44 protein-coding genes and 7 pseudogenes are annotated in these 53,797 nt (G+C 38.5%); 29 read left to right on the forward strand and 22 right to left on the reverse strand.

Annotated elements, in window-relative coordinates:
* Positions 1-87: 87 nt before the first annotated feature.
* Positions 88-1,319 (reverse strand): IS3 family transposase gene (locus tag I593_RS19185; RefSeq protein ID WP_154653759.1). Its coding sequence is split into 2 segments (ribosomal slippage): positions 88-992 and positions 992-1,319, totalling 1,233 coding nucleotides; the frame shifts between segments, so codons are not numbered across the junction.
* A 789-nt stretch (positions 1,320-2,108) separates the two neighbouring features.
* On the opposite strand from I593_RS19185, the gene I593_RS19195 reads away from it, so the two are divergent.
* The 3 genes from I593_RS19195 to I593_RS19205 are packed head-to-tail and all read left to right on the forward strand — an operon-like array spanning position 2,109 to position 5,927.
* Positions 2,109-3,707, forward strand: a complete 1,599-nt coding sequence (locus I593_RS19195; RefSeq protein ID WP_016165503.1) for an alkaline phosphatase — start codon at positions 2,109-2,111, stop codon at positions 3,705-3,707.
* A 15-nt stretch (positions 3,708-3,722) separates the two neighbouring features.
* Entirely contained in the window at positions 3,723-5,234 is a 1,512-nt protein-coding gene (locus I593_RS19200) for an alkaline phosphatase (protein WP_016165504.1), read from the forward strand.
* Positions 5,235-5,927 (forward strand): hypothetical protein, encoded by a 693-nt coding sequence (locus I593_RS19205; protein ID WP_016165505.1) that lies wholly within the window; start codon positions 5,235-5,237, stop codon positions 5,925-5,927.
* A 132-nt stretch (positions 5,928-6,059) separates the two neighbouring features.
* Here the strand turns inward: I593_RS19205 and I593_RS19210 are convergent, their stop codons facing one another.
* A complete protein-coding gene (locus I593_RS19210) occupies positions 6,060-7,061 on the reverse strand; it encodes an AraC family transcriptional regulator (RefSeq protein ID WP_016165506.1) in 1,002 nt (333 codons plus the stop codon).
* Entirely contained in the window at positions 7,058-7,984 is a 927-nt protein-coding gene (locus tag I593_RS19215) for a diguanylate cyclase domain-containing protein (RefSeq protein WP_016165507.1), read from the reverse strand. The genes I593_RS19210 and I593_RS19215 overlap by 4 nt, the downstream gene beginning before the upstream one ends.
* A 323-nt stretch (positions 7,985-8,307) precedes the next feature.
* On the opposite strand from I593_RS19215, the gene I593_RS19220 reads away from it, so the two are divergent.
* The 5 genes from I593_RS19220 (at position 8,308) to I593_RS20955 (ending at position 14,843) form a co-directional block, all read left to right on the forward strand.
* Positions 8,308-10,797, forward strand: a complete 2,490-nt coding sequence (locus I593_RS19220; RefSeq protein ID WP_026441221.1) for a TonB-dependent receptor — start codon at positions 8,308-8,310, stop codon at positions 10,795-10,797.
* A 78-nt stretch (positions 10,798-10,875) separates the two neighbouring features.
* Positions 10,876-12,855 carry a phytase gene (locus I593_RS19225; RefSeq protein WP_016165509.1) on the forward strand — a complete coding sequence of 660 codons (1,980 nt, stop codon included), beginning with the start codon at positions 10,876-10,878 and terminating at the stop codon, positions 12,853-12,855.
* 96 nt (positions 12,856-12,951) lie between these two features.
* A complete protein-coding gene (gene tolQ / locus I593_RS19230) occupies positions 12,952-13,650 on the forward strand; it encodes a protein TolQ (protein WP_016165510.1) in 699 nt (232 codons plus the stop codon).
* Positions 13,651-13,662: 12 nt separating this feature from the next.
* Positions 13,663-14,109: a protein TolR gene (tolR, locus tag I593_RS19235; protein ID WP_016165511.1), complete on the forward strand. Its 447-nt coding sequence runs from the start codon at positions 13,663-13,665 to the stop codon at positions 14,107-14,109.
* Positions 14,106-14,843: an energy transducer TonB gene (locus I593_RS20955; RefSeq protein WP_016165512.1), complete on the forward strand. Its 738-nt coding sequence runs from the start codon at positions 14,106-14,108 to the stop codon at positions 14,841-14,843. The genes tolR and I593_RS20955 overlap by 4 nt, the downstream gene beginning before the upstream one ends.
* Here I593_RS20955 and I593_RS20540 read toward each other — a convergent pair.
* Positions 14,785-15,875, reverse strand: a pseudogene (locus tag I593_RS20540) (IS4-like element ISAba33 family transposase). The gene I593_RS20955 and the pseudogene I593_RS20540 sit on opposite strands and share 59 nt — an antisense overlap.
* A 41-nt stretch (positions 15,876-15,916) precedes the next feature.
* Here I593_RS20540 and I593_RS19250 point away from each other — a divergent pair.
* The 8 genes and pseudogenes from I593_RS19250 to I593_RS19285 all read left to right on the forward strand — a co-directional run bounded on the left by I593_RS19250 (position 15,917) and on the right by I593_RS19285 (position 24,078).
* Entirely contained in the window at positions 15,917-16,165 is a 249-nt protein-coding gene (locus tag I593_RS19250; RefSeq protein WP_004809420.1) for a hypothetical protein, read from the forward strand.
* Positions 16,155-17,300 carry a phospholipase A gene (locus tag I593_RS19255; protein ID WP_004907114.1) on the forward strand — a complete coding sequence of 382 codons (1,146 nt, stop codon included), beginning with the start codon at positions 16,155-16,157 and terminating at the stop codon, positions 17,298-17,300. Before I593_RS19250 ends, I593_RS19255 begins: the two co-directional genes overlap by 11 nt.
* Positions 17,301-17,683: 383 nt before the next feature.
* Entirely contained in the window at positions 17,684-18,616 is a 933-nt protein-coding gene (locus I593_RS19260) for an IS5-like element ISAha2 family transposase (RefSeq protein ID WP_001040037.1), read from the forward strand.
* A gap of 65 nt (positions 18,617-18,681) precedes the next feature.
* Positions 18,682-19,230: pseudogene (locus I593_RS19265) on the forward strand (IS4-like element ISAba33 family transposase); the annotation flags it as partial.
* 242 nt (positions 19,231-19,472) lie between these two features.
* Positions 19,473-20,441 carry a GlxA family transcriptional regulator gene (locus I593_RS19270; protein ID WP_026441255.1) on the forward strand — a complete coding sequence of 323 codons (969 nt, stop codon included), beginning with the start codon at positions 19,473-19,475 and terminating at the stop codon, positions 20,439-20,441.
* Between the two features lie 104 nt (positions 20,442-20,545).
* Positions 20,546-21,784, forward strand: coding sequence for a M24 family metallopeptidase (locus tag I593_RS19275; RefSeq protein WP_016165516.1), 1,239 nt, complete (start codon positions 20,546-20,548; stop codon positions 21,782-21,784).
* A 49-nt stretch (positions 21,785-21,833) separates the two neighbouring features.
* Positions 21,834-23,117: an MFS transporter gene (locus I593_RS19280; protein WP_016165517.1), complete on the forward strand. Its 1,284-nt coding sequence runs from the start codon at positions 21,834-21,836 to the stop codon at positions 23,115-23,117.
* 46 nt (positions 23,118-23,163) lie between these two features.
* Positions 23,164-24,078: a DMT family transporter gene (locus I593_RS19285; RefSeq protein WP_016165518.1), complete on the forward strand. Its 915-nt coding sequence runs from the start codon at positions 23,164-23,166 to the stop codon at positions 24,076-24,078.
* 403 nt (positions 24,079-24,481) lie between these two features.
* Here the strand turns inward: I593_RS19285 and I593_RS19290 are convergent.
* The 8 genes and pseudogenes from I593_RS19290 to I593_RS19320 all read right to left on the reverse strand — a co-directional run bounded on the left by I593_RS19290 (position 24,482) and on the right by I593_RS19320 (position 32,582).
* Positions 24,482-25,740, reverse strand: a pseudogene (locus I593_RS19290) (type II toxin-antitoxin system HipA family toxin).
* A complete protein-coding gene (locus I593_RS19295; protein WP_016165522.1) occupies positions 25,740-26,045 on the reverse strand; it encodes a helix-turn-helix domain-containing protein in 306 nt (101 codons plus the stop codon). The pseudogene I593_RS19290 and the gene I593_RS19295 overlap by 1 nt, the downstream one beginning before the upstream one ends.
* A gap of 469 nt (positions 26,046-26,514) precedes the next feature.
* A complete protein-coding gene (locus I593_RS19300) occupies positions 26,515-27,111 on the reverse strand; it encodes a putative adenosine monophosphate-protein transferase Fic (protein ID WP_016165523.1) in 597 nt (198 codons plus the stop codon).
* Between the two features lie 12 nt (positions 27,112-27,123).
* Complete coding sequence (locus I593_RS20255; RefSeq protein ID WP_000946583.1) at positions 27,124-27,291, reverse strand: YhfG family protein; 168 nt, start codon at positions 27,289-27,291, stop codon at positions 27,124-27,126.
* 386 nt (positions 27,292-27,677) lie between these two features.
* A protein-coding gene (locus tag I593_RS19305; protein ID WP_154653760.1) for an IS3 family transposase occupies positions 27,678-28,816 on the reverse strand; the annotation gives its coding sequence in 2 pieces (ribosomal slippage) (positions 27,678-28,558 and positions 28,558-28,816; 1,140 coding nt in all).
* Positions 28,817-28,950: 134 nt separating this feature from the next.
* A pseudogene (locus tag I593_RS20260) lies at positions 28,951-29,180 on the reverse strand (DDE-type integrase/transposase/recombinase); the annotation flags it as partial.
* 1,491 nt (positions 29,181-30,671) lie between these two features.
* Complete coding sequence (locus tag I593_RS19315; RefSeq protein ID WP_016165527.1) at positions 30,672-31,610, reverse strand: ATP-binding protein; 939 nt, start codon at positions 31,608-31,610, stop codon at positions 30,672-30,674.
* 39 nt (positions 31,611-31,649) lie between these two features.
* Entirely contained in the window at positions 31,650-32,582 is a 933-nt protein-coding gene (locus I593_RS19320) for an IS5-like element ISAba40 family transposase (RefSeq protein WP_016165528.1), read from the reverse strand.
* Between the two features lie 12 nt (positions 32,583-32,594).
* On the opposite strand from I593_RS19320, the gene I593_RS19325 reads away from it, so the two are divergent.
* The 6 genes and pseudogenes from I593_RS19325 (at position 32,595) to I593_RS21015 (ending at position 40,284) form a co-directional block, all read left to right on the forward strand.
* Positions 32,595-33,380, forward strand: coding sequence for a DEAD/DEAH box helicase (locus I593_RS19325; RefSeq protein ID WP_016165529.1), 786 nt, complete (start codon positions 32,595-32,597; stop codon positions 33,378-33,380).
* A 183-nt stretch (positions 33,381-33,563) separates the two neighbouring features.
* Positions 33,564-38,720, forward strand: coding sequence for a DUF4011 domain-containing protein (locus I593_RS19330; RefSeq protein WP_016165530.1), 5,157 nt, complete (start codon positions 33,564-33,566; stop codon positions 38,718-38,720).
* A 267-nt stretch (positions 38,721-38,987) separates the two neighbouring features.
* Positions 38,988-39,278 (forward strand): type II toxin-antitoxin system HigB family toxin, encoded by a 291-nt coding sequence (locus I593_RS19335; RefSeq protein ID WP_016165531.1) that lies wholly within the window; start codon positions 38,988-38,990, stop codon positions 39,276-39,278.
* Between the two features lies 1 nt (position 39,279).
* A complete protein-coding gene (locus I593_RS19340; RefSeq protein WP_016165532.1) occupies positions 39,280-39,681 on the forward strand; it encodes a helix-turn-helix domain-containing protein in 402 nt (133 codons plus the stop codon).
* Between the two features lie 227 nt (positions 39,682-39,908).
* Positions 39,909-40,203 (forward strand): annotated as a pseudogene (locus I593_RS19345) (type II toxin-antitoxin system HicB family antitoxin); the annotation flags it as partial.
* Entirely contained in the window at positions 40,180-40,284 is a 105-nt protein-coding gene (locus tag I593_RS21015; protein WP_079282112.1) for a type II toxin-antitoxin system HicB family antitoxin, read from the forward strand. The pseudogene I593_RS19345 and the gene I593_RS21015, both read left to right, overlap by 24 nt.
* 505 nt (positions 40,285-40,789) lie before the next feature.
* On the opposite strand, the gene I593_RS19350 is transcribed toward I593_RS21015, so the two are convergent.
* The 6 genes from I593_RS19350 to I593_RS19375 all read right to left on the reverse strand — a co-directional run bounded on the left by I593_RS19350 (position 40,790) and on the right by I593_RS19375 (position 45,778).
* Positions 40,790-41,008 carry a hypothetical protein gene (locus I593_RS19350; RefSeq protein WP_000550047.1) on the reverse strand — a complete coding sequence of 73 codons (219 nt, stop codon included), beginning with the start codon at positions 41,006-41,008 and terminating at the stop codon, positions 40,790-40,792.
* Between the two features lie 4 nt (positions 41,009-41,012).
* Positions 41,013-42,308: a Y-family DNA polymerase gene (locus I593_RS19355; RefSeq protein ID WP_001190352.1), complete on the reverse strand. Its 1,296-nt coding sequence runs from the start codon at positions 42,306-42,308 to the stop codon at positions 41,013-41,015.
* A gap of 14 nt (positions 42,309-42,322) precedes the next feature.
* Positions 42,323-42,949, reverse strand: coding sequence for a LexA family protein (locus I593_RS19360; protein WP_000038641.1), 627 nt, complete (start codon positions 42,947-42,949; stop codon positions 42,323-42,325).
* Positions 42,950-43,060: 111 nt separating this feature from the next.
* Positions 43,061-43,702, reverse strand: a complete 642-nt coding sequence (locus I593_RS19365; RefSeq protein WP_002046584.1) for an SOS response-associated peptidase — start codon at positions 43,700-43,702, stop codon at positions 43,061-43,063.
* Positions 43,703-43,948: 246 nt separating this feature from the next.
* On the reverse strand, positions 43,949-45,055 hold the full coding sequence (locus tag I593_RS19370; RefSeq protein WP_000482094.1) for an ImmA/IrrE family metallo-endopeptidase: 1,107 nt from the start codon (positions 45,053-45,055) through the stop codon (positions 43,949-43,951).
* 12 nt (positions 45,056-45,067) lie between these two features.
* Positions 45,068-45,778, reverse strand: a complete 711-nt coding sequence (locus tag I593_RS19375) for a hypothetical protein (protein WP_001052588.1) — start codon at positions 45,776-45,778, stop codon at positions 45,068-45,070.
* An 857-nt stretch (positions 45,779-46,635) separates the two neighbouring features.
* On the opposite strand from I593_RS19375, the gene I593_RS19380 reads away from it, so the two are divergent.
* The 3 genes from I593_RS19380 to I593_RS19390 all read left to right on the forward strand — a co-directional run bounded on the left by I593_RS19380 (position 46,636) and on the right by I593_RS19390 (position 49,196).
* Positions 46,636-47,349 carry a phosphoribosyltransferase gene (locus I593_RS19380; protein ID WP_001986287.1) on the forward strand — a complete coding sequence of 238 codons (714 nt, stop codon included), beginning with the start codon at positions 46,636-46,638 and terminating at the stop codon, positions 47,347-47,349.
* Between the two features lie 392 nt (positions 47,350-47,741).
* The gene (locus I593_RS19385) at positions 47,742-48,941 is read left to right on the forward strand and encodes a tyrosine-type recombinase/integrase (protein WP_016165534.1); all 1,200 of its coding nucleotides are present in this window, start codon (positions 47,742-47,744) and stop codon (positions 48,939-48,941) included.
* 33 nt (positions 48,942-48,974) lie between these two features.
* Positions 48,975-49,196: an antitoxin HicB gene (locus I593_RS19390; protein WP_081401334.1), complete on the forward strand. Its 222-nt coding sequence runs from the start codon at positions 48,975-48,977 to the stop codon at positions 49,194-49,196.
* 270 nt (positions 49,197-49,466) lie between these two features.
* Here the strand turns inward: I593_RS19390 and I593_RS19395 are convergent, their stop codons facing one another.
* A complete protein-coding gene (locus tag I593_RS19395; RefSeq protein ID WP_004758991.1) occupies positions 49,467-49,718 on the reverse strand; it encodes a hypothetical protein in 252 nt (83 codons plus the stop codon).
* Positions 49,719-49,912: 194 nt separating this feature from the next.
* On the opposite strand from I593_RS19395, the gene I593_RS19400 reads away from it, so the two are divergent.
* The gene (locus I593_RS19400) at positions 49,913-50,134 is read left to right on the forward strand and encodes a helix-turn-helix domain-containing protein (protein WP_004658364.1); all 222 of its coding nucleotides are present in this window, start codon (positions 49,913-49,915) and stop codon (positions 50,132-50,134) included.
* Between the two features lie 324 nt (positions 50,135-50,458).
* On the opposite strand, the gene I593_RS19405 is transcribed toward I593_RS19400, so the two are convergent.
* Both I593_RS19405 and I593_RS19410 read right to left on the reverse strand, forming a co-directional pair.
* Positions 50,459-51,673 carry a type II toxin-antitoxin system HipA family toxin gene (locus tag I593_RS19405; RefSeq protein ID WP_016165536.1) on the reverse strand — a complete coding sequence of 405 codons (1,215 nt, stop codon included), beginning with the start codon at positions 51,671-51,673 and terminating at the stop codon, positions 50,459-50,461.
* The gene (locus tag I593_RS19410) at positions 51,670-51,930 is read right to left on the reverse strand and encodes a helix-turn-helix domain-containing protein (protein WP_016165537.1); all 261 of its coding nucleotides are present in this window, start codon (positions 51,928-51,930) and stop codon (positions 51,670-51,672) included. Before I593_RS19410 ends, I593_RS19405 begins: the two co-directional genes overlap by 4 nt.
* Positions 51,931-52,292: 362 nt before the next feature.
* Between I593_RS19410 and I593_RS19415 the strand changes: the two genes are divergently transcribed.
* Together I593_RS19415 and I593_RS20280 are read left to right on the forward strand one after the other, a co-directional pair.
* Positions 52,293-52,595, forward strand: coding sequence for a hypothetical protein (locus I593_RS19415; protein ID WP_016165538.1), 303 nt, complete (start codon positions 52,293-52,295; stop codon positions 52,593-52,595).
* Between the two features lie 136 nt (positions 52,596-52,731).
* Positions 52,732-53,433 (forward strand): annotated as a pseudogene (locus I593_RS20280) (IS1 family transposase).
* 20 nt (positions 53,434-53,453) lie between these two features.
* Here I593_RS20280 and I593_RS20960 read toward each other — a convergent pair.
* A pseudogene (locus I593_RS20960) lies at positions 53,454-53,582 on the reverse strand (IS982 family transposase); the annotation flags it as partial.
* 73 nt (positions 53,583-53,655) lie between these two features.
* Between I593_RS20960 and I593_RS19430 the strand changes: the two are divergent.
* Positions 53,656-53,797: transposase (locus tag I593_RS19430; protein ID WP_016165541.1), on the forward strand; the 142-nt coding region annotated here is incomplete at its 3' end.

Below are 53,797 nucleotides of genomic sequence, written 5' to 3' on the forward strand. Positions count from 1 at the left end.
ACTGCTGATCTAAGCCAATGCTTCATTCCTTATTACAGATGAAATAAGTGGACAAATTTCTGTATTAGCCCCCATTAAAATGGACAGTTAACTCGCTAATTTTAGCGATCTGAATTCCTGTGGGGATTTCATTTTTAATCCACTATGTGGGTGATTGCAATTGTAATCATTCATCGATGCAGGTAAAGCATTCAATACAGTTTCAGCATCAGGAACATCATTCAAATAGACATAATCGCGTTTGAATGTCTTTACAAATGCCTCCGCCATTCCATTATTCTGTGGACTCCTGATAGGGGTAGTACAGATTTGGAATCCAAGTGTATGTGCAAATTGCCGTGTCGACTTTGCTATATAACAACTGCCATTATCTGTAAGCCATTCAATCGTATGAGGTAAATTACTCACGGCACCAAATCGTTTTTCCATACTCTGCACAAGTACATCGCAGACCATATCACTACTGATCCCCATCGTGGTGGCAGCATAACTAATGATTTCACGATCACAACAATCCAGACTGAAGATCACCAGTACCTTCTCTCCATTCCAGCATTTGATTTCAAATCCATCTGATGAGAAGCACTGCTTCGTAAAGCGACTGTTTGATACAGAGACTGCAACTTGGCCTTCATGTGTCCTATCATTTTTCAATTGCATGGCTCGTGTCAGAAGTAATTTGTTCTGCTTCATAATGCGGTAAATACGCTTAGGGTTAACCCGAGCAAGTTGCAACATATGCTGTTGGAGATAACGATTTAAATGTGCAGTCACACGCCGATACCCATTACTTGGTCGTTCATCACAAATCTCTCGTATGATGGGTAATAGAAGTAAATCATCCATCTTACAATATCGTGAACGATAAGCAGGTTGAGGCTGCTTAAGTCGCCGATAGAGATTGGATCTCGATACTCCTAAAACATGGGCTATTTGTTGTGTTGGATATCGTCGGGTGGTAATAATAAGGGTATATGCGATATGTACTTTTTTGCTTGAGCGATCTCTAGTGCATCTTTGAGAATTTCAGCTTCTACCGTTTTACGTCCCAGCATCTGCTCTAACTGTTTTACCTTTTTCAAAAGCGCATTATAGTCAGATGAACTCACCACTTGATCATTCGCTTCCACGGCAGTTACTCCACCATCTTGCATCAGTTTTTTCCATTTAAACAGTAAACCAGGGGCAATACCATACTGTCTGGCAACAGAAGAAACTGATGAGCCTGCTTGCATGGCTAAAGCAACAAATTGAGCTTTTTCTTGACCTGAGTAACGTCGACGACGTTGTGTTGTTGTAATAACTTCAATATGTTCCATAAGACACTCCTTAAACCTAGTTCTATGACTAGGTCTTAATTGAGAAGTGTCCGTTTTAATTCGGGGCTAATACAAGATGAAATAAGTGGACAAATTCCTGACAAGGACATTGCAGTGAGATTGGCTAAAGTTACTGCGCTGATTACTAGTCGAGATGTAGAGATTGATTATGCCTTATCCGGAACTCCAGAATAGGACCTCGTTGCGAACAGCAAAGTCAGAATCTAGCAGAACCGTGAACGCTGATAAGTAGACAAATTCCTGACAAGGAATACTATCACTTATGTCACTTAAATAAGATACATAAGTTATGCAAGTTACGCCACTTATATAAGTTAAGGCGCTCAAGTGATAAAAGCTACATGATGACTATAGCACTGAGCACTGCTGATCTAAATCAATGCTGCAATCCTCATCACCGTTGGAATAAGTGAACAGATAATTGACATAGAAACTCGAAGAGTGAAGGAAATAATCTAGTATTTAAAAGATGCTATTTATATTGATCCATATAGAAGTGTTAGGAAGCAACAGAAATGAAGCCCAAAAACACAAAAGATTTAAAGGAGTTCAGCCATCCTACAGTTGTAAGGGAAGATTCATAGAATTAAGATTTCATAACTTATTTAACTTGAGTAAGTTTAATAAGGAAATGAGTTAAATTACTTCTCATTAGTTATTCAGATCAAGGTATTTTTAGGAATATAGATAATAATATTTTCATAAAATTGTCATAGAAACTGAATATTTAAAGCGTATTTTTCGACCATCCTAAGATGAGTCGATGCAATGCTTTGGCATAAGAAAAAATTTAATAAAAAATTAATAAGTTTGGCATGCTGTAGTTTGGGCACAGTTATTTTGACGGGCTGTCAAAGTCCTGCTTTAGTTCAATCAACTTCTACTTCAGTACAACCATCAAAACAGCCTCAACGTGTGGTTTTTTTCTTGGGAGATGGAATGGGCATCACGACACTGACAGCTGCTCGAATTTATGCTGTTGGTGAAGACGGGCAACTGCCGATAGATCAATTGCCAGAGTCAGCATTTGTTCGTACTTTCTCAGAAGATGCACAGGTTACAGATAGCGCACCATCGATGGGTGCCTATATGACAGGTGTAAAAATGAAAAATGAAGTGATATCCATGCAGACTGGAACAATTGCAGTAGAACCAGATCAGGCCGGGAATCATCAATGCGGAACCAATCCTCAGAACCAGAATAAGCAAGATACCCAAACTTTACTCGAATTGGCCAAGGCACAAGGTTGGGGTACAGGTGTAGTCACGACAACTCGCATTACGCATGCTACACCAGCATCGACTTATGCCCATATTTGTCATCGTGATGCTGAAAATGACATAGCATCCCAATTAGTACCAAGTTCGCAAGGTGATACCTATCAGCGTTATAACGTCAAATTAAAAGATGGGGTTGATGTGATTCTAGGCGGGGGTAAGCGTCAATTTCTGCCGAAAGATCAAGGGGGAGAACGGATAGACCAACGGAATTTGATCGCAGAAATGCAACAAGCAGGCTATCGAGTGGTCTATGATCAAATCCAACTCTCCCAGATGAAGTTAGGAAAGAACGAAAAATTATTGGGTTTGTTTAATACTAGCCATTTAAATTATGACTTAGATCGAACCAAAAAAAACTTGCCTGAACCTAGCTTAAAGCAAATGACGTTGGCCGCTTTGGACATTCTAACCCAAAATAAAAATGGTTTTTTCCTGATGGTTGAAGGGGGGCGTATAGACCATGCTTTACATGACACCAATGCTAAGCGTGCATTACAGGATACGATTGCCCTAAATGAGGCTTTGGATGCAACCATAAAAAAACTTCGACAAAGTGATCCTGAGTTAAAAAATACCTTGATTGTGATAACTGCAGATCATGATCACACCCTAATTTTAAATGGCTATGCCAAGCGTACTGGAAAATATGTACAAGGTCAGGAAACCAGTGTACTGGGTTTGGTTAAAAACTATGATCGTGCGGGTTTTGCCAAAGATATTCATGGACAACCTTATCCGATTATTGGTTTTGGTACGGGCAAAAAGCGTCCGACTCAAAATCGGATGGATGACCTAGTAATCAATTTGAAAGACAGTGATATCTGTCATCCAGTACAGGGTCCACAACCAAAACAAGGTGAGAAATATAGTTTTACTTATCCTTTGAGTGAAACTGGTTGGTGTACGGGTGCTGCTGCAGATGACTTCCAGCAAGAAGCCGTGATTCAGACAGGTTTTAAAGATAAAGAAACACATGGTGGGGCTGATGTTTTCTTGGGTGCCATAGGGCAGGGAGCAGAGCGATTCTCGGGCAGCTTAGAGAATATTGAAGTGAATCATCTGATTCGCAAGATCACAGGCTTATAAGTAGAGGGATATCCAATGAACAGTACATTAAAAACTTTCCCTTACCTGTTGCTTTTAACTTCTGCAATCACCTCATGCTGTGTATATGCTGAAAATCATTCGGATTTTAGTCCAACAAAAAATATCATTTTCTTTTTAGGTGATGGTATGGGGCCGACTACCGTAACAGCAAGTCGGATTTATGCAGTAGGGGAAAATGGCAAACTGGCCATGGACACGATGAAGCATTCGGCCCGGATTAAGACCTATTCTGAAAATGGACAAACCACGGACAGCGCACCTTCTATGGGCGCTTATATGACAGGGCAAAAGAATAAAAATGAAGTGATTGCCATGTCGACGGGTACGGTAGCCGTTGAGCCTGATGATGGAACATTGCCAAATGGAAAAAGCCTTGCCAAAGCTGTAAACCGCTGTCCTGAGCAAGGGAGTAGTGTGGCAGCAGGAATCCCCGCTTTATCTATCTTAGAGCTGGCTAAGAGCAAAGGGAAAGCTGTCGGGGTGGTGACGACGACAGAATTGACTCATGCGACCCCTGCTGCAACCTATGCACATATCTGCCATCGTGATGCACAATATGATATTGCCCTACAAGCAGTTCCCAAAGGCAAGGGCTATAACCCAAAGTTGTTAGATGGAATTAATGTGTTGATGGGAGGTGGCTTAAATCACTGGACTGTTTATGACGATGTATCAAACCCCAAAGGTCGTTTGGATGGTCGGGATTTACGAGCAGAGTTAAAACAACAGGGCTATCAAACAGCATCAACCCAGAATGAACTTGCCCAGACAGTCAATCATCAGAAAATTTTTGCAGTGTTCTCTGCTCAGTCACATTTAAATTATGATTTGGATCGAGTAAATAAAAAGATTGATAGCCAACCAAGCTTGGCGATGATGACCAGTAAGGCAATTGATGCCCTTGAAGCGCAAAACCAAGGGCAAGGATATTTCTTAATGGTTGAGGGCGGACGTATTGATCATGCCTTACATGGCAATAATGCCAAACGTGCCTTACAAGAAGCCAAGGCTTTTAATGACGCTATCCAGACAGCTCTGCATCAGGTGGATCTCAGCAATACTTTAATTGTAGTGACCGCAGACCATGATCATGTCATGACCTTCAATGGTTATGCTGCACGTACAGGGCGCAGTACAGCAGACAATCCTGGGATTTTAGGTCTCAGCTATGATTACAACGTCGCAAAAGAGCAAAATGCCTACAGCAAAGTGCTGGCTGATGGTCAGATGCATAATCCTTATCGTGATGTGAATGGTGCTACAGGCACCACATTGGTGTTTGGCAATGGTACAGGCCAGCGTTTAGATATTCGAGAAAGCATCAGTAATGAGCAAGCTTTTGCGGATGACTATAAGCAAGAAGTGGGTGTACAGCTGGAGAAAAGCGAAACGCATGGGGGCGGTGATGTGATGTTCTTTGCAGAAGGTCAAAATTCAAAAATATTTAAAGGGACACATGAAAATACCTGGGTCTTTGAACAGTTTAAAAAGGCGTTTGGATTCTAAATGAAAATAATGCTGCAAAAGTTACTTAAGCACCAAACGCTGTTTATAGGATTATCTTTGTATGCCCTGAGTTCATTGGCGTGGTCAGTAGATGAATATCGAATTGATTATCGTATTGAGCGGCTTGATAGTAATGGTGTGACCACGATTCAACAGTACAGCGATAAGATGATTCGCGACGAACATAATGTTTGGATTGAGCGTTTAAATACTCAAGTACATGCACATGCTGAAGAAGGAGAGCATGCGCATCAAAGCTTTGATCATGCGATTCAATGGCTGCAAAAAGATAAGCCAAGTAAAATGAAAACCAAAGATGAGGCTTTTCAGCGTTTCTATATCTTGCCTGATGAAAAAATGCGAGTGCATTTGAAGGATGTAGAGCAAGAAATGCTGGGCATGCGAAGTTGCTGGCGTTGCGAATATATCTTAATTCAGCCTGACTTATTAAAGCACATTCCAGCTATTCAAAGTCATGCTGGAGTTCAGCATTATCAAATGCATCAAGCAGGTCAAACCTTGAATATCGTATGGAATGAAAAAGATCAGATTGTAGAACGCTATGAGTTACGACATCCTGCGCAAGGTTATTCAAAGGTATTTTCAGTACAGAAAATGAAATCACCAATTTCAACACCGTGGATACAGACTGAAAAATATAGTGAACGTGATTATTCTGATTTTAGTGATTAAAGCGGATCGGTCATTCTTCATTTTGATGTGGTTTGAGAGATAATCCTGTTGAATCATCGTTAAAGAAGATGCGTTTTTGACTGCGTTACGAAGCAAAGAAGAGATGTTCAGTTAAAGCTAAGAAATAGAGGACTACGATTGCGCTGCTTGTACCGTTAAGCCACTCCAACGTTTAAAGGCCCTACGAAAATTAGTGGTGTCATTAATCTGCAAGTATTGAGAAATCTGTTCAGTTTTAAAGCCGTGTACACGATATAAGTGTATGGCTGTGTGTAACCGGCTTTGATCCAGTTGTGCTTGGAAATGGGTTTGGTGTTTCTTTAGTTTACGTTTCAATGTCGCAGAACTCATTTGAAAATGTTCTGCCGTGTGTTCAAGTTGGATATTATTTTGAATATTCTGCATCAAATACTGATGCACACTCAGTAAAAAGCTCTGTTGGAGATGCTGAGCACTCATGTATTGCAAAGCCTGCTGATGACTGATGGTCGCAAGTGTTGCTGAGGCACCAGGCAATGGTTCATGAATAAAATGGCTGGCTAAGCTCATCATATTCATTGGACGGTTAAAGGTCAGGTCTCCGCCAAGGTGCGTCCAATATTGCTCAATATAGTCTGGCTCATTAAAGTTAAACTCAAAGGTCCAAGGTAACTTGCTTTGATACAACTGTCTGCTTAAGGCCTGTATTGCACTCATTGCACTTTCAATAAAAAATCGATTTTCAATTTTGTTTTCGTCTAGCCAATAGAGATGGATCTGGTCTGAGTTATACATGATACGAGGACAGAGCCAGGGCGAAACTGAAGCAAAAAAAGTTAAATATCGATTCAATGCATCATCTAAACTGGATGAATAAAGCATGGCTTTAATTGCATCATTGAATGGAGTGGTTAAACTGCGCTGACCAAATAAGAAGCTGATATCCTGATTACGAAAGTACTGTTCAGCATTTTTGAGGATGTGCTGGAATTGTTGCTGATTTATCAGCTTATGACCAGAAAAAATATCTTCAATAAAAAGCCCACTACCGCGAAGTAACACATGATGGTCAACTTCATGACTAGCTGCCAAATCAATCAATATTGATAGCTGATGATGGGCAGGAATAAAACAGTAGTCGCATTCAAAACTCATACACTTACCCGTTGTACTGCATAATGCTTTTTCAACTGCATGAGTTGTTGATTCAAAGCATTGAGTAATTGTTGTGGTTGATCATAGTGTTGAATTGAACAGGAGGTGGTTAATGCTTTTAGGGGAATATGGACAGACAAATCGCGATGATAATAGGCATTGGTCATGATCATACGTTCTAATTGATGGGCAATTTTTTCAGCTTGTTGTGCTGTGGTATTGGGCAATAATACGATAAAGCGATCCCCAGCAAAGCGGCAAAGTAAATCATGTGGACGCAAATTCAGGCTCAATAATTGAGAAATATACTGTAGGACAGAAGTACCCTCATCAAAGCCGTATAGCTGGTTAATTTGGTTGAAATTCTGCATATCGATCAAGAGCACGGTTACATCACTTTTAACGATGTCATCTTGTTCCATGATTGATTTAAGTTGAGCCTTAAAATAGTTGGCATCAGCTAAGGGAGTAAGCGCATCGAATAAACGATGGTCCCTATAGACACGCTCACGCTTTTGCATCTGTTTGGATATGGCAAGCTCTTCTTGATGCCAGAAATAGATCCCTGTGGTCAGTAAACATAGACCAATCGGAAAGGGGATGGATTCTAGCCAAGCATCCCAAATGATTTCTTTGGGTAAGCGGATAAACTCATCCAAAGTATCCATCCACATATGGAAGAAAATAAAGCACAGTCCATAAAACATATAATTGGTGACTCGACCCAAAGGACGACTTTTGACAATAAAAAAGATCCAGATTCCGATAAAAACAGTCGCTCCACCTTCGCCTAAAATATCAACCCAATTCCATTCATGAAGGGATTTGATCAGACCTAAGCGGATAAATAGCCATAATGAGAGCGCACAGAAAGTTGCTAACAATAAGAAAGGCTTGCGGTAATAAGCAAAATATTTCGGCATAGCGTGTAGAGAAGGTCTATTTGGGCACAAGCTAAACAGTTTTAGATGACAGTTTAATGGCAAGTGTTAGAGTCAAAACAGATCAGGCTATTTTGAGCTTTTAATGCTGAAAGTAAGGGAAAACCCTGTATTTACAGTAAATATGTACCTTTTAATTCGTTAAAGAATAGATTTAGACAGATCAAATCAGCTCATTTTGTGGCAAAAAATCCAGAAAAAGGTCCAAATGGCGAGGGAGGGAATCTTGGTTGTCACATCCTGTTCATATTCACTTTTTATTGTGCGCTCAAACCATGCCACTTTGGCCTGAGGGGAAGAATACAATGAGCAATCTGAATAGCTGTTTAGTCAGAAATAAACGTGCGGGCTTTCAGCTCAGCACACTGGTCTTGTCAATGTTAAGCCTGACACATGTTTATGCGCAGGAAGAAAATAATGTGGAATACGTGCAGGTCATTGGACAAGCCGCAAGTATGGATAAAGCACTAAAAGAACAAAAACGTGCGGACCAGATCAGCAGTGTGGTACATGCCGATGGGATTGGACAATTACCCGATGATAATGCAGCAGAAGCTTTACAACGTATTCCAGGGGTGTCTACCGAACGTGATCAAGGCGAGGGGCGTTTTGTTTCAGTGCGGGGCTTGGGGGCGGATCTCAATTCAGTCACCATTAATGGAACCCTCGTGCCTGCACCTGAAAGTGACCGTCGTGGTGTAGCACTGGATGTATTGCCATCGGAGTTGGTGCAATCGTTGGCTGTGGTCAAAACCCTGACTCCAGATATGGATGCTAATTCTTTAGGTGGGACCGTTCAGGTCGAAAGTTTATCGGCTTTTGATCATGATGGCTTGTTTTATACCGGTACAATTGAAGGCAGTTATGATGACAAACGGGAAAAATATAGCCCTAAAGCATCAGGTGCGATCAGTAACCGTTTTAGTGTAGGTGAAGGTCAGGATAACCTCGGGGTGGCATTGGCCCTGAGTTATCAAAATCGAAAGTTTGGTTCTGATAACGTTGAAACTGGTGGCGCATGGGATGGTAATGCGCTCGAAGAAACGGCAATGCGTCAATATGATATCGAGCGAGAGCGCATTGGTGCGGGGCTAAATTTTGATTACCGTCCTAACGATACGGGTGAATATTATTTAAGAACTTTATACAGCCGTTTTAAAGATACCGAATCGCGTCAGGAAGTCGCAGCTGAGTTTTCTGATCCACTGCTGGCTGGACAAAGCGGTGATGCAGAAGTGACTCGCTCATTGAAGAGCAGAGAGGAGACTCAAGAAATTCAGTCTTTTGTTTTAGGCGGTAAACAAGGGTTCGGTACCTGGACCGTTGAAGGGCAGTTAGGCTATAGCGAAGCATCAGAGGAAAATCCAGGCGGAATTTCTGGGGCAAAATACAAGGCAGAATTAAGTAATGTTGGTTTTAGCAGTACACAAAAACCAGTGATTACGGCAGATCAGGACCTTTACGATGCTGCGAACTATGAGTTGGATTCGATTTCTTGGGAACAATCCAAAACCACGGATAAAGAGTACAACGCAAAGCTAGATTTTCTCAAAGACTATATGTTAGGTAATTATGCCGCATCGTTTAAGTTTGGCGGCAAGATTAGTCAACGAGAAAAGACCAACAATACCGATGAGTGGGAGTACGAAGACTTGAGTACCTCAAGTTCGGACTTTAACTCCAATAGTGACTATGAACTCGGCCAGTTTGGTCCTAGCCTCAATGTAGATGCGATCAAAGCCAAAATTAGCGGTCTCAACGCCAATGACTATGTCGTGGCAGATGGTTCAATTATTAATGATTTTAAGTCGAATGAAGACATTCAAGCGGCCTATTTGATGAATACGGTCGATTTCGACCAACTTCGCGTGATTGCCGGATTACGTTATGAGAACACCCAATTTAAAGCGCGTGGTTTTGAGTTTAATGATGATGTGATCACATCCACCCAATATGAAAATGACTATGATCATTGGTTGCCGAGTTTAAATTTCCGTTATCAACTCGCAGACAATGCCTATCTTCGTGCTGCATGGACCAATAGTGTGGTACGACCGAACTTTGCACAAAGTGCACCAGGTGTATATATCGATGGTGATGAGGCTGAGTTTGGTAATCCAATGCTGAAGCCATTGGAGTCCTCGAACTTCGATTTAGGGGTAGAAAAGTATTTGGGTCAAGCTAGTATGGTCGGCTTCTATGCATTCTATAAAGATATCGATAACTTCATTTACAACACCAATATTGCTGGGACAGGTCAATGGGCTGACTTTGATGAAGCGATTACCTATAAAAATGGTAATCAGGCCAAACTGTATGGGATGGAATTTGCTTATTCGCAGAAGTTTGACCACTTAGCAGCACCATGGAATGGGATGTTACTGGGCTTTAATACGACTTTCAGTAAGTCTGAGGCTGATATCGATTCGATGAAAGATGGCGAGCTGCTAAGTCGTCGTATTCATCTGCCGAACCAGTCCGATGTAGTGGGTAATCTCATGCTGGGCTGGGAAAATGAACGCTTTGGCGTACGTCTTTCTGCAAACTATAAATCGAGCTATTTGTATGAATTGGGTGACATCGATGCGCCTGAAAAAGACATTTATACCGATGACCAAGTCTTTCTCGATTTCAGTAGTCACCTGAATTTATCAAAAAACCTGAAGTTGAAGTTTGATATACAGAATATAACCGATGAAGTCTATTACAACTATTCCGGTTCTAAAGCCTATAACGCGCAATATGAAGAATATGGTCCAGCTTACAAGCTTGCACTGACCTATACCCATTTCTAAACCGAATTAAATATTCGTCCTGAGGTTTTCTCTACATGAGAAGACCTGAGGCGGTTTAACCCAATTTTGAGTATTTTTATGAATGTTTCATGTTTTAAGTTGTCGGTTTTAACCAGTTGCATCTGGCTACTGACCGCATGTAGTCAACACGCTATTTCTCCATCAACTCCGAATAGCCCAGCGCTTCAATCCTCAACACCTCAGCTGGATCAACCGCAAGCAGCAAAGCTGCAGTTACGTGAAGTCGACATCAATGATGCTAAAGCTGAAGATATGCAATGGTTAAGTTTGAGCACCTGGCCTGAAGTTGCTGGAGTGTTAACAAGTAAAAATAAAGGGTTGCAGTTTCTAGACGATGAACAAAATGTCTTGCATCAAATCCAGGGTCAGTTTGGACGTTTTGATTATCGCATTGGTGCAGAGCGTTTATTGATTGCTACCTTGAATTTGCAACAACAGCAAATTCAGCTCTTGAGTATGAACTTGCAGAACAAAAGCTGGGATAAATCGGTTTTTATTCCAAAACGTACCTTTAAGTCCGAGGATATCTGCTTATACACCGACCCACAAGGTTTAAGTTTTGCATTCTTGGTGGGCGAAGAGGGGATTGGTGAGCAATGGTTGGTTGCCAATCATGAAAAAGCACTTGAGCAACCCAAACTGGTCCGACGTTTAAGTTTTCCGCCCGCGAGTAGTGTCTGTAAAGTGAATGATGCTACGGCTGAATTATTCATTAACGAAGCGAATGTGGGGGTTTGGGCATATCCTGCGCATTCTGAAGCGGACATGGTACGCCAAGCTGTTGACCTCGTAGAACCTTTTGGTTCGATTCAAGGTACACCTTCTGCAATTGCGATTGTAGATGATCAGGTAGCGGTATTAGATGAGGAAAAAGCATTACTTTACCGTTATCAAAAGCAGGATAAGCACTGGAACGGATTAGCCCCCTTAGTGCTGGATATAGTAAAAGAAGCCGAGAGTCTAAGTATTCGTGGCAATGCTAGCGATAAAGCACTGCTGATTTTAGATGATAAAACTGCCAAGACCACAGAGCTTGAATGGCCAACGCAGGCAACCCAGCGCACAGCAAATATTGTCACGATCCCTGCAGAAGTCCAGACTGAGGGTGTCCCAAGCACAGGGGATGCTGCTGATGATCCTGCCATTTGGCATAACGCAGCACAGCCGAGCCAATCCCGCATTTTAGCTACAGACAAACAAGGAGGCTTGCAGGTGAATGACTTACAGGGGAAAACGGTACAGTACCTGCCTGTAGGTCGGTTGAACAATGTCGATGTCCGTCATGGTTTTAAGTGGGGTAATCAGACTGTTGATTTGGCAGTGGCATCGAACCGAGACCATAACAGTCTGCATCTCTTTGCGATCCAACCTAACACAGGCAAGGTTTCAGTACTTGGCGAGCTTCCAACAACGCTAGAGGACATCTATGGCATCTGTATGTACCGCGATGCTCAAGGTGAAATCTATGCCATTCCGAACGATAAAAATGGCACGTTCATTCAATATCACATTACCGCAACACAGCAGAAATTGCAGGCTCAAGAAGTCCAACGTTTTTCCGTGAAAACGCAACCGGAAGGTTGTGTAGTCGATGATGCCACAGGACGCATTTTCTTAGGTGAGGAAGATGTTGCAGTATGGGTTAAAGATCTTAATCCAAAGACTCAGCTACCGATGCAGCAAGTACTTGCCGTGGGAGATGTCTTATATGACGACATTGAAGGCATGGGACTTTATCACGCAAAAGACAAAAGTTACCTAGTGGTATCTAGTCAAGGCAATGACAGTTTTGTGGTTGTGGATAGCAAAGCACCGTATACAGTTCGGGGCGCATTCCGAGTAGGGATTAACACCGAAAAAGGGATTGATGCCGTCTCAGAAACCGACGGACTCGATGTGAGTTCTAAAGATTTTGGCGGTAAGTGGAAACAAGGCATGCTGGTGGTACAAGACGGACGTAAACGTATGCCAGAAAGCAACCAGAACTTTAAGTACGTTCCTTGGGAAAAAATCGCACAAGCTCTGCACTTGGACTAAATGCTGATTCAGTATATGGGCTGGTGTAGCGAAGCACAGCCCATTTTAAAAATATCCGTGCTGCGGTAAGCAGCAATAAAAAAATGGTGGAGCGTTATGCAAGCAACAATAGATCAAATGTCAGTGTGGATGCTGATCAGCCATGCCAGTGCATTAGTCAAAATCGTGATGTTGATTCTAGTCTTAGCTTCTGTGGTGAGCTGGTATCTCATTGTACGCCACGGCATGTTACTGCGTGGGCAAGAACAACTCTGGCATCGGTTTTTAAAGAACTTTAGACAGCAAAAAGATTTAAACCTATTACAGCAGGAATACCAACAGTCCGAACAGCACAAAGGGGTGGTCAGTATCTTTCAACATGGGGTAGATGAATATCATCAACTGATAAAAGATGAACAGCTCACTACGGCTGATGTAATCGATGGTGTAGAACGTCGGTTACTCAGTAGTATCAGTGAAGAAGAAGAAAAGCTCCAACAAAATCTTACTTTCCTTGCAACAGTAGGCTCTGTTAGTCCTTACATTGGCTTGTTTGGAACGGTTTGGGGCATTATGAATGCTTTTATTGGACTATCTGGCGTTGAGCAGGCGACTTTAAATACCGTTGCACCAGGCATTGCAGAAGCTTTGATTGCGACCGCAATAGGCCTATTTGCAGCCATTCCGGCTGTAGTGGCTTACAACCGGTTTTCGGCACGAGCTGACAAGTTATCTAGTCGCTATTACGGCTTTGCCAATGAGTTACAAACCAGAATTTACCGTTTGCTTGGACATACTGAGCGCAGTTCGCGTTAAGGAGTATTAGTCATGATCAAGCGTCCTCAAAAGTTGAAACCCAATGCAGAGATGAATGTAGTCCCCTATATTGATGTCATGCTGGTGCTGTTGGTGATTTTTATGGTGACCGCACCGATGCTGACACAAGGGATTAAAATTGATTTACCTAAAGTCGATGCCGATGTCATGCCAGCGTCACAACAGCAGCGTATCGTGACTTTATCCATTCAGGCGAATGGCCAGTATTACTGGAATATTGGGTCAGAAGTGAATACAGAAAAAGTGACTGATCAAGCGATCGATTTAAGCAGTATGCAACAAAAATTAACTCCCATGATCAATAACGATCAAAGCCTACAGTTTTATGTTCGTGCAGATCAGAATGCTGACTATCAATTAGTTGCACAAGCCATCGCAGTCTTGCAAAAGAGTGGCGTGACCAACTTGGGCTTAATCACGGAGGAACCACAATCATGATGGCAATAGCATCAAAAATCAGGTTTCGTGATCAGGGGCTAGCATTAACAGTCACAGCAGGCTTACATATCGCAGTGATTGCTTGGTTAGGTACGGTTGAAATGCATGAAACATTCAAAGAGCCTCAACCGAAAACGATTCAATTACAATTTATTCAACTGCCACCACCAGTCCTAGAGCAGCCAAAAATAAAAAAGCCTGAAGCCGTGGTTGAGAAAAAATTTGCTGATCAGCCCCCTCAAAAAAAGCAGGTTGAGCAACCTAAAGAAATACAGCTGAAAACTGATAAAAAGTTTGTGGAATCCAAAAGTGAGAAAGTTGCACCTGTGGCCAATAAAAAACCACAGCAGGTGTTAACTGAAAAACCAAGTACAACAACAGAAAATAAAGTAGCAGAGACTGAACCGAAGTCAAACCTTGCAACGCAGTCTATGAATGACAAGCCGACAACATCAAAAGCACAATCCAGCCAAACAGCGACTTTTGATGTTAAAAACTATCAACCGGTTTCCAAAATTGCACCTGCGTATCCTGAATCAGCTTTAGATCGAAAGATTGAAGGGGACTGTACAGTTATATATAGCGTGAATGACAAAGGAAGAGTTGAAAATCCAAAAGCACAAGGTGATTGTCACCCGATGTTTGTACGTCCTTCAACTCTGTACACGACAAATTTCATAGGACCCTTGTCCTATCAGGCTTTTTCTTTCTTAAAATTGCTAGCACTTTCTTAAATTCTTCTTTTTTTCCAAAACCAATCAAACGTAGAATAGCCATTTGAACATAGTCCAAACCGTAGCGAAATAAACTTACTGAAAGTCGTCCATGCTTCTTTATTTTTATTGCTTTTTTTCGATCATGTTGCCATTCACCTGTTAAATAGCACCAACAGAAACCGATAGCTAGCACTGCTATCAATTTCTTGACTCGTCTAGGGTCTGTTAAACGAGTATTTTCAAGATTGAATCCACGTCCTTTGAGACAACTAAATAGGGTTTCGATTTCCCAGCGTAATGCATAATCACGAATAGCAGAAGCATTAAACATAGGAGAAACAACAAGTAAAAGTTCTCCATCTTCTAATCGTAGCGCACTAATATACAGTTTCACTCGACCAACCCAAATACGTCGTTTACGACATTCAGTTTGACCAACTTGAAGATGACGAAATAAATCACTAATTTTATGATTCTTGGCTAAGTGATTGGTCACAATAAAGTTTTTTTAACACGTATACAAAAGTTAATGTCATTTTCAATTAACCATGTAAACCATTTCTCACCGATAAATTCTCTGTCTGCGAACACATTCACAATACGGTCTTTACCAAAAATAGAGATAAAGCGTTGAATCAAAGCAATACGCTCTTTTGTATCTGAATTTCCCCGTTTATTGAGCAATGTCCAAACTATAGGTATGGCTATTCCACGATAGACGATGGCTAACATCAAGATATTAATATCTCGTTTTCCCCATTTCCAATTAGTTCTATCCAAAGTTAATTGGACTTTATCGAATAAAAATATATTGAAAATTAACTGAGAAATTTGACGATAATCGAAATACTGATCTGCAAAGAAGCGTTGTATACGTCGATAAAATGATTGTGGTAATCACTTGATGGGTAAGGCTTTAGATGCAGAAGAAAGATTACATGTCTGTTTTACAATTAATGCAAGCATAATCAGTGTAAAACATTTTACATGTGACTTGTTCCACTTTAGATATTTGTTTAAGATGAGATATAGCTCATTGAAATGTGCCATCATATTCGTCGTCAGAAAACAAGTATTATGCCATTATTTTAATGAGTTATATTTTTTTTCGTGTACAAAGAAATAGTTTAAAGAAGTGGACCAGTCAGCATCGTGCCGAAATACGCCAAAAAATTCTGCAGCATACTGAAGTGAATCAACTTAATGCAGCAAAGGGGATTGAGTTACTTGCTGCACAACGTTGGCTAGATCGTTTAGTTGCACATACTTACCGTTTTTCTAATGTGCTGTATGAAAGTATTCTCAAAAATGAAGAAAGGAAATTTAAAAATGGCTGTTAAATTGACACGCCGTACAAAGTATTCATTCAGGGTGTTGAACTTGGCGATGCTGTCTATATTGTGTACAGAAGCAGGCTATGCTTATCAACCTGCAAGTGCTTCTGCTTGTGTAGCACTTGAGTCAAATGCAGAGCGTTTAAATTGTTATGACGGTTTATTTTCAGTAAAGCTCAGCGACGTAACAGTGGCATCGGTATTAGTTGCAGAAGGCGCTGGATCTGCTGAGGCCATGCCGTTACAAACATTAAAACGGCCGAGCAGCCGAGATAACAAGCAGGGCAATCCGAACCATTTTTTTGCTTTAGAACATCATCAATCGGATTTAAAAGCATCATTAATCGACCAGCGTTGGGAATTAACACCAGAACAAAAACTAGGAACATGGAATTTACGGGCTTACCAGCCTATTTATTTGCTACCTGCACTGTGGACAAGTGAAAAAAATGAAGTTCCGCATACGCCAAACAAGACACTGGCAGAACAGCAAAATTTGAATTCGATGGAAGCTAAACTGCAGTTATCTTTAAAGACCAAAGCACTTGAGAATCTCTTTGAAGACAATGGGGATATGTGGGTTGGCTATACGCAGACTGCGCATTGGCAAGTCTATAATGAAGATGAATCGAGGCCTTTTCGTGAAACAAATTATGAGCCTGAAGCCAGTTTAATTTTTAGAACAGACTATAGCATTTTGGGCTTAAATGGGCGCTTATTGGGATTAACTTATAATCATCAATCTAATGGTCGTTCTGGTCCCTTATCTCGCAGCTGGGACCGTATTATGCTGAATATTGGTTTAGAAAAAGATAATTTTGCGCTTATGTTGCGACCTTGGTATCGCCTAGATGAAGATGCCGGAAAAGATGATAATCCTGACATTAAAAACTATGTAGGACGGGGAGATTTAACAGCATTTTACCGTCGTAATGATAATGAGTTTTCATTGCTTTTACGACATTCTTTAAGAGGGGGAGATGATTCTCGCGGCGCTATGCAATTTGATTGGGCATTTCCGATCGCAGGCAAGTTAAGAGGATATTTTCAATTGTTTGACGGTTATGGGGAGAGTTTGATTGATTACAATCATCGAGCAACTTACGTGGGGTTAGGCGTTTCTTTAATGAATAGGTATTAGATAGAGCTGCTCTAGAAACAAAGATTGGCGCACTAAATATTAAATCTATTTGAAATCATAATCATGGTTTTTTCGCAATAATATTCTGTGGGTTATAAAATTTTATTGTTGGCTAAATATGCTATGAATGGGTATTTTTTTATTTAAACACATGATTTTTCATGTAAAAATTAATTGTAAGTCGAGGGTGAAATGAAATTTTCTTCAACTAATTTTTTAATAATATTGACCATGATTATATTAATTATCAGTTTTGCAATTTTATTGTACCGTATTAATTTTATATAATTTTTCTTTGAATTATTCTCAAAGGGCTTTGTTGTACAAACGGCTTTGTTGCACAAACCTAGCCTATAAGGTTTATTCAGTCCTATAATTTCAAAATGAATAAACCTACTCCTAAAACTTATCGTACAACCAACTGGTCTTCCTATAATCGCGCTCTCATTAATCGGGGCAACATTTCCATTTGGTTTGATCCAAACACTCAGTGGTATGCACAACCACAAAACAAGCAAGGTCGAAATCAAACTTACTCCGATACGGCTATTCAATGCTGTTTAATGATCAAATCTTTATTTAGACTCTCTTTACGCATGGTCACGGGTTTTGTTCAAAGTCTGATTAAACTTTGTGGATTAAATTGGACCGCACCAGATTACAGTACGCTTTGTCGAAGACAAAAACATATTGATATTGCGATTAGCTATCAAAAAAGTAGTGATGGGCTACATCTACTCGTCGACTCAACTGGCTTAAAGTTTCTAGGTGAAGGTGAGTGGAAACGTAAGAAACATGGACCTGAATATCGTCGCCAATGGCGTAAGCTTCATATTGGCATCGATGCTGAAACCTTGCAAATACGTGCGGTACAGCTTACTACAAATAATGTGAGCGATTCGCAAGTACTCGGTGATTTACTTGCTCAAATTCCCTTAGATGAACGAATTGATTCGGTCTATACCGATGGTGCTTATGACACGAAGCACTGCAGACAAGTCATTCTAGATCGAGATGCACATGCGCTCATTCCGCCAAGAAAAAATGCAAAACCATGGAAAGATCAGAAATTGAGATCTTTAGAGCGGAATGAGTTACTGAAAACAGTTAAACGTTTAGGAAGAACGCTTTGGAAAAAATGGTCTGGTTATCATCGTCGAAGTTTAGTTGAAACCAAGATGCATTGCATCAAACTATTAGGTGATAAATTAACAGCAAGGAGTTTTTCTAGTCAGGTGAATGAGATTCATGCACGCATAGCCGTATTGAACAAATTTACAGAATTAGGTCGTCCTCATACCCAAGTTGTCACTTGAATTCTGTTCAAATGAGCAGAGTGTTATCTTTTAAATCTTTGTGCAACAAAGCCTATACGTGTTAAAAAAACTTCATTGTGACCAATCACTTAGCCAAGAATCATAAAATTAGTGATTTATTTCGTCATCTTCAAGTTGGTCAAACTGAATGTCGTAAACGACGTATTTGGGTTGGTCGAGTGAAACTGTATATTAGTGCGCTACGATTAGAAGATGGAGAGCTTTTACTTGTTGTTTCTCCTATGTTTAATGCTTCTGCTATTCGTGATTATGCATTACGCTGGGAAATCGAAACGTTATTTAGTTGTCTCAAAGGACGTAGATTCAATCTTGAAAATACTCGTTTAACAGACCCTAGACGAGTCAAGAAATTGATAGCAGTGCTAGCTATCGGTTTCTGTTGGTGCTATTTAACAGGTGAATGGCAACATGATCGGAAAAAAGCGATAAAAATAAAGAAGCATGGACGACTTTCAGTAAGTTTATTTCGCTACGGTTTGGACTATGTTCAAATGGCTATTCTACGTTTGATTGGTTTTGGAAAAAAAGAAGAATTTAAGAAAGTGCTAGCAATTTTAAGAAAGAAAAAGCCTGATAGGACAAGGGTCCTATGAAATTTGTCGTGTACAGAGGTCCTTCAATACAAGCTGCACTTAATTTTAAGTATCAGCCGAGATTAGTCGATGGCAAACCGACGAGTGTGCTGAATGTTAAAAATACATTCCAATATCGAATTTCATGAAATATAAGTAAATATGAAGAATAAAAAACATCTTCAAATTGCGTATTTAACAGAAAATTAAACTTGGTACACAATTTGCTATAAAAGGGAATTAGATTTAAAGCGATTTCTATAGTGAAAACTCCTTTTCAGGCAAAGCGGGTAGGTTTTTTGCTTCTCGATGGATTTTCAATGATTGCATTTTCAAATGCCATTGAAGTTTTTCGCATGGCAAATTACGTTGAAAAAAAACATTTATATCAATGGAATGTAACGGGTCTAGAGGGGCATCATACTTGTGCCAGTAATGGTTTACAGATACAACATACTTGTCAAATGCTACATCTTCTTTCAATGGATATTGTATTTGTGTGTGGTGGTTTTCAGCTCTTTAAATTGAACAATCTGACGCATAAAACATTCTTAAAGCGTTTGGATCAAGCCAATATTGCTCTAGGTGGAATTTGTACTGGGGCATATGTATTGGCGAGTGCTGGTTTACTTGATGGTTATCAGGCCAGTTTGCATTGGGAGAATTCTTTGGCAGCACAAGAGGAATTTCCTCAGGTCTGTTTTAATTCGTATATTTTTAGTCTGGATCGGATGAGGTATACCTGCTCGGGTGGACTTGCATCTATTGATATGTGTTCACAGCTTGTAGAGCAGCATTACGGTGCCAGATTGGCTAAAAGAATTTGTGAACAATTTATTGTGCATCATTTACGTGAAAATACTGATATTCAACATCAACCTATCCCAAATCAGGGAAATAGTATTCAGCCAGCAGTCAAAGAAGCTCTCCGTTTAATGGAAAATAACATTAATGAACCTTTAAATATCTTAGAAATTTGTCAGTTGATTCATAGCAGAACACGAACATTGGAAAGGTTGTTTCAAATGCATTTTAGTTGTTCACCCAAAGAGTATTATTCGAAGGTGCGCTTAACCCACGCGCAGAACTTATTGAAACAGTCTAGCATGAGCGTGTCGAATGTAGCATTGGCTTGTGGCTTTGCCAATGCATCAAGTTTTAATAAAGCTTATAAAAATCTTTTTGGATATTCGCCAAAAAATGAACGTGGCGTTTTGGAGCTAGCCTCTTGATTTGTCGTATTCTGACAACTTTTTAGCGTTTTTTGAAAATAAACACTCTAAAAAAATACCTAAGCTTAATTCATACCAACACTTACCCCCCAAAGGTATCCACTATGAATATCCAAGCGAAGGTTCACCAAGACTCGTTACCTGCACTTTTAACAATTGAAAATGGTGAAAAGGTACAATCAACATTCTCAAAAGAAGAATATGAAAACCGTCATAGAAAATTACGTCAAATGATGGTGGATCAACAAGTTGATTCAGTTTTATTCAGCTCTATGCATAACATCAACTATTACGTTGATTTCCTGTATTGCTCATTTGGTCGCTTTTTTGGTGTAGTAGTTACAGATCAAAAGGTGGTGAGTATTTCTGCCAATATTGATGGTGGTCAACCTTGGCGTCGTACAGTAGGTGACTACAATGTGGTCTATACCGATTGGCAGCGTGATAACTATTTCCGTGCTGTTGCACAAGAAATTCCCAACAAAGGTCGTGTAGGGGTTGAGTTTGATCATCTGCCGATTGAGCGATTAAACAAGCTGAAAGCAGTCTTGCCAAATGTTGAATTTGTCGATATTAGTGCTGCTTGTATGAAGCTGCGTATGGTGAAATCTCTAGAAGAAATTGCACACATTAAACATGGTGCAGCAGTATGTGATATTGGCGGTTTTGCCTTAACAGCGGCTGTTAAAGAAGGAGTGCACGAGCACGAAGTCGCGTTGGCATCGACACAAGCGATGGTGCGTGAAATTGCTAAACGTTTCCCGCATTCAGAATTAATGGATACTTGGACTTGGTTCCAATCAGGCATTAACACTGATGGGGCACACAACCCTGTGACTACTCGTCAAGTGCAAAAAGGCGATATCTTAAGTTTGAACTGCTTTTCAATGATCGCGGGTTATTACACTGCACTTGAACGGACTCAGTTCTTTGGTCATTGTGATGATGCTTCGTTAAAAATTTGGCAAGCCAATGTCAAAGTGCATGAGGCAGGTTTGAAACTGATTCAACCTGGTGCGCGGTGCTGTGATATTGCTAATGAATTAAATGAAATTTACCGTGAAGAAGGTTTGCTTCAATACCGTACTTTTGGCTATGGGCATTCATTCGGCGTACTTTCCCACTACTATGGTCGTGAAGCAGGTTTAGAGCTTCGAGAAGATATCGATACCGTGATTGAACCTGGAATGGTGATTTCAATGGAGCCAATGCTTATGTTGCCACAAGGTATGGCTGGTGCGGGCGGTTATCGTGAACACGACATTTTGGTGGTGACTGAATCAGGCACTGAAAATATCACTAAATTCCCTTATGGCCCTGAGCACAACATTATCAAGGCATAAGTCACAAGGCATCCCAAGTCGGGATGCCTTTTTTGGTGGAGAAAATAATATGAATGAAAAAGCTAAATCTGATCAAAACACTTTAAAACGTGTTGCCACTGCGAGTTTTATTGGTAACTTTGTCGAATGGTTTGATTATGCGGCTTATGGTTTTTTAGCCACTGTGATTGCTTTGGTTTTCTTTCCAAGCAGTGATCCTATAGTTGCATTAATGTCAACCTACGCCATCTTTGCATTGTCCTTTATTGTTCGGCCTTTTGGTGGAATTTTCTGGGGATATATTGGTGATAAATACGGGCGAAAACATGCACTGTCTTGGTCAATTATGATTATGACGTTGGCAACTATGTGTATTGCGCTCTTACCGAATTATGCTTCTATTGGAATATTTGCACCGCTTTTATTGCTTTTCTTTCGGATGATTCAAGGTTTTTCTGCTTCAGGTGAATATGCTGGTGCATCAAATTTTTTAGCTGAATACGCACCTAAAAATAAAAAGGGCTTATATACCAGCTTAGTGCCGGCCAGTACAGCGGCAGGTTTATTGTTAGGTTCATTAATGTCAGCTGCGATGTTTGCATGGATGTCAGAATCATTCTTATATGAATACGGCTGGAGAATACCATTCTTATTGGCTGCTCCACTGGGTTTAATAGGTCGTTTCATTCGTCTCAAACTTGAAGATACCCCCGAATTTGTGGCACATCAAAAAACAAGTCAGAAAGAAACTTTCCCGATTAAAGCATTATTTACAGAATACCGTCAGCCATTATTTAAAGCGTTTGCAGTAGCATCGTTAAATGCTACTGCCTTCTACTTAATTTTTAGCTACATGCCAAATTATTTGTCAACTGAGTTGGGGGTAAATAAAACCGAATCTTTTATTTCAGGGGCTATTTCTTTAGCATTTTACATCGGCATTGTATTTATGATGGGTAAATATTCTGACCGTATTGGCCGTAATAAAATGTTAGCTATGGCATGTATAGGCTTTATAATTTTAACTTTCCCATTGTTCTATTTCTTATCTGGTACATCATTTATTGGCATGATCATCATTCAATTGGTTTTCTGTAGCCTACTTGCGATGAATGATGGCAGTTTGCCTGCATACCTCACTGAACTTTTCCCTGTGCATGTGCGTTATACCGGTTTTGCATTTAGTTTTAATACAGCGAATGCATTGCTGGGAGGTACGATTCCACTATTTGCAACATGGTTGATTCACAGTACAGGTAGTACTTTAGCACCAGCCTTTATTTTAATTGTGATTGCCTTATTTAGCATGAGCGTATTGGTTCAGAGCAATAAAGCGAAACTTGTCACGGTCTAATCCTCTTGGATGAGACCTTTGTAAACTCGTTGTAGGGAGCAAAAATATGAATACACAATCACAATGGTTTGGTGCTTTATTGGTAATTATGGGGGCAATAGGTTGGGGGACTTTAGGCATTGCCAGTACCCAATTGGCAAATGCAGGCTTGAGTAATAGTTCAGTAACAGGATTACGGATTGTCGGTACATTTATTTGTTTATTGGCTTTTTTACCTTTTCTTTATAAGGTTCTACGAACACTGCAATTTAAGGATATTCCTAAATTGGTCATTCAATCATTACTAGGTATGCTTGGAATGACTTTCTGTTATTTTAATGCTGTACAACATGTTGGACCAGCTATAGCAGTAGCATTGCTTTATACCGCTCCTATTTGGAGTGTGGTACTTTCTTTTATTTTTTTGAAAGAGCAAATAAAGTTAAAGTCAATTATGCTTACTTTTGTGGCTGTGAGTGGTGTTGCATGTATGATGCTTGGTGATAATCAACTCAATATGACGGGGGTGCTATTTGGTTTAGCCTCGGGCATTTGTTATGCTGCTTATGGGGTGATTGGTAAAGATATTATTGATCACTATAGCCCGACTTTTTTACTGTTCAGTTCAATGATGGTCAGTGCGCTTGCGATTTTTCCCTTTATTCACTTCCAAGAAATTGAAAGTCTGGTCTCGAATTTAGACTTCAATATTGTGATTGCCTGTATCTTATTAGTTGTGTTTGGCACGTTATTACCTTTTGCTTTATATACCTATGGACTGAAGTATTTAAAAGCATCGCAAGCTTCTATTTATACTATTTTTGAACCATTGACAGCAGTCATTCTTGCCAGCCTGTTCGCCAATGTACAGCTTTCCAATGCGCAGATATTTGGGATAATGTTGATTATTAGCGTGTCATTGCTCAATGTGATTCTGGGTAAAACCAATCTTAATCATGAAAAAATATACTCAACCAATTGATTTTAAGATAAATATCTTCTAGATAGTTTTGGTTATGTTAAGCAAATATTTAAAAGCAGACATTTTCACTAACTATTGTAATTCAAATTACAATCTGGTTAGTAGACTGGTCAATTTCTGTAAATTTATCTAGGACAGTAATTCTCACATTCATCTCATTAACCTGACTTGAAAAAATCTTTTTTGACTATTTATCGTTTACTAATTTGACGCATTACTTCTTGGTTTTAGCCTAACTACTGTGATAATAGCCGGACCAGTTTTCTATTATCCTACCTAAATGTTTAACTGTTCAAAGCAGCACGTTTCTATTTAGCGAGTGAGTAAACGTATCATCATAAGGCTCCTTGTTTTTTTAGGGAGAATATTATGGCTGCTCTGAATAAGTATTTTTGTTTAAGTTTTAGTCAAAAAAATCAACATTTTGTTGAATCCGTGATTGAATCATCTCTAGGGTAGATGCTCGAATTTGATTGGGATAAAGGCGCTGTGCAATTTGACTAAATTGAAGTGCAATTTCTCGCATGACTAGGATGATCTCATCGATTTCTAGAGAGGTCAGATTGGCTTCTGAAGTCCCGAGTTTATGTATGTCATTTCGAGAAATATTAAGTGCTTCTCCCATAATGTCCATTTGATGATAACCACCTGGACCTTCACAGAAGGTCACATCATAGGCTGGTGCCAATTTCCATTGACCATTATTTGCCATGAGAAATGAAAAGTTCTTGGTATGGTCATCCCGATTATTGAAAAGTACATTAAACATAGCACGTTTAAAAGCATGCATCCTTTCTCGCACATCTTGCGTACACATCAAGGTTGCCCGAAGAAAATGCGATAGTCTAGGCTATCTGGAACTTTATAGTTTGCTCCAGTATATGCAGCCAAACTCTGCATTGGAATCCGCATGCCATTTTTACGGTCGAATCGTTTAGAAGCAAAAGCCGTTAAACCATTGGGCAAATTAAAAAAAAGGTGTCTGGAGTCTCGATTTCGTAAAGACGTAAACATTCAGCATAGACGGCTTCAATGGCATAAACTTCAGGATGCTCTTGCTGAGCTGGGAATTTTATTAGCCAGGCTTCGTGTTGATCAGTAGCTTGCGTTGAAAACTCTAGGCTAACAGTATCTCGGTAAACCAATGCTTTGGGTCTGGCACCTTGAGGGGAGCCACCCATGACCAATAAATGCTGTAGAAATTCACCACCTTCACCTTTGAGTACTTCTTGAACTTCCTGAGCTAGTTGCTGTAAAGGGATATTTTCTGAGGTTTGCATGTCAGCAACACAAGGTTCAAAGGAGAGGGAACCCATTGCATGACTACAAATATAGGTCAGCCGTTCCAAAGGTCCAATTCGTGCTGGATTCAAGCCAATTTTTTTGAAATATCGATCCATCAACAACATGCCCCAACCATCTGGCAAGGCATCATAGACTGGACCAGACAATCCCATTTGATGAGTTGGAAAACCCTGTCTGAATGGTAGGCCTTTTAAAGGGAGTAAGTAAGAAGAGAGCTCTACACCTCGCTGTATTTGCTTCTGGACTATATTCAAAAGCAATGATAGGTCTACCAGTTGTGGCAGTTGAACTAATCAGTGTTCCCCATAACCAAGATTCACCCCAACCGTTGTAATAAACATTAAGTCTATTGAGCATTAACCCTTCCTCTTAATACGGTGGCGCTTACTTTGACTTTCATAGCGTAGAATGTCATTTACACTGTTGAGTTGTGGTTGGAACAGCTCTTGAAGTTCATGTAATCTGCCCAAGACCATCGCAATTCGTACTAAGTTTTCAACAGATACATTTCGCCCCGCTTCAAGGTTCGAAACAGTATTTACACCGACACCTGCACGTGCTGCAACCTCAGCTTGAGACAGCTCCAGAAAGAGTCGTTGCTTACGTAAACGCTCACCTAAAAGAGTCACAACTTCTTCGGGTTTAGTGAAATATAAATCCATTAAATTGGGTCTTAAGAATGAATAATTTAATTAAATCACAAAATAATGGAATTAATCTATAGCTATAGTGTGGTTAAGGTGGGCTTCGTTGCACAGCACATCGGAAGGGTAGGTATGGTCCTTGGGTATCGGTTACAGAAAATCATCAGGGTGTACTTTGACTGATTGTTGATAGGGAGATTTCAGTATTTTCATTTTTCCTACTAGGTCACATGACTTAGAAAGGGTTCTTCGAAAATTAGTTCATACTTTAAAAATCCTATAAATATTGAGGATATTTTCTTAATGCTTTTAATATAGCATGCGGCGATATGTAACTCGTACGGGGCTTAATCTGTCTTTCAGTGTAAATTTTTTGGGTGTGAGAGGGGTAGAGAATTGTGTTTGTTGGTTTATTTGGGAAATTAATCAGTGGATTGAAGCAAAGATGGTGGTTCGTTAAGGATTGTGGGCTCCGACTACCTAAATTTTAGGTATTTTGAATAAAGCATATTTCAAAAATCTGAATTAATGGATCTAAATTGCCATAAAAACCTTCAATATTAGCTTGAATCCATTGTTGTTGAGAGTCAATGCGAGACCAATCAATACCATAACTACAATGAGCAATCAGATGCTCAAAGAAAATCCGCTGTGTACGTCCATTACCTTCACGGAATGGGTGTTTGACATTAAGCTCACAATACAAGTCGGCAAGTTGAGGAATTAGTTGTTGTGGTGCTAAGCCTTGAAAGTACTTTTTTTCTTGAAGTGGTTTAAGTAATTTATTGGTTGCAATTTCAATACGGGAAAAATTACAAAAACGGGTGTCACCTTTGGAAATATCGATTTGCCTTAATTTTCCTGCCCAGTCGTATAAGTCGCCAAACAGCTGCACATGAATTGACTTTAAATATTGTAAGTCGTAGGGTGGTTCAGCATATTCAATGAGGCTACTTGCTAATCGAGACAGTTCCAGTTCAGCTTGTTCTAAAAATTTTTCATCACTAATATTGGGTGTGTTCTTTAGGATATTTGTGCCAGGGTAACAATACAGGCTGTCACCCATTTCCCCATATTTATCCATACATGCACCTGACTAAGATTCGGGTTGCGAATACTTCTTATATTTTTGCAAGATTTCAGCTTTACTTTGTTGAGTTGTTTGAGCTGTCGTTGTAATGCCTTCAAGCTTTAGGCTGGCTTGATAGTTTTGCGAACGTGTCGCTTGAATATATTTTCTTTTCTGTTCAGTGGTTCTGAGCATTTCGAAACTCCATTGATGCTACACGTGAAGTAAGTATAGCAGAGAATCTTTTTGATCAATGCTGCATACACAGCATTTCAAAATGTAATGCAATAGTATTATTCCATGTAATCGCAGAAAACCAAGAAAAATTGGAAGAATTTCTAAAATTTAGATCACATTTAATAACACTAAATCTAAAAAAATTGATCGGATAAATCCTTTGAATGTCATGTAAACCTAAATTTGACAGTTTGGAGGGATCAGTAAGTGTATTTTTCACAAGGTTAAAGATCGACCATAAACGTGATAAACGACAGAGGATTATTGAAAAATGAATAGATTTAAAAGCACTGTTGCAAATAGAGATTTGGACTGCTCCCAGTATCCTAGACATTGAAGTAGCCTCATTTTGAAGCTGCCTCGAATGCTTCTGGACTCATCCCATCAAGATGCGAATGGCGCCTGATTCGATTGTAAAACATCTCGATGTAATCAAACACATCCGCACGCGCCATTTCTCGAGTTTTATAGATTCTCTTTTTAATTCTTTCCTTCTTTAAGCTGCTAAAAAAGGATTCTGCAACGGCATTATCCCAGCAGTTTCCTCTGCGGCTCATGCTAGGTATTAAGTTATGCTTCTGACAGAATTTCTGCCAGTCTCCGCTACTGTATTGTGAGCCTTGGTCTGAGTGTATGATCACAGGTTCATTGGGTCTGCGTCGCCATACTGCCATGAGTAGAGCATCAAGTACGATATCTTTGGCAAGCGTAGATTTCATTGACCAACCGATCACTTTCCTTGAATATAAATCAAGAACCACAGCCAGATATAACCAGCCTTGCCATGTGCGAATATAAGTAATATCAGTCACCCACGAAGTATCAGGTGTATTTACAACAAACTCTCGATTTAAATGGTTGGGTGGCACAATCTGAGGATGGCCTCGACCATAGCTTTTATGTTTCTTATATCCTCGTACAGCGGCAATGCCATTGTTTTTCATGATCTTTAGTACACGATTAGGTCCACAACCCTCACCTAATTCTTTAAGGTCTAAAGTAATGCGTCTGTAACCATAGATACCATAGCTGGCATCATAAGAAGAACGAATGAGCTGTAATAAACGCTTGTCTTCAATGGTTCTACTTGATTCAGGTTCATGTAGCCAGGCGTAATAACCAGCGCGAGCGATCTTTAATACCCGACACATCGTTTTAATCTTAAATTGATGGCTGTACTCAAGGATAAACTGATACTTTACTCGGGCAGGCTTGCAAAGTACCTTGCGGCCTTTTTTAAGATATCCCGCTCTTCTTCAGTTTGCTTAAGCTGACTTTTAAGACGAAGGATCTCTTTCTTTGCTTCGAGTAGTTCATGTTCATCAGGGTTGTTGCGTAAAGGCTGTACGGCCTTTAGCCATTTATAAATGCTGTGCTGTGATACACCTAAACGTTCTGCCACATCAGTGACAGAATATCCACGTTCAGTAATCAATTTAACAGCTTCATCTTTAAATTCTGGGGTGTATCGTTGTCCACTCATAATGTTCTCTCCTATGCAAAAAGAATAGACGAAATTTGTCTAGGAGAGTGGTGGCAGTCCAAAAGATGGTTTTGTGTGTCTAGAATTTTGGTGGCTATTCAATTTGAGATGAGGATTTTCCCTTTAAAAGGTACTTAAAGCCCGAAAACTCTATTCATTAGATACTCCTCATCCTGAGGCTGACCATAATAAAATGACGAAGCTTATCCTTTACGTAGTGCACGCATGACTTCAATGTTGTGGCATAAGCTGTCTTCATCGATTTGAATCCTAAGGTCACTCTGATGATCCGCTTGAGCTAGCCATGATCACATTCGATTACATTATTTTTGTATTTTATTTGCTTATGCTCAAGATCAGAAGGGAATCTCTAACTTGATGACGAACTTTACTCAAAAAAACAGAAATTTAATCTGAAAAAAATGTCATTCGCTGACATTAAAAGAAATTCCTAGGCCATTCGCTGGAACCAAGTGCCATTTAGAGTGATTTAAGTGCCATTTAGAGTGATTTAAGTGCCATTAAGCTCCACTTATTTGAAAAATTAAGCCATAATCATTCCATTCCAATGCAACTAACATGCAAAAATAGGGCATATGCATGCAAGTCTGTGCCATTCTCTGCCATTTTTTATTTTAAAATTAAAAGAATTTTAGAAGAATTTAATTGATCTAGTAGTTTTAAAAAATAATTAAAAAATAGTCATCAAGAGTTTATGATTTAAATCAAAATTTTATAAAATTAACTGATTAAAAATTCAATAATAATCCTTATTAATCTCTGTGATGTAATGCATTTGTTATGTTGTATTACATTGAATTTAAACTTAAAAAACAAAATATTTGTTTTAAATTATTTATATTAAAAATTGCAATTATTTAACCATAAAATTTAAGATTGGTTTGAAACATACACAGGGCGTGCTTGTAACTGTCGGTAGAATTTCTTGTAACTGTCGTCTAAAAAATCAACAAACAACATGTAACTGTCGAAAAATTTCTTGTAACTGTCGTCTAAAAAGTCAACAAATAACATGTAACTGTCGTTTTTCATTTCTGTAACACTACATAAAATAATTCTGAAACATACACTTTTCTGCTCTGATTTGATGTTGTAACAGTAATCTTAGCTCTTTTTTCTTTATTTTGGTCCAATTTGTCACATCAAATGCATAGATATTGCTCTTCAGATGCTGAGATCACCTAAATTTTATGCTTACGAAAAAGAAATTTTTGTGGAGAGTGATTTTCTCTAACTTCAATTAAAATCTGTAATGTTGTTAGATCAAGATACATTGTGAATTACAGATATTAATATAATAGATGTTTTTTATGTTTGTAATAGTAACTTAACATTAATTTTTAAAAAGTCTAATACAGCCAAAAGATAAGATTTTAGTTAATGGTTTATAGTGAATAATATAAACTTTAATATAAAAATAATTATTAAGGTCTCGGTGCTAAGTTTTGAAAATTAAACTATAAAGGATTGTAGGTAATTAAATTTAGTAAAAAATCCACCTTACTATTTGAATAATGATGATTATAACCATTTTTAAATATGATCAAAAAACAAACGCTAATTTTTAAGAAATAAATTGCGAAATTGATGAGATCAATGCAAACGTGAGACTTATGAAAACTTAAGTTTGTATTTACTAGCAGGAGAAGGGAGTGTTTTGCTTTTAAAGTCGTATGAGCTGATTTAAAAGGGGGTAGTAAGTTACTACCCAAGTAGTGTAGGAAATTAAGTCCACTTTTCAAGCTGACATATCCCATTCCTTACCAAACTCAATCGATGATTATTAATAAAGTTTCTTTGTGTAGGCCTTGGTGCACTTAGACTATTGAAGAAGTTATCCCAACCTTAAAGGCAAAAACTGTGTGAAGTACAAGGGCATCACAATATTGGTTTGCTCTAGCATCGAAGAACCTTGTGTTCCAGTTAATTTGAATGTTTTACTTGGTGAACACTTTTCAATGTAAGACGCTAGTGATTTAGCACGCGTGCGTTTACCACTTTTGACTTCAATTGGGATGATATCCCCTTCATCAGTTGCCAGAATAAATTCAATTTCAGCACGGGCATCATTCCATGAGTAACTAGGGTCAATATTGATGGCGGTGAGTTCTTGCTGAACAAAGTTTTCTGCTACATACCCTTTGTACTCATAGCTTTGTTGTTTGATTTCTTTATAACTACTGCCCAGCATATGATTGAGTAGTCCTACATCAAATAGAAACAGTTTGACCATATTGTCCTTTTTATAGGCTGCCAGAGGTGATTTCGGTTGCCCTTCAATGGGATAATTCGCTAGGGCCAAACGACAACACTTTAACCAATGGATAGCGGTTTCAAAATCGCTATAACGAGACTTACGCTCATGAACATTTTTAAATTTGAAGCGTTTAACGGACTCATCGGAAACCTGTGATAGTTGTGATGGAATGCTATTAAATACAGATTCAATTAGTTTCGCATCGACCTTACCCGCATATTTACCAAAGTCACGGCGGTAACCTTCGACTAAATCAGCATGAATTTTGGAAACGTTTTCAATGCGTTCTAAAATACTCGATTCTTTATATTGATACCAAGAAGCAACAGCTTCAGGCATACCACCAGTAAAAAAATAGTCCGTTAGCTTGTCCATCAATTTTGAATGTACAGCTGGTGTGTTTGTTTGGCTATCAAAGGCTTTAATCAGAGCCTGCTCGCCAGAAGCATGTATAAATTCTTGGAAGGTTAATGGCCGTAAATTGAATTGTTCTACCTTGCCAAGGCTTTGTTGCACAAAGGCTTGAAAGATAGAGCTCCCCTAGAAGATCCAAATTTAAGTTACAACTCGGGTTTGAGGTCGGCCTAATTCCGTAAACTTATTTAAGATTGCCACACGTGTATGTATTTCATTGACTTGGCTTTGACAGTTTCTCGCACTGAGTTTATCCCCTAATAATTTGATGCAATGCATCTTAGTTTCAACCAAACTTCGCCGGTGATAACCTGACCATTTTTTCCAAATGGTTCTTCCTAAATGCTTAACTGTTCGAAGCAGCTCATTTCGCTCTAACGAGCAAATCTTTGTATCTTTCCAAGGCTTTGCATTTTTCCTAGGTGGAATCACTGCATGTGCTTGCCGATCCGAAATTACTTGACGGCATTGTTTTGTGTCATAAGCCCCATCAGTATATACGGAGTCAATCTGCTCATCTTGTGGAATCTGATCAAGTAAATCACCAAGTACCTGCGAATCACTCACATTGTTAGTGCTGAGCTGAACTGCCCGTATTTGAAGGGTTTCAGCATCTATACCAATATGTAATTTACGCCATTGGCGGCGATATTCAGGCTGATGTTTCTTTCGTTTCCATTCACCTTCACCTAGAAACTTTAAACCAGTAGAATCGACGAGTAGGTGGAGACCATTACTGTTTTTTTGATAGTTAATTGCAATATCAAGATACTTTTGTCTTCTACAGAGAGTGGAATAATCTGGGGCTGTCCAATCTAATCTACAGAGATGAATGAGACTTTGAACAAAGCCAGTGACCATACGCAAAGACAATCGAAATAGGGATTTGATCATCAGACAGCATTGAATCGCTGTGTCAGAATAAGTTTGATTTCGTCCATGTTTGCCTTTGGGTTGAGCATACCATTGAGTTTTGGGATCAAACCAAATTGAGAGATTTCCTCGATTTATCAGAGCACGATTGTAGAATGACCAATTGCTTGTACGATAAATTTTAGGTGTAGGCTTATTCATTTGCGAATTATAATGCGGAATAAGGCTTTATCGGTAGGTTTGTGCAACAAAGCCGCACCGAACTATGAATTTCTTCTTAGTGAAATTAATCCCACTTATGTTCTTGGTTTAACGGCGACTCCAGAGCGTCAGGATGGGCATCAACCTATTATTTTTATGCAAGCTGGATCTATTGTATATAAAGCCCATTCCAAGAATGACATTACTCTTACTAAATTGCTTATAAAAGTAGATTACGAAGGTCAATTCCCTGAAATATTCTTTGAAGCGGAAAGTAAAACGCATATATCAAAATTCATGCAACATCTTATTGATGATGAAGATCGCAATAATACAATCGTACTTGACTTATCTAATTGTATTCAGAAAGGTCGTGTCCCATTAATACTTACAGAACGTACAAAGCATGCAGAATATTTGAATAATAAATTAGAAAACTTAGGATATAAAACAGCTATTCTACGAGGAGGAATGAGCCAAATACGGAATTTAGAACAAAAGCGAAAGCTAATAGATGCTCAAGTTATAATTGCAACTGGGAAATATATTGGTGAGGGTTTTGATTTACCTCGCTTAGATACTTTATTTTTAGCATTGCCTATCTCATGGAGGGGTAATTTGACCCAATATGTTGGACGAATTCACAGATCAGCAGAAGGAAAAAGTGAGATTCAAGTATATGACTATGTTGATATTAATCATCCAATATTTTTAAAAATGTTTCAAAGAAGGAGTACTGGTTATAAAAATTTGGGTTATAAAAACATACAGACTAGGGCAACTAAACTGCTTTTTTAGAAGTTAGCTTGAGTTATGCTTTGTTAAGAAATTTAAGTCTCTTTTCTTAGTATTTCTGCAAATAACGATTTAGTGTTGTTATTCATTTAATTTTAAAACAAGATATCAACTATTTAATATTGTGATTTTAGCTTTTTAAGTATGCCTTTAATTGGGTTTGATAAAATTGAGAAGGGGAAAATAATGCTAGAAGATGAAAATAACCAACAACATGATCCAAAATATTCATTACAAGTTGATTGTGCTTCAGCTTTGAGTTTTGTCTTACAACAAAATTCAGTGCCCCTTATTCGGCAAGTTCTAATCTCTTCCACTGAAACAACTTCTGGTTCTCGAATTGTTATTCGTTCAAATCCTGAGTATTTCAAAGAACACACCATCAATATTGCGAGCTTAGAAGGTAATCAAGTTTTGGCTCTTGATAAACCAAAATTAGCTTTTGATATTAAATTATTGCAAGAGATACCTGAGAATATTCAAGGGCGTATCGAAGTAGTTTGGTTAAGTAAAAATGAAGAGCTACTAGCAGAACAACAGATAGGAATCGATGTATTGACCATTGATACTTGGGGTGGGGAACGTCAGCCAATTGAGTTATTGGCAAGTTTTTCGCAACCTAATGCTTCAGCCCTTAGTCCAATTCTTGTTAAAGCAAGTGAAATTTTAAAAACAAAAGAACTAGGTTCATTAAATGGTTATCAAGACCGAGATCGAGATTCTGTTTTATCTCAGCTGAATGCGTTATGGGAATCTTTATTACAACAAGATATTCATTATATTGTTAACCCAGCAAGCTTTATTAAATCGGGCCAAAGAATACGTTTGGCAAAGCAGATATTTGACGAGAAGCTAGCATGTTGTTTAGACACGACAATACTTTTAAGTGCCTTGGCTGAACAAATAGGCTTAGATACTTTACTTATTATTGAAGAAGGACATTCGTATCTTGGTATTTGGTTAAATGAGACGCCAAATGTTGACTTGATTATTGATGATATTCAAGCCTTAAGAAAGCGTTATGATTTGGGTGAAGTTGTTTTTCTAGAAACAACGCTGCTCACACAACAAGCAAAGTTTGCATCCGCACTTGAAACAGCAAAACAGTACATTAAGGATGAATCCCTCCAGCATAAGTTCTATCTTGCGATTGATGTTCGCCAGTCTCGGTTGCGAGGCATTAAACCAATTTCCTCATACCAGGATAAGAAAAATCATTTGGATGAAACAGAAATTGAATGGGCACCTGCATCCATTCCTGTTTACGATCTTGAACGTCCAGTTGAAAGTAAAACCACTAGGGTTGACCGCTGGTTGCGTCGTTTACTCGATCTAAGTCTTCGTAACAAGCTCTTAAACTTTAAGGACAATCGTTACAGCATTCCCTTACATTGTTCTGAGCTGACTCTGGGTAAACTTGAAGATGCATTGGCGAACCAAGAGGGTTTCTTATTTAAGGGGGTTGATAGCATCTCGCTAAAAGACGTCCAGCGTGACAACGAAAGCCAGCATATCAATCAATATGTTGATGAGAGCCTGTCCAGAAAACTATTGTTTAGTCCACTCGATACACCCTTACTGGAAAAGCGTCTAATTGAAGTTTACCGTGCTTCACGTACTGCTTTGGAAGAGGGCGGAGCGAATACGCTATTTCTTGCAATTGGTTTCTTGGAATGGAAAGAATCAGAGCGATCAAAACGCACCTTTAAAGCGCCTCTACTGCTTATTCCTGTGCAGATCACTCGCGAGACCGCTAAAACAGGCTATCGCCTGTTTATGTATGATGATGAGCCTCGCTTTAATTCGACCTTATTACAATTATTAAGACAGGATTTTGAACTAGATATTTCGGGTTTAAATCCTTTGCCTACAGATGATTCTGGGATAGATGTTAATCAAGTCTTACATATTGTGCGTAAGGCTATTGTGAATATAGCAGGATGGGAGGTTAAAGCTGAGGCTGCCATTGGTCAGTTCTCATTTTCTAAATATTTAATGTGGCTTGATTTGTCTACACGAATGGATCAACTTAAAAATCAATCTGTTGTAAATCATCTTATTGAAACACCACGAGAACCATTCATTAAGCAAGATGATTTTCCGCAACCAGCTCAACTAGACCAACAATATCAACCGCAACAATTATTTACACCATTATCGTCTGACTCTTCACAGCTAGCAGCAGTGATGTCCGCCGCATTAGGACGTACTTTTGTACTTTCGGGCCCTCCTGGTACAGGTAAGTCACAGACCATTACCAATATGATTTCACAATGTCTAGCAGATGGAAAATCCGTGTTATTCGTTTCGGAAAAAATGGCTGCTTTAGAGGTTGTCTATCGTCGTTTGACACAGATTGGTTTGAGTGAGTTGTGCTTGCAGTTACATTCTTCCAAAGCTCAGAAAATGGAGGTTTTGGATCAACTACGGGAAAGAGCACAAAAAAACAATGATCCATACTTTCTAAGTGCTCAGCCAAAGACAACAGAATGGCAGAAGCTGTCGGACAGATTAATACAGTCACGTGATGAACTAAATCAGCACGTAAATAACCTCCATACCGTACATGCGATTGGTTGGAGTCTGTATGCAGCAATGAGTGATGAACTTTGTTATCGGGATACACCACATTTACGGTTTCCTGAGATTAATATCGCGACATTGACATTAGAAAAGCGTGAGTTGCTGAATAAGACTGTGACACAAGCGGTAAGCTTGCGTCAGCTAGTGAATGAAAATGCTAAAGACGTATTGGATGGTTTTGCGGAGGGTTTGTCTGAACCTATCTGGAGTCTGGCATGGCAGGAGCAATATCAGCTATTGCAGGACCAACTGGTAGGTCAGATACAGCAATTACAAAAGTCTATTTCTGCTTGGCAACAGGCTTTTGGATTCAGTGAGAAGCAAAATCTGAGTCTGGTTAAGCAGGATGTTTCGATTTTTAAGGCAATATCTAAACTGGTTCAGCAAACAGATTTAAAACTATTAAATACTATTAAAGATATCGATTTAAAAACCATTACCCAGACAAAATACTTAACGCAGGATCTTAAACAACAGCGTTCTTCATTAGTAGGGCAATACCAATCTCAAATTTATCAAGCAGATTTAAGTCAAATTGGCTTTAAATGGCGTGAAGCAGAATCAAAAATGTTCCCATTTTCATGGTTCGCTAAATTTCAGTTGAGAAACTTAGTCAAAACTTACCAAGACTCGACTCAACGCCCAACAGCGTTGGCAGTTGCACATGACTTACCTATCTTGCAACATATCCAAAGCCAACAACAACAGTTTACTGAATGTGAAAAACAGTTAGCGAATAAGCTTGGTTCTTATTGGCAGGGTGAAGATAGCGCGTGGCAAAGTTTTGAAACTATTCACAATCAGTGGCAAGAAATTAAGCAGATAGTTGCATCGTCAATTACCGATCAAGCAACTTTATTAAAAGCGTTAGAGTTCAGTAAAAATCATGATTTAGATGAACTGACGAAAAATATAGCTCAGGTGGAGAATACATTCAGTCAATTGCTGAATGATCATGTACTGAAGGGTGATACTGAGATTACCGCATATTCAGATATTGATTTTAATGAAATTATCGAAAGACAACAGCAATTGCAGCAATATGGGCTAGCTTGGAGGCATTGGTTAAGTTGGCAGGCGATTAAAAGCCAGCTTATTAAAAGTGGTTTAAAACCATTGGCGTTTGAACTTCTGCATGCCCCACTGGATTTGGATGCTGCCCTAAAACGCCTGAATATTAATTTAGCGAGACACTGGATTACACATGAGTTTAGCCAGCATCCAGAGTTAAATCAATTTAACAGCCAACAACATGAACAGAAAATAATGTCCTTTGCCCAGCAGGATAAAGAACACCAACTTGCTGCAAGTCAGGAAATTATTCACCGTTGGAATAATATTTTTACAGAACAAAACCAGTACAAAGCGCAATGGACTGTTCTTAATAAAGAGTTGGGTAAGAAACGTCGTCATATTCCTGTACGAGAGTTGATGCGTCAAATTCCTGATGTTTTAGTTGGTTTGAAACCATGTTTATTAATGAGTCCATTATCAGTTGCCCAATATCTGGACACAGAAGCAAAATTTGATGTAGTAATTTTCGATGAAGCATCACAGATTCCTGTATGGGATGCAATTGGTGCATTAGCGAGGGGTAAACAGTCAATTGTGGTGGGTGACAATAAACAAATGCCACCAACCAGTTTCTTCGGTAAAGGCGATTCTGAAGAAGAAATTGATGAGGAGGTTACTGAAGATCTGGAGAGTATTTTAGATGAATGCCTTGCTGCTCAGTTACCAGAATTAGCATTGAACTGGCATTACCGCAGTCGTTACGAAAGCCTGATTCAGTTTAGTAATCAGAAGTACTACAAAGGTGGTTTATTTACTTTCCCCGCACCTGTTGCTAAGGACACAGCTGTAAATTTGCATGTGGTTGATGGAGTCTATGACAAAGGGGATACACGTACCAATCCGAATGAAGCTAAGGCAATTGTTGAATTCATTATTCAGCATTTACAGTCACAGTTAGGGCAAGAGAATCCTTTGACTCTAGGAGTGGTCACTTTCAATATGACTCAGCAGAAGTTGATTGAAGATTTGCTGGATAATGAATTGGCAAATCATCCCGAGTTAGAGACATTGAGTAAATCAGGCATAGAGCATTTATTTGTTAAAAATTTAGAGAATGTGCAAGGGGATGAACGCGATATTATCGTTTTCTCAATTACTTACGCAAAAGACCGTGATGGCCGCTTATCTATGAATTTTGGTGCGCTTAACCGTCAAGGTGGTCAGCGCCGTCTAAATGTAGCAATTACTCGCGCTCGTCAAGGATTACATGTTTTCTCGGCCTTAAGTCCAGAAGAAATTAATTTGGCACGCACCAATAGTGAGGGTGTAAGGGATCTAAAAGATTTCTTAGTTTTTGCTCGTAGTGGTCAGCTGCATTTAAATTATGTTGATCAAAACAAACAGCAGACTAAAAAAGAATTTGTACAGTACTTACAGAATAAGCTTCAAGAAAAAGGTTGGAGCGTGGACCTCGGAATAGGTCAGGGAGATAGCTGTGTAGATCTAGCTATTAAAGATGACTTGCATGCAGATAGCTATATTGTAGGTATTCTAGTCGATGGTGAAAATTATGCAAAAGCAGCTACAGCAAGAGACCGTGATCAGCTCAAACCAACAGTATTAAATGGGTTAGGCTGGCAGGTATTATCTGTGTGGACAGTTGACTGGTGGCTGGATCCGGAGCAGAACTTAACTAAATTGGTAAAAGCATTAGAAGAGATCAAAATAAATCAACAGGTTGCTTAAATTGTCTGAAACCTTTGAGATGAAAAGCATGCTTTAAATCAAGTCATTGACGTGGGTTGCATAGTCCATGCGAGTCGTAAATTCCATGAACTGCTTGTGACGGGAAAAAGCCAGATGAATGAACAGGTATTTTTAAGGTTATCAGATTAAGCGTATTTTGATAATGAATAAAGCGCCGTTTGGCGCTTTATTCATTCTAGCTCTTAAATATTGCAAAATGCGATAATTGGTTTATACTTGATTTATAGCAAAATGCGATAAAATGTTATGCATGTGATCACCCACGCTCGAATTATAGAAGCAATGCACAAGTGGCCACAGGCTGAAACGGCATTAGATGGTTGGTATCGAACCATAAAGGCAAACGATCCGAAAGATTTTGCTGAGATGAAACAGCTCTTTCCAGCGGTCGATAAAGTTGGAAAGTTCCATGTGTTCGATATTGGCGGGAACAAGATCCGACTTATTGCAGTCGTGATGTATCAGGCGAAACGTGTGTATATCCGTCATGTCTTGTCCCATAAAGAATATGACAAAGGTCATTGGAAGGAAGGTTAGTATGAACGCGATGATTAAACAGGCCGTAGACCACTGGCACTACGTTGCACCATTGCTCAGCAAGCCAGAAAATGAAGAAGACTTTCATACACTTGTTGAAGCTTTAGATGAACTTTTAGATACCGTTGGTGATGATGAGTCTCATCCTTTAATGGGGCTTATTCATCAGCTTGGTGATCTGGTTTCTGATTATGAAAATGAGCATCTTCCTATGCCTAAAGGGGATGGTCGCGCTGCTTTGGCTTTTTTGATGGAGCAACATGGTTTAGGTCAGTCTGACTTAGCAGAGGTTGCAACCCAATCTGTGATTTCTGAGATTTTAAGTGGTAAACGCCAACTGAATATTCGTCATATTAAGGCATTGTCTGAGCGGTTTAATGTATCGGCAGATACGTTTTTCTAAAAGATAGGGCGCTGCGAGGCGCTCTATTAGTAATCAATTTGAATTTCTTGTTAGTCTTGATATTTCAATTTACAAAGTCTATGTGCCTATAATCGCTTTATTCCTTCGTTAAGAATCACAAAAACGGTAATAAATAAAAAAACACTATATAAAATTATCATTGAAATACTGCCGATTGGCACTTTACGCAATATTTATAAACAGGCTGGTTGGGAGTGGAGGTAAATATGTTATATCCAGTATATGTTCATAAAGATGAAGATACTGCATATGGCTTAACTTTTCCTGACTTTGAAGGGTGTTTTAGTGCAGCAGATGAAATGCAAGATATTCAACGCATGGCGCAAGAGGCTGTAGAGCTTCATTTTGATGGTGAGGATTTGAAATTACCAAAACCATCAAGCCCTGAACAATGGTTGGGTGATGAGCGATTTCAAGATGGGTTCTGGTTGTTGATTGATATTGATACAAGCAAAATCAGTTCGTATCAATGTCAGTATGTCAGAGTCTTTGGTCAAACATATTGATGCTGTTGCAAAAAGACAGCATTTAAGTCGATCTGCCTTTTTGGCAAAAAGTGCAGAATTAGCACTACACGATTAAGATCTTAAGAGAGCAACCACCCGTCTACATAGAGGGTTTTTTTGGCTTAATTTATGAAAAATACCGATCTTCTTAGCGTTGATAAGGGATATGACTCGAAAGCTTTGAGAGAGCAGATAGAAAGAAAATCCACAAAATGTTAAAAATCATGCTAGAAGATGAACTCTGGTTGAAATAGCCTAAGCAAACTGAAAAGGGGGAATTGTTTAAAAATCTCTCTGGTTATAAGTAAACTGTCTTTATGAAAAGCATCATACTAACTTTGATTCATAATAAAGGGAATTTAAAAGCTTTAGCATCACAATTTGGTCACTGGATTTTAGACAATAGTGTAAAGATTAGCACTTTGGTAAATCGATGAGCTAAAGTGTTGTAGTCCAAACTCGATCTGACAATTACCCATTTTTTAGTGTGCCCGTCAGGTTAAATTTGAACTGAATTTTTCTCAGCCCAAATTCATTTCCAATCAAGTTATGTTTCAAGTGGCGTGCGAACACTGCACAATTTAATTCACGGTGCCTAAGACAGGTATCAACTTCGGACCAGCCATTCTAGCTTTGCTAATGATTTCCACCAGCTCATCATAAGTCAGTTCAAACTTATCCTCACTATCAAATACATAGACCATATTCTTGCCTTCATGTTCAGGTGGAGTAGGTGGTACAAATCGTTTCGGGATAAGAATTTGTGCGAGTTGTTCGTCAGTTAATTTAAATAAGTGCATGTTTTTATCCTACTCTTGGTAAGTCAGACCATTTGGTTAAATACGAAGGTGATCTAAGGTTTTGATTCATGTGCCATGTGGCTTCTTTATTGTTGGCAATGCCTAGCGTGACGAGATTCTTCCCAAACCGTTCACTGATGGCTTCGATGGCATCTGAAAGCCTTTCTCGCTCTTGCTTATGTGAATAGTCCGTGAATAGATCGGGCACAAACTTGGATTGATCTGTAATTTCGAGCAGCACGATTCCCGCCTTTTTATACTTAAAGCCTTTCTTAAATATCTGATCGATGCCTTTCATCGCGGCCTTGGTGATGAGCAGTAGATCATCCGTATGCTCATGCATTTGAACGACGATGTAAGGCGAGTAGCGCTCTGTCTTATCAAAGCGACTGGTTTGGATATACACGCCGATCATCTTGCAGATTGAGCCATCTTCCCGCATTCGTTTCACGGCTCTGGCCACATAAAGCCGAACCGAAGCTTTAATGTCATCCATTTCATACACTGGGTTGCCATATGAACGGCTGCTGATGATTTGCTTCTTCGCTACAGTATCATCACTAAGGTCAATACAAGAAAGGCCCTGTAGCTCAAGCACCGTCTTTTCCATCACGATACTAAACTGCTTTTTGATTTCTTTAGGATTGGCATTGATCAGATCCAGCACAGATTGAACACCCATAGTATTGAGCTTCTTACAGTTCTGTCTGCCTACGCCCCAAACCTCAGACACATCAACCTGCGCGAGTAGCGTTTCTGTAGAGCATGGGTCCATATGGGCCAGATTACAGACCCCATTGAAGAACTTGTTTTTCTTGGCGAGATGATTGGCAATCTTGGCTTCGGTTTTAGAGCGACCAATTCCAATACAGCAGGGTAGGCCTAACCAACGCCAAGCCTTAGCCCTCATGTCTTGAGCATATACAGTCAGGTCAAATAGATGCTCGTAAGCTGTGAGCTTCAGAAAGCATTCATCAATGGAATAGACCTCTTGATCTCCTGGTGCAACATAGTCCCCAAGCAGCTCCATAAAGCGCTTGGACATTTCGCCATATAAGGAGAAATTACTGGATAGCACCTGAATGTTATGTTGTTTGATCAGCTCTTTAATTTGGAATACAGGAACACCCATCTTGATGCCTAAGTCTTTCGCTTCCTGGCTTCTGGCCACGGCACAGCCGTCATTGTTGCTGAGCACAATGGTTGGGCGATCATTCAAGGCAGGATTAAACACACGCTCACACGAGACGTAGCAATTATTCACGTCGACTAACGCGAATATTTCATTTTCACTTTGCATGGTTATTCTTCTTTTTATGAGCGGTGATAAATACGCTTTAAATTAAAAGTCACCACACCCCAGATTGATATGGTTTGACTATCATCAGGAATGATGTGATTGTAATTCGAATTTTCAGCCTTCAACCAAAGTTCTGGAAGCGGATAATCTTCATCTCCAAATATTTCTTTGATTTCAGACTTGGACATCTTATTGGTGATCATCAGCCGCTTAATGGTTGAGGCATTGTCATCAATCAGGGCAACCACGATATCGTAATGCTTGGCTTCAATACTGCGATCAATAATGATTGGATCATTAATCTCTAGGCCAGCATCGAGCATGGATTCACTGTCTACATAGGCAATAAAAGTAGAAATAGGGTTGTGAATCAGGAACTCATTCAGATCGAGTGCTTTGTCTTGCTCATCCTTGGTGCTGAAGGCCGGACCTGCAGGAATACGCTCTAAAGAGACGGGAATAGATACTTTGGATTTGGGTAGGACAGCAGTAAGCCCTAATTTTTCAACAAGCTCATTTTGAACAGCGATTTGTTCAAGCACGGTGTTGATGGTAGGACTTGGTTTACCCTCTGGACCCATGAGCTCTTGTAAAGATGACCATGCGTCGTCAGAGAAGTAAATAGGCAACTTCTTAGACATGAGATACTCCTACGCTACGAGGCGTGTTTGGAAGTAGAATTTGTTTAAATAGGATATTACTAACAGCGTTTAAAATTCAAATTTAAAAAGTTGTGGATAAACAAGGATGCGTCAGAATAAGACGTTTTGTTTCTGCTCATCGCGTGGAAATGTGACGAATTCATCGGGCATTTGAAAGAAATATTCATGCGCATGTTCATGATCGGCTGTTAGCCAGTCTTTTCTGTACTGTTCTGGAATAACGATGATGGATCGCTTCTCATCCTTCGGTGCATGGAATTGTTTCATAAAAGGGTGATGGTCCGAATTGATGGTCAACATTGAAAAGGAACGTACCTTATTGCCATTAATCACTGCATCATCATAGATCCCTGCAACAGTAAAAGGCTGATCATCTTTACGCTTGATGGTGTACCAGTGTGGCTTGCCATTGATGTATTTCGGCTCATAAAATTCTTGTACTGGGACTAGGCAGAACTTGCTGTACTTCCAAGCATGTCGAAAGCTAGGCTTATCTGCTACAGACTCAGTTCTGGCGTTATAAGTATGACTGCTGAACTTCAATTCTTTCGCCCAGCTCGGTAGTAATCCAAACTTTGCAATATCAAGCTCTAAGTGATCTGAGCCGTTCAGAATGATTGGAGCATGATAGGAAGGGAATACATGATCCTTAAGCTCAAGATCAAACTGGCTTGTATCGACACCTAAGAGTGTCAAATTTCTTTTATTTGGAAATAGGTAATTTGAGCACATAGCCTGATCACATAACTAAAGAATTTATCTGAAATTGTATACGATGCTTTATGGAACACATGGGATTTATGGTGTCAGTTCAAGTAGGCTATATGAAAAAAGTCATGATGGGGCAAGTTACATTTTCAGTTAAAGTATGACTTATGGGATGCAAAACTACGTTGGGCGTGAAGTCATAAAAAAATTAATCAGGATTTTGCATAAATAGTGCGCCGTAAGGCGCATTATTTTTAAGGAAGGTTTGTATTACTCGACAATATATAACTTATGTTTTTTCTTCGGGGGCTCAACTTTAGCTAAAGCATCAAATGTTAATTGATTAAAATCTTCTTCAGAGATTCCAATTTCATCAAGCATTTTATTTTTATCAAAAGATGGTTGTGAGGCTAAAACAGAGATAATTTTGGGCAACATCAAACTCTCATCTCGATGAGTTTCTTCAGGTTCATTAATGTTGTAGCCCAACGAATTGATCTTTATAGAGTTACTACGATTAACCCAATCACTAACTAATCCCAGCTTGTGAGCTTTATAGTTAATAGCCTTCAGGGATGTTCGCCAAATCTTTTTATACTCAATCATATTTTCTAGTGAAAAATAGCGTGGAGCAGTAGAAAGAAATGCATCTGTTGGCATTAAAAATTCAGATGAAAATTGATCCGCTTCAGTTTCGAGAACACGATTATCTTTCTCGACACGAATTTTTTTGTTATGCGTATGCATAACGATATGACCAAGTTCGTGTGCACAATCGAAGCGGGCTCTTTCGGCAGACTTAAATGTATTTAGAAATATGAAAGGGCTACCACTTTCATCATCAAAAAAAGATAGTGCATCAATTTCTCGAATTTCAGTCGGTAATCTAAAGACACGGATTCCCTTTAGCTCACACAACGAAACAATGTTATTAATCGGTTGATTACCTAAAGCCCATAAACCTCTCAACTCTGACGCTAGGTGATCGGCATACTTAGATTCACCCAAAAACTCAGTAATATCTAAATCAGGACGGTGAAAAGTAGGTAACTTTACTTTCTGATTTAAGTACTTGTTAATATTTATTGCTAAAAGAGTATATGCCTCATTAGCTTTTCTATGCTGTGCTTTAATACGAGCAACCGATCTATAGAAGATTTGGTCTGTTTCATGTGGTTGTGTGTCATTACCTGCAAAGAATGACTTGGGTAAATTTAATACACGGCATATATCATCTTGATCATTTTCATTGATTTCTTTATCCACGTCTAAAAGTTGCTTTACCTTAGAGATAGAGCAACTCAATTTTTCTGCGAAATCGGTATTGCTAAGTCCTCGTAATTCTTTAGCAATACGTAAACGATCTTTATTAAACACATTAACCTCAGATTAAACTACAAGCTGAATATCAAAATCATCTGGTTTAATTTCATTAGATGGTTCCAATACTGGCTTAGGATCAGTTTTTACAGGAACTGTATTATCTATTTCAAATGCAATTCTGCAAGTATGGTCACTTGGTAAAATTGAAATTTTTTTCGCTTTTAAGTCCTGTACGAAGCTAGTTGGGTATGCAAATTCAAAAGGAATATTTGGGATATCAATGTCTTTATAGGCTGGATGTGATGCTGAAGGAAAGTATAAAATCCATGTTCTCAATTTTGTCTCATCATCATAAGCAGACTGATTCTCCTTAATATTATTTAATGTCATTAATCCTTTTTCACAGTGTGCTGATACAACTTGATCAGCTAACCCCAATGCAATATTCCCGCTCATAAAGATAATTTGTATTTTCTTTACTGTATTCTCAATTCTTGGCTGGCTGTCATTGTGGAATATCCAAGCAGGATCAGATTGTCGAAGCAGTAAAGCAATCTGTTCTCCAATTTTTCCCCATCGTGCAATAAAGCGTGCACGGTTATAGTGAGTATTTGTTCTATAGTCAGCATCACCGATCATAATTGCGTTTCTGACTAACTCGAGATCAGGTAATCCTAACTGTTTAGCTTTTTTGATAGCATTTTCACCTTTGAAAAAATCACATGGCGTGGGTTCAGAAGGTTGGATTGATTCTTCATCAAGGAGATTTAAATTCATCTTAAAAGTTATCCTAAAGTAGCGAATGTCTTTTTTATAACATCTTTTGATGTTTTAAAAAAGACATTTTTATAAATGTGTGCTATCTTCACTTACAACTTGATAATAAGAATTTTGGAGAAGAGACGTTGAGTAACTTATTCATTAATCATAAAAATTGTCCTGAATGCGGTGGCCGTATCAAAGGCTATTATTACTACTGTGGGCAGTGTGGTAGTCAAAATGTTGTAAACTGGAAGCACACGGGGATATTTTTGTTGATTGCTGGAAAGATTTTTCTGGTTGCTATGCTTTTTTTGCTAAAAAATTTTGTTCAAATCCATTTTTTTCACAAGTTTCATTGTGCTAATTTTTTAAATAATTCATAGAGGTTGATAGTAAAATGAAAGTTAAAGATTTAATTAAATAATTAGAAGAGTTTGATCTGGAATTAGATGTTTTAATTGCTAATGAAGAGAACAAAATCATTGGCATAAAAACCCTAGCCCGATTCTTTGAAATAAGCTATGTTTCTTTTGTTCATCCAGAGACACAAAGAAATGATATGGAAAGAAATGTTGAATTTACCTTTTTAGGAATGTCGACTAAAGACTCTAGAGTTATTGTTTTTATTGACGTTGTTCCATAATTTTCAAGTAGTCAAAATGAGTATACAATATTCATGTGATGCAAGAAGATACAACTGGATAGGATGGGCCCATAAGTATTTGAAGCTGCCTCGTGTATGATCATGGGGACTGTCCAAACAAACGGCTTTTGAGAGTGCTGCCTGATACGAAAAATAATATCCAAGAGATGCTAGCGGTAAATTTAGTGTAAAATTTAATGCTAGCCATCATTAAAACTTATTTAAAAATATGAAGTTATATCGCACAGATTGGAATATGTTTCCTAAAACGGTTATTGACCGTGGTCTTGGAGATGCAACCTCTCATTACATGTATGAAGCTGCTAAAGCAGGGGATGTTGAAAGTGCGTATATTTTAGCTAAAGATTTAGTTTCGGATGAGGCGATTGCTGAACTAGAAAGAATTATCGATGGTCGGGAAACTATTATAGTACCTGTACATGCTGAGGAAGCAGTCGGTCGTAATATGATTCCTTTAGCTACTTCAGCAGTTATAGCAAAGAAACTTGGGCTTGAAGTTGATACGAATATAGTTCAAGCTATAAAAGTATCAAGAACTGGCGGTGATGGGTGGCATAGATTAGCCAACCCACCAGCATTTGATGGGACAATAAACAATGATAAATGTGTTATTATTGTTGATGATACCCAGACCCAAGGTGGTACTTTTGCAGCATTAAAAGGTCATATTGAAACAACTGGGACGAATAAAGTTATTGGAGCATATGCACTGACGGGTAAACAATACTCATCACAATTAGCTCTAAGTAAAGAAACTCTTCAGCAATTGAGGGATGTATATGGTAATCTTGAAGCATGGTGGAAATCGATTTACGGGTACGATTTCGAAAGGCTCACAGAGTGGGAAGCAAAGTATATCCTCAACTCTCGTAAAACAGCTGACGAAGTCCGAGATAGAATCATTGCGTCAAAACAAACGTGATGCTTATGCACTTATGATGAAAATGAATTAATTATTATTTAATTAAGTTAAAAGACTGCTATATAGCGGTCTTTTTTGTTTTTGAGCTCTACAAATTTTAATGAGTACATATAGTTACTTTTATAAAAATGATAATAAAGGGTAGAGGAGGTCATCTAAGAATTTAAAGCACAAGACTTATTTAACATTGATGACAGAAAAGTGAGTTGTTGGGAACTTAAAGAAGAGGTGGTACTTATAATGGTTACTAAAATACAAATACTTAAAATATTAAATATATAAAACAATATATTACAAATATATATGATGCGTAGTGTACGCATCATATAAAAAATGTTCTATTTTGATATAATTGGTACAATCAATCCTCTGATAGGTTTCATTTAAATTTCATGAGTCTTACTGAAATTAAAGTTCGCCAAGCTCATTGCAAGGAAAAAACTTGTTTTTTATCCGATGAAGATGGACTTAGCGTGAAGATTGAGCCGAGTGGAAGAAAATCTTGGTGCTATCGTTATACAGATCCACAAACAAAAAAACGTCGCCGCATTCAGTTAGGGCTTTATCCTGATTTATCACTGAAAAAAGCACGACAAGTCAGAGATGACTTTAAAGACAATAATTATTGTTTTGAACATGATACTGTCTCTAATGTCATCACCTTTCGTAAGGTCGGGGAAGAGTGGCTGCAGTTCAAACTGAAGAATGCATTTAATGATTTACCCCGCTGCGGTGTACTACAGTTAGCAGAAAGATGTTTACAGCAAGATATTTATCCAGACCTTCAGGATTTACCTTTTCAAAACATCAAGCGTTATGACCTGGTTTCAGTAATCAAAAAAATAGAGGGACGCCAAGTAAAAGAACCTGTCAAGAAAGCTTGTAGTTATTTGAACCAAATTTATGACTACGCTGTAGCGATGGGTTATTGTGAATTCAACATCGCGCATGGTTTAAATAAAATCGCTATTAATAGTAAAATCAAGAAGAATTATCCATATTTGAAAGCTGAGGATATATCTGATTTTAAGAATAAATTACAAAAATTGGATGCCCATCCGATTATTAAAAAAGCACTGATGTTCAAATTACATACTGGCGTGCGAGGGGCTGAATTGTTATTGGCTGAGCCTCATCATTTTGATTTAAATGATAAAATATGGAAAATACCTGCCTTGCATATTAAACAGTTTCGACGAAAAGTCATATTAGGCCATGAGATTCCAGATTTTTTAGTTCCACTTTCAAATCAGGCTTTAGAGATTTTAAAAGACGTCATGCAGTGGTCATACGGTGAAAAATACCTTTTTGCTAGCCCACGCAAACACAATCAACCGATTCATTTTAATACTCTAAATATGGCCATACGTAAGATGGGGTATGGCAAACATCAATTATCTTCTCATGGATTACGTTCTACTTTTAGTACCATTTTGAATGACTCAGGTTTGTTCCAAGATAATTGGATTGAGGCACAACTTTCACATATTGATAAGAACCGTACCCGTGCCAGCTATAATCACGCTGACTATTTAGCTCAACGGACTGAAATGATGCAGTGGTGGGGTGATTATTTAAGTACTACTAAGTGAAAATCGTACTTTTATACATAAACTTAAAACATTATGAGGTGTCAAATGGATAGTAAACAATATACTTACCGTGTTACATGGTCAGCAGAAGATAATGGGTATGTTGGGTTGTGTGCAGAGTTTCCATCATTGTCTTGGCTTGATGCGGATCAGTCTAAAGCATTCTCAGGAATAGAGGAGCTCGTTGCTGATGTTGTCGCTGATATGATTATCAATAATGAAAAAGTTCCTACACCACTCTCTGGAAAAATATAGTGGTCAGTTTATTTGTCATTGTTCTCAGTGGTTTAACAAAAACCAGCCCTCGAAGCTGCAGAACGTAGTGTGGACATGAATCGTTTAGTATCAGTAAAAAGAGCTATGTAATTTTAGTCTGTACTAATGTCTAGTAGGAGTGAGTGATAGAGCAGGAACAAGAATTTATGCTTCATATATTCTGTGAATCGTATGAACTAATAGGTATTTTTAAAGAAAGTTTCTTTGATTTAGTGCTTTTTATTTAAATAAATAATTTTTAAAAACAACTTAGGCTAATTGATAAACACTATCTGGAAAGATTAAAAGAAAATATTTTTTAATTTCTGCTAATTCATTTAAGGCAGGTTCCCTTTCAAGCAGTTGAAATGTCCAAATAAGTACAGCCTGATGATTATCATAGCAAGTATTTACTCCAAGAAAATTAGCCATTCCATAACTTCTATTGATGTTCATTTCTTTAATTAATTGATTTCCTAAGTCACGAGCTTGCTGGCTGATCAATAACTCATTTGTTAACACGGCGGTCATCTCCACAAAATAATCTAATGCAGGTTCAATCCTTATACTTAAAAAGTTATAATTTAGTTGAAATAGATAAAATATACTTTCTATAAGTTGTAATAACCTGCTGTAGGTTAATTTTAGCAAAGTATTACTCAGGCAACAACTTTAAATAACCCACAGCAAGTTATTTTTTGTAAATTAATTTAAATATGATTACTTGTAAGTTATCTAGCCTCATGGGCGATAGAAAAATTTTAAAATTAAGTGAAGTGGTGCATGCAACAGGTATCAATCGCAATACGCTCACAAGTATGTATTATGACCGCGCTGTACGTATTGAATTACCAGTCGCCGATAAGTTGTGTAAGTACTTTAACTGTACGATGAATGATTTGTTTGAGTTTAAGGAAGAAGTTGAAGAAAAAGATTAACTAATACTTCGTTTGATAAGTTTTCCCTACAGGTATAATACTGAATTTTATAAAACTTCATCGAAAACATATATTTACTTTATTATTTATATAAAGGAATCAATCGAATGATAGAGGTATTTTTCTTATAACTTAGTTAAGAAGAGGGGCTAATGACCCACAATAGCGGTAACTATTGTGGGTTTGTTCCATGTAATGCAAATTGCCGTACACGGAATTTAAAAAGACTTCACTGCAATTCTCATCTTACGTTGCGATTGTACTTATTGCAAGATTTTTAGTCTTTTTACATGATTTTTCATTTAACCATTCAAATTTCTTATTTTAATCAAGTCGATAATTTTGGGTATCGAGGCTTGTCACCATAACATTTGAAATTGAACGTTCTATAGATGTCCGTAAACCATCGAATAGCTGAATCTCATTTGAGGTACTAAGATAGTCCAAGATATTTTCGCTCAAGAATTCTATAATTGCTTTGGGGTTTCTAATTCTAAATTGGTCACTTTCAGCCAGTTTGATGAGATGTGACAGGTCTGGAAATGCTTTACTACCAGCCAGTTTGAGTGCCATTTTATTATCAATTGATTCATAGATCAGGGTATGCGTCATATCGAAAGGTGGTGAAACAAAAATATTCTTCATATCTGGAGAATATTGCAGAGCAAAGTTTTTAAGATGTGCATCGCCATTGCCGATTAAACAGTTGAATACAATGTATTTATACATTTTTTCAACTTCAGCTACGCTACCTGTATATAGATAAGTTGCTTTCAGCAGAGTTTCATAGCTACTGGCATATTTTGCACTTGGATCATTTGACTTTTTCATCAGTGTGGTAAAGTCTTCATAGCCGAGTTTTGTACCATTGCAGGACCGATCAAACCGTTCTACCACATAGGTTTCTAAATTTTCAGCTAAATAGGTTTGTGGAGGTTCAAGTCCACAATGCTGTGCAGCCTGCATACAGACAAACTCATTGACTGTAAGCAATGGAAATTCAGAATCAAAGGACTTTACAATTAAATCCCTCTGTTGAACTGCTCTATCTGTTTGAACAGTATTCGCATTTGGAATGCTCACTTTTGGTTGCATCCCAGCCAATGAAGTCCTGAGATAGTATTTATCTAAAAGTTGTGGGAAAAGGGGCTCTTTACTACGGTAGGATAGAATGTCACTTAAGTTCAAAGATTCTATCTCGGGCAAATTTAACTCACTTTGATAAGAAAGCATTCCAACGCCTTGATCACCTTGTAGTGCCAAGAAATACATGTTATTGACTTTGGCATATCTGGCAAGCCTTTCAGTAATCAACCGTCGATTAAAGCCTTCTGGTAAGTTCTGGGCAAAGATTGGATGTAATGCACTGGAAGAATAACCATCCATGCCTCGTTGAGTCATGGTGAGTGACACATGCTGTTTTTCTTGTAATGGCTGATAATAGTGAACTGAACCATAGGTCAATACGCCTAATTCAGCTTGATTGGCACACACCGTGATATTGCTGATTTTGGCAGGAAGATTGGTTTGATATTTCACTCGTCGTCCTCAGAAAACATATTTTCAATCTCATCCCAATGAGGCAGTGAATGTTGCTTTGGAGATACATTAAACTGCAAACCAACCGCATCAAGTACACGTTCAAAGATGTCAAAAGAACCTGTAAATCGGCCATTTTCGATCTCTGATATTGTAGTTTTATTGATTCGAATCAATTCGGATAGTTTTTGCTGTGTATAGCCAAGGTTTTTTCGTTCTATACGAACTTTTTTACCAATTTCTACTCTACTCGCCATAGCAATTTGACCATAATATATTAGCTATATGGCTAATATATTAAATAAAAATTATAAAATTAGCTATATAGCTAATTTAAATCGTAAATTAGTGATTAGATTTGGCTGATAGTCCTAAAGTTACCGACTAGAGCAATGCAGTTGGTCATGGGTAATTTGATCTTCCAGTCGAGTAACACAAGTGTTTATTCAACTTGGTGTTGATTACTTGCATGTTTAACAGCATGAGGACAAGGCAATTAGATAGGTCTGAATACAATTTTACGTTATGCTGTAGAAAATCATTTTTAATCTGATAGGACTAAAGACAATGTACTATTTCGCAGAGGATCCCTTCTAGGTAATGTCACCTAGGAGAAACAATGAAAAAACTGAAATACCAGTATCTACAATCTGTCAAAACACGCCCTCATGATTATTTTTCGAAACAATATCCTAGTATGAGAAGTGCGTATTTCAAAAAGTTTAGTACACAACAGGAGCGAAGTTTTTATTTCATGCATTGTATGGAGTATAAAGATTATCCGCTAAATATCCGTGTTGCGCGTGGTAAGGGTCTTCCGTATGTCTGGGATGATTTTCCAAGCTATGTCTATAAATGGGCCAAGAGTTGGAAGCACAATTCCAAGCGGAAAAATCAGTACTATAAAGAACATATGGAATGAAAAAATGGGAGCAATTGCTCCCATTTTTCACTTATCGTTTAGAGTTTTATGATTCTTTATTTTTACGCATGATTTTTTGGTGGTGTTTCAAAAAGTATGCTGAAAAAAACAATATGGCTTTTGATAAAATAGAGGTATGAAAATAACGCTACAAATCAAATGTCCTACCTGTCTAAGTAACAATATAAAGAGAAATGGCATCAAAGTAGATGGGAAACAAAACCATCAATGCAAAGATTGCAAACGTCAGTTTATTGGTGATCATGCATTAAGCTATCAAGGGTGTAACTCAGGTATTACCGGCAAGATATTACATTTAATGGTCAGAGGAAGCGGTGTAAGAGATATTGCTGAAGTCGAGCGTATCAGCATTGGCAAGGTATTACGAACCTTAAGTGAATCGATCTATCAGATTCAGCCTAAACAAAGCCACTACGAATGTCTTGAAGTCGATGAACTTTGGACTTTTGTAGGGAATAAGAAAAATAAACAATGGCTTATTTATGCCTACCATCGAGAATCTGGAGAAATTGTTGCTTATGTTTGAGGTAAGCGGGATTTAGCAACGGTTCAACGTCTTAAAGCTAGACTTAAAAAGCTTGGGGTTCAATATGCTCGAATTGCGAGTGATCATTGGGATAGTTTTATCACAGCATTTCAATGTTGCAAGCAAGTGATCGGTAAGTTTTTTACCGTCGGTATTGAAGGTAACAATTGTAGAATTCATCATCGAATCAGGCGTGGATTTAGGAGAAGTTGCAACTTTTCTAAAAAGCTCGAAAATCATTTTAAAGCCTTTGATTTGACTTTCTTTTACCTTAATAACGGATTTGTTTAACGCCAGCATACTTTTTGAAACACCACCAGAATTTCAATATCACTTAAAGCGGGTGGAAATCCTCTACTTCTTAAAGGTTGAATGACAATCGCTGAGTAAAATTGCTCTATGATTAAAAATACAGAAATGATAAATTCGTAAATGAACATTGATCCTAGCCAAAATAATGGACAGCACGTCCCTCTAAAGATAACGTAACTTTAATCTTTGGAGATTCAAGAAATGGCTAAACGTTTTAGTCCTGAATTTAAACAGCAAGCGATTGATTATGCACTTTCAAACTCCCACGAACCTATAGCTGCAATCGCCCAGAAATTAGGTGTGGGTTATTCAACTTTAGACAAATGGATTCGTGAAGCCAATC

The organism is Acinetobacter tandoii DSM 14970 = CIP 107469 (assembly GCF_000400735.1).
In the GTDB taxonomy this organism is placed as follows: domain Bacteria; phylum Pseudomonadota; class Gammaproteobacteria; order Pseudomonadales; family Moraxellaceae; genus Acinetobacter; species Acinetobacter tandoii.

Coding starts and splice junctions, on each gene's coding strand:
- I593_RS19325 (WP_016165529.1), top strand. CDS start 32,595: ATGCGGAATAAGGCTTTATCGGTAGGTTTGTGCAACAAAGCCGCACCG.
- I593_RS19320 (WP_016165528.1), bottom strand. CDS start 32,582: ATGAATAAGCCTACACCTAAAATTTATCGTACAAGCAATTGGTCATTC.
- I593_RS21015 (WP_079282112.1), top strand. CDS start 40,180: ATGTCAGAGTCTTTGGTCAAACATATTGATGCTGTTGCAAAAAGACAG.
- I593_RS19220 (WP_026441221.1), top strand. CDS start 8,308: ATGAGCAATCTGAATAGCTGTTTAGTCAGAAATAAACGTGCGGGCTTT.
- I593_RS19250 (WP_004809420.1), top strand. CDS start 15,917: ATGAGTTATATTTTTTTTCGTGTACAAAGAAATAGTTTAAAGAAGTGG.
- I593_RS19385 (WP_016165534.1), top strand. CDS start 47,742: ATGAGTCTTACTGAAATTAAAGTTCGCCAAGCTCATTGCAAGGAAAAA.
- I593_RS19330 (WP_016165530.1), top strand. CDS start 33,564: ATGCTAGAAGATGAAAATAACCAACAACATGATCCAAAATATTCATTA.
- I593_RS20255 (WP_000946583.1), bottom strand. CDS start 27,291: ATGCTCAGAACCACTGAACAGAAAAGAAAATATATTCAAGCGACACGT.
- I593_RS19415 (WP_016165538.1), top strand. CDS start 52,293: ATGAAAAAACTGAAATACCAGTATCTACAATCTGTCAAAACACGCCCT.
- I593_RS19285 (WP_016165518.1), top strand. CDS start 23,164: ATGAATACACAATCACAATGGTTTGGTGCTTTATTGGTAATTATGGGG.
- I593_RS19360 (WP_000038641.1), bottom strand. CDS start 42,949: ATGTCTAAGAAGTTGCCTATTTACTTCTCTGACGACGCATGGTCATCT.
- I593_RS20955 (WP_016165512.1), top strand. CDS start 14,106: ATGATGGCAATAGCATCAAAAATCAGGTTTCGTGATCAGGGGCTAGCA.
- I593_RS19260 (WP_001040037.1), top strand. CDS start 17,684: ATGAATAAACCTACTCCTAAAACTTATCGTACAACCAACTGGTCTTCC.
- I593_RS19355 (WP_001190352.1), bottom strand. CDS start 42,308: ATGCAAAGTGAAAATGAAATATTCGCGTTAGTCGACGTGAATAATTGC.
- I593_RS19350 (WP_000550047.1), bottom strand. CDS start 41,008: ATGCACTTATTTAAATTAACTGACGAACAACTCGCACAAATTCTTATC.
- I593_RS19335 (WP_016165531.1), top strand. CDS start 38,988: ATGCATGTGATCACCCACGCTCGAATTATAGAAGCAATGCACAAGTGG.
- I593_RS19375 (WP_001052588.1), bottom strand. CDS start 45,778: ATGAATTTAAATCTCCTTGATGAAGAATCAATCCAACCTTCTGAACCC.
- I593_RS19225 (WP_016165509.1), top strand. CDS start 10,876: ATGAATGTTTCATGTTTTAAGTTGTCGGTTTTAACCAGTTGCATCTGG.
- I593_RS19255 (WP_004907114.1), top strand. CDS start 16,155: ATGGCTGTTAAATTGACACGCCGTACAAAGTATTCATTCAGGGTGTTG.
- tolR (WP_016165511.1), top strand. CDS start 13,663: ATGATCAAGCGTCCTCAAAAGTTGAAACCCAATGCAGAGATGAATGTA.
- I593_RS19390 (WP_081401334.1), top strand. CDS start 48,975: ATGAGGTGTCAAATGGATAGTAAACAATATACTTACCGTGTTACATGG.
- I593_RS19410 (WP_016165537.1), bottom strand. CDS start 51,930: ATGGCGAGTAGAGTAGAAATTGGTAAAAAAGTTCGTATAGAACGAAAA.
- I593_RS19365 (WP_002046584.1), bottom strand. CDS start 43,702: ATGTGCTCAAATTACCTATTTCCAAATAAAAGAAATTTGACACTCTTA.
- I593_RS19205 (WP_016165505.1), top strand. CDS start 5,235: ATGAAAATAATGCTGCAAAAGTTACTTAAGCACCAAACGCTGTTTATA.
- I593_RS19400 (WP_004658364.1), top strand. CDS start 49,913: ATGATTACTTGTAAGTTATCTAGCCTCATGGGCGATAGAAAAATTTTA.
- I593_RS19210 (WP_016165506.1), bottom strand. CDS start 7,061: ATGAGTTTTGAATGCGACTACTGTTTTATTCCTGCCCATCATCAGCTA.
- I593_RS19195 (WP_016165503.1), top strand. CDS start 2,109: ATGCTTTGGCATAAGAAAAAATTTAATAAAAAATTAATAAGTTTGGCA.
- I593_RS19280 (WP_016165517.1), top strand. CDS start 21,834: ATGAATGAAAAAGCTAAATCTGATCAAAACACTTTAAAACGTGTTGCC.
- I593_RS19275 (WP_016165516.1), top strand. CDS start 20,546: ATGAATATCCAAGCGAAGGTTCACCAAGACTCGTTACCTGCACTTTTA.
- I593_RS19215 (WP_016165507.1), bottom strand. CDS start 7,984: ATGCCGAAATATTTTGCTTATTACCGCAAGCCTTTCTTATTGTTAGCA.
- I593_RS19340 (WP_016165532.1), top strand. CDS start 39,280: ATGAACGCGATGATTAAACAGGCCGTAGACCACTGGCACTACGTTGCA.
- I593_RS19200 (WP_016165504.1), top strand. CDS start 3,723: ATGAACAGTACATTAAAAACTTTCCCTTACCTGTTGCTTTTAACTTCT.
- I593_RS19300 (WP_016165523.1), bottom strand. CDS start 27,111: ATGGATAAATATGGGGAAATGGGTGACAGCCTGTATTGTTACCCTGGC.
- tolQ (WP_016165510.1), top strand. CDS start 12,952: ATGCAAGCAACAATAGATCAAATGTCAGTGTGGATGCTGATCAGCCAT.
- I593_RS19380 (WP_001986287.1), top strand. CDS start 46,636: ATGAAGTTATATCGCACAGATTGGAATATGTTTCCTAAAACGGTTATT.
- I593_RS19295 (WP_016165522.1), bottom strand. CDS start 26,045: ATGGATTTATATTTCACTAAACCCGAAGAAGTTGTGACTCTTTTAGGT.